Here is a 57671-nt window from a genome sequence, read left to right on the forward strand (position 1 = left end):
TTTCTTCTCTTTCATCTCAACTTCGGTGGCTGCACCGACTTTGATTACCGCTACGCCACCTGCCAGTTTCGCTACGCGCTCCTGCAGTTTTTCACGGTCATAATCGGAGGTCACTTCTTCGATCTGCTGACGGATCTGAGAAACACGGCCCTGAATGGCCGCTTCTTCACCCACGCCATCGATGATGGTGGTGGTGTCTTTGTTGATCACAACGCGTTTTGCCTGACCCAGGTCTTCCAGGGTTGCTTTTTCCAGCTCCATACCGATCTCTTCAGAGATTACGGTACCGCCGGTCAGGATAGCGATATCCTGCAGCATGGCTTTACGACGATCGCCGAAGCCCGGTGCTTTCACCGCAGCCACTTTCACGATACCGCGCATGGTGTTCACCACCAGGGTCGCCAGCGCTTCGCCTTCAACGTCTTCAGCAACGATCAGCAGCGGTTTGCCTGCTTTGGCAACGGCTTCCAGCACCGGCAGCATTTCGCGGATGTTGGAGATTTTTTTATCAGCCAGCAGGATGAACGGGCTTTCCAGTTCGATGGAGCCAGTTTCCGGCTTGTTGATGAAGTAAGGGGAGAGGTAGCCACGGTCAAACTGCATACCTTCTACAACGTCCAGCTCGTCCTGCAGGCCGGTGCCTTCTTCAACGGTGATAACGCCTTCTTTGCCCACTTTTTCCATCGCCTGAGCAATCAGGGTACCCACGGTTTCGTCAGAGTTAGCAGAGATGGTGCCTACCTGAGCAATAGCACGGGAGTCAGAGCACGGTACGGAGAGGGTTTTCAGCTCTTCAACGGCGGCGATAACGGCCTTATCGATACCGCGTTTCAGATCCATCGGGTTCATGCCCGCAGCAACGGCTTTCAGGCCTTCGGTGATGATGGACTGAGCCAGTACGGTTGCAGTGGTGGTACCGTCGCCCGCAGCGTCGTTCGCTTTGGAAGCCACTTCTTTAACCATCTGCGCGCCCATGTTCTCGAACTTGTCTTCCAGCTCGATTTCACGCGCAACGGAAACACCGTCTTTAGTAATGGTCGGTGCACCGAAAGATTTATCCAGTACTACGTTACGGCCTTTCGGGCCCAGGGTCACTTTCACTGCATCTGCCAGCACGTTTACGCCGCGCAGCATTTTCACACGGGCGTCGTTACCGAATTTTACGTCTTTAGCTGCCATTTTCTTTTTCCCTTAAATTCGTATGGTTCAGTTCGCGCGTGGATTACGCTTCAACAATTGCCAGAATGTCGGATTCGGACATGATCAGCACTTCCTGATCGTCGATTTTCTCTGCTTTCACGCCGTAGCCATCGTTGAAAATAACGATGTCGCCGACTTTCACGTCCAGCGGCTGCACGGATCCGTTTTCGAGGATGCGGCCTTTACCGACAGCGATGATCTCGCCACGAGTAGATTTACCAGCAGCACTACCGGTCAGAACGATGCCGCCAGCTGATTTAGACTCGACTTCTTTACGCTTGACGATGACACGGTCATGTAGTGGACGAATACTCATTGATAGCTCTCCTTTGAGAAAGTCAGTATCGGTTATGGATGACGCCGGTTCCTTTTCTCTTCCCGGCTGGTGACGAGAGAGATGGGGATGGGTTTTTACCCCTTCAAGGGGCCAGCGAAAAAAAATTTATGAAAGTGTTACCATCATCGCTCTTTGGACAGGGGCAGGATAAGAATAGATGAGTGGCTTAAAACAGGAGCTGGGACTGGCTCAGGGTGTGGGGCTGTTATCAACCTCACTATTAGGCACCGGCGTGTTTGCCGTGCCTGCGCTGGCAGCGCTGGTGGCGGGCAACAACAGCCTGTGGGCGTGGCCAGTACTAATTGTGCTGGTTTTCCCCATTGCGATTGTGTTCGCCCTGCTCGGACGACACTTTCCCAGCGCGGGCGGCGTCGCCCACTTTGTCGGCATGGCGTTTGGCCCGCGCCTGGAGCGTGTCACGGGCTGGCTCTTTCTGTCGGTGATCCCGGTAGGGCTGCCTGCCGCGCTGCACATCGCCGCGGGCTTCTGGCAGGCGCTGTTTGGCTGGCATGGTCCGCTGCTGCTGATGGCCGAGCTGGGCACGCTGCTGCTGGTGTGGGCGGTGGGGACGCGAGGGGCCAGCTCTAGCGCTAATCTGCAAACTCTGGTCGCCGGGCTGATCGTGGCGCTGATTGCCGCCGTCTGGTGGTATGGCGATCTTACCGTAAATGAGATCCCCTTCCCTGCCCCGTTGGACGTCGACGCCTCCGGGCTGTTTGCCGCCTTGTCGGTGATGTTCTGGTGCTTCGTCGGCCTTGAAGCGTTTGCCCATCTGGCCTCTGAGTTCAAACGTCCGGAGCGGGATTTCCCCCGCGCACTGATGATCGGTCTGCTGCTGGCTGGCTTCGTCTACTGGGCCTGCACGGTGATTGTGCTGCATTTTGACGCCTATAGCGCCGATCGTGCTGCCGCTGCCTCGCTGCCGGGCATCGTGGTGCAGCTGTTTGGTGAGAAGGCGCTGTGGGTCGCCTGCGTGATTGGCTATCTGGCCTGCTTCGCCAGCCTCAACATCTACATTCAGAGCTTTGCCCGCCTGGTCTGGTCCCAGGCGATGTACAATCCAGAGGGTCGTCTGGCACAGCTCTCAAAACGCCAGATCCCCTTTAACGCGCTGAATGCGGTGCTGATCTGCTGCGTTATCAGCACGCTGGTTATCTATGTACTGGAGATCAACCTCGATGCGCTGATTATCTACGCCAACGGCATTTTCATTATGATCTATCTGCTGTGCATGCTGGCGGGGTGTCGTTTACTGAAGGGGCGCTATCGGGCGCTGGCGGCGGTGGGCGGCCTGCTCTGTCTGCTGCTGCTGGCGATGGTGGGCTGGAAGAGCCTCTATGCCATTATCATGCTGGCGGCGCTGTGGTGGTTTTTACCCAAACGCGCCATCGTGCATTAAAAACAAACGTAGGCCCGGTAAGCGAAGCGCCACCGGGCAGTGACGATTATTTATCGTCTTTATGATCGATACGGTCGCGCTGGTCATCCTTGCGCTGGTACTCGCCGTCAAAGGTCTGGCCGCCCTGGCTCCCGGCGCTAAACCCGCCGCCCGGCATCCGGGAGAAGCGCAGATGCGGGAGCAGACGCAGGGTCAGTAACTTCTGTACCGGCGGCAGCAACAGCAGCAGGCCGAGCAGATCGGTAAAGAAGCCCGGCAGGAGCAGCAGCAGCCCGGCAATCATCAGCGACACGCTCTTAATCATCTCCGCCGCAGGACTCTCTCCGGCGGCCATCTTCTGCTGCATCAGCAGAATATTTTTAAAGCCCTGGTTACGCACCAGCGACATGCCGATGACTGAGGTAAAGATCACCAGCACCAGCGTGAGCAGGACGCCAAAGACGTGGGCGACCTGAATAAAAATCGAAATTTCGATGTAAACGTATAGAAATATTGCAATTAGTGGTATCCAGCGCACTGGCGTCTCCTGTAGGTTTGCGGCGTGCATCCTGTTGAGATGGTGCTTAATAGTAATAATTCAATAGGATTGCACGCCAGCTTTACTGAAAATCTCTGGCCGGTGATGCATTTCACAAATCATTAAAACTAATGCAACGACTAAGATAATAAGTGATCCAGATTACGGCATTTCGCTATCATCAGCATATGATCCCGGGTACGTGGCCGATTAAGGAAATAATCGTCGGTCAGCAAACACACATAACCCCAAACGTACTGTGTGTTTAGTACATTCATTCGCAGCTTGAAAAAGAAGGTTCACATGTTAAACAGCATTCGTATCGAAGAAGATTTGTTGGGCACAAGGGAAGTACCAGCGGACGCTTACTACGGCATCCACACTCTGAGAGCGATTGAGAATTTCTACATCAGCAACAGCAAAATCAGCGACATTCCTGAGTTTGTGCGTGGCATGGTGATGGTTAAGAAAGCCGCAGCGCTGGCGAATAAAGAGCTGCACACCATTCCCAAAAGCGTGGCGAATGCAATCGTCGCCGCATGCGATGAAGTCCTGAATAACGGTAAATGCATGGATCAGTTTCCGGTCGACGTCTACCAGGGCGGCGCGGGTACCTCCGTGAACATGAACACCAATGAAGTGCTGGCGAACATCGGCCTTGAGCTGATGGGCCATCAGAAAGGCGACTACCAGTACCTCAACCCGAACGATCACGTTAACAAGTGCCAGTCTACCAACGATGCCTACCCGACCGGCTTCCGCATCGCGGTCTACGCCTCTATCGTTAAGCTGGTGGACGCCATTAACCAGCTCGGGGAAGGTTTCCAGAATAAGGCCGTTGAGTTCAAAGATATTCTGAAAATGGGCCGTACCCAGCTGCAGGATGCGGTGCCAATGACGCTGGGCCAGGAGTTCCATGCCTTTAACGTCCTGCTCAACGAAGAGACGCGCAACCTGCTGCGTACCGCAGAGCTGCTGCTGGAGGTGAACCTCGGCGCGACGGCGATCGGCACCCGTCTCAATACCCCGGACGGCTATCAGCAGCTGGCGGTGCAGAAGCTGGCGGAAGTGAGCAACCTGCCGGTGGTGCCGGCGGAAGATCTGATCGAAGCTACCTCCGACTGCGGCGCGTACGTCATGGTTCACAGCTCACTGAAGCGACTGGCGGTTAAGCTATCCAAAATTTGTAATGACCTGCGCCTGCTCTCTTCCGGCCCGCGTGCTGGCCTGAATGAGATCAACCTGCCGGAGCTGCAGGCTGGCTCCTCTATTATGCCCGCCAAGGTGAACCCGGTGGTGCCAGAGGTGGTAAACCAGGTCTGCTTCAAGGTTATCGGCAATGACACCACGGTGACGATGGCTTCCGAAGCCGGTCAGCTGCAGCTCAACGTGATGGAGCCGGTCATCGGCCAGGCAATGTTTGAGTCGATCCACATTCTGACCAATGCCTGCTACAACCTGCTGGAGAAATGCATCAACGGCATCACCGCCAACAAAGCGGTGTGTGAGAGCTACGTCTACAACTCAATTGGCATTGTTACCTACCTCAACCCGTTTATTGGCCACCACAACGGCGATATTGTGGGTAAAATCTGTGCCGAAACGGGCAAGAGCGTACGTGAGGTCGTTCTCGAACGCGGCCTGCTGACCGAGGCGGAGCTGGATGATATCTTCTCGGCGCAAAACTTGATGCACCCGGCTTATAAAGCAAAACGGTATACGGATGAGAGCGAACAGTAACCTCTCAACCGGGTAAGACCTCAAAGGCACGTCAGCGATGACGTGCCTTTTTGTTTGTAGACGCTACTAAAATTCAACAAATCAATATCAACTTGTAAACACTTCAAGGAAGCCAACTATGTTTGCTGCGGAACTTGTAATTGTCCTGCTGGCGATATACCTGGGTGCCAGACTCAACGGTATCGGCATCGGTTTTGCCGGTGGGCTTGGCGTACTCGTGCTGACGCTCTTCTTCCAGATCAAGCCCGGCGCCATCCCCTTTGACGTTATCGAGATCATCATGGCGGTGATCGCTGCCATTGCTGCCATGCAGGTAGCAGGGGGAATGGACTACCTGGTCAGCCTGGCGGAGCGCCTGCTGCGCCGCCATCCTAAACACATCACCTTTCTCGCCCCGCTGGTGACCTGGTTTATGACCATTCTCGCCGGTACCGGGCACACCGCATTCTCTACGCTACCGGTGATCACCGAGGTGGCAAAAGAGCAGGGCATCCGCCCCTCCCGCCCGCTCTCTATCGCCGTAGTGGCCTCGCAGATCGCCATCACCGCCTCGCCCATATCGGCGGCGGTGGTGTTTTTCGCCGGGATCCTTGAGCCGTTAGGCGTCAGCTACCTGACGCTGCTGGCAATCTGCATTCCGGCGACCCTGATCGCCATCATGCTCACCGCCATCGTATGTAACTTCCTTGGCGCTGAATTAAAGGACGATCCGGTCTACCAGGAGCGGCTGGCCAAGGGTGAAGTGAAGCTGCGTGGTAATCAGGTTTTCCAGCTCAAGCCACACGCTAAACGTTCGGTGATGCTGTTCCTGATCGGCATTGTCGCGGTGATGGTCTATGCCACCATCATCAGCCCGACGGTGGGCCTGATTACCAACCCGGTGCTGCCGCGCAACGAGGCGATAGTGGTCTTTATGCTCACCATCGCCACGCTGATCTGCCTGAGTTGCAAGGTGGATACCGGCGAGATCCTCAACGCTGGAACCTTTAAGTCCGGGATGAGCGCCTGTATCTGCGTGCTGGGCGTGGCGTGGCTCGGCGACACCTTCGTGAAGAGCCACATTGAGGATATCCAGAGCGTGGCGGGTGACCTGCTGCACAGCTATCCGTGGCTGCTGGCGGTGGTGCTCTTTTTTGCCGCCACCCTGCTCTACTCCCAGGCGGCGACCACCAAAGCGCTGATGCCCGCCGCCCTGCTGCTCGGCGTCAGCCCTCTGACCGCCATCGCCTCATTCGCCGCCGTGTCGGCGCTGTTTGTGCTACCCACCTACCCGACGCTGCTGGCGGCGGTGGAGATGGACGACACCGGCTCGACCCGCATCGGCAAATACGTTTTCAACCACGCCTTCCTGATCCCCGGCGTGATCGCCATCGCCCTCTGTGTAATTTTGGGCTTCGTTATTGGCGGCATCCTGTTGTAAATGTCATTAAAATCGGGCTGCCTGGCGGCCCGTTTGATTAATCCCCAGCCAGCAGCGTGCTATAGTGCCTTTTTTCGTCTGATACGAGATTGCCAATGAATACGCCTGATGCCGTCGTTGTGCTCTGTACCGCCCCGGATGAAGCCACCGCCCAGGACCTGGCGGCGAAAGTGCTGGCGGATAAACTCGCTGCCTGCGTTACCATCCTGCCCGGTGCCACCTCGCTCTACTACTGGGAAGGCAAGCTGGAGCAGGAGTATGAAGTCCAGATGCTGCTGAAAAGCACCACTGCCCATCAGGAGGCGCTGCTGGCCTGCCTGAAATCGCATCATCCGTATCAGACCCCTGAACTATTAGTGCTGCCCGTCGCACATGGAGACAACGACTACCTCTCATGGCTCAACGCATCCTTACGCTAATCCTGCTGTTTTGCAGTACGTCCGCCTTTGCCGGGCTGTTTGACGCGCCCGGCTCCGCGAAGTTTGTTCCCGCTGACAGCGCATTTGCCTTCGACTTTCAGCAAAACCAGCACGACCTGACGCTCAACTGGCAGATTAAAGAGGGCTACTACCTCTATCGTCAGCAGATCAGCGTCACGCCCACGCAGGCGGATATCGCCCCGCTCCAGCTCCCAAAGGGCGAGAGCCACAAAGACGAATTCTTCGGCACCAGCGAGATCTATCGCCAGCGGCTTAGCCTCCCAGTGACGGTGCGCTCGGCCGATAAAGCGGCGACGCTGACCGTGACCTACCAGGGCTGTGCGGCGGCGGGCTACTGCTATCCGCCGGAGACCAAAGTGATACCGGTTAGCGAGGTGCAGCCGCTGGTGCAAAGCGTGCCGGATGATCCCGCTCCGACCGCAACGTCTCTGCCCTTCTCGGCGCTGTGGGCGCTGCTGATCGGGATAGGCATCGCCTTTACCCCCTGCGTGCTGCCGATGTATCCGCTCATCTCCGGCATCGTGCTGGGGGGCAAATCGCGTCTCTCTACCGGACGGGCGCTGCTGTTAACCGTGCTCTACGTGCAGGGCATGGCCCTCACCTACACCGCGCTGGGCCTCGTCGTGGCCGCCGCCGGGCTACAGTTTCAGGCGGCGCTCCAGCACCCCTATGTGTTAATCGGGCTGTCGGTGGTTTTCACCCTGCTGGCGCTGTCGATGTTTGGTCTGTTCACGCTCCAGCTGCCGTCATCTATTCAGACGCGTCTGAGCCTGATGAGCAACCGCCAGCAGGGCGGCTCTCCGGTCGGCGTCTTTGCGATGGGGGCTATCGCCGGGCTGATCTGCTCCCCCTGTACCACTGCGCCGCTCAGCGCCATCCTACTCTACATCGCCCAGAGCGGTAACCTGTGGCTCGGCGGCGGCACGCTCTACCTTTATGCGCTTGGCATGGGTATCCCGCTTATTCTGGTGACCCTGTTCGGCAACCGCCTGCTGCCGAAAAGCGGCCCGTGGATGGAGCAGGTCAAAATCGCCTTTGGTTTTGCGATCCTCGCCCTGCCGGTATTTTTGCTGGAGCGTATATTAGGCGAGACGTGGGGCCTGCGCCTCTGGTCGCTGCTCGGCGTAGCTTTTTTCAGCTGGGCATTTATCACCTGTTTAGGCGGTACCCGCCGCGGGATGCGTGTGCTACAGATCGTCCTGCTTGGTGCGGCGCTGGTCAGCGCGAAGCCGCTGCAGGACTGGGCGTTTGGCGTCAGCGCCTCCGCCCCGCAGGCGCAGCTTAACTTTACGCGCATCGCCAGTGTAGATGAGCTGGATCAGGCTCTGGCCCAGGCCAGGGGTAAACCGGTGATGCTTGATCTCTACGCCGACTGGTGCGTAGCCTGTAAAGAGTTTGAGAAGTACACCTTCAGCGATCCGCAGGTACAGGCGGCGCTGAAGGAGACGGTGCTGCTGCAGGCGGATGTCACCGCCAACAGCCCCGAGGATGCCGCCCTGCTTCGCCACCTTGGCGTGCCGGGCCTGCCGACAATTCTGTTCTTTGATGCCCAGGGCAATGCGCAGCCAGCGCAACGGGTGGCAGGATTTATGGATGCGGAAGCCTTTAGTAGACATTTGCGCAATCGCCAGCCATAAACTACACCAGGAGTAAAAAAATGGTTCTAAAAACGCAGGAGAACACCGTGCAACGTGAAGACGTCTTAGGGAAAACATTGCAGTGGCTTGAGATCGAAGGCCTTGCTGCCACGACGCCCGAAATTATCGCCGAACGTCTTAATTATCCATTGGACGAGTTTTTGCGCTTTTGGCCCGATAAAGAGGCGCTGCATTATGATGCATTGCGCCACCTGAGCCAGCAGGTTGATGTCTGGCGCAGGCAGATGCTCTTGAACGACGAGCTCAGCAAAGAGCAGAAGCTGCTGGCCCGCTACGCGGCGCTCACCGAGTGCGTCACTAATCACCGCTATCCAGGCTGCCTGTTTATTGCTGCCTGCACTATCTATCCGGATCCGGCTCACCCTATCCACCAGCTGGCAGATCAGCAAAAAAAAGCGGCCTATGCCTATACCCACGAACTGCTGACCTCGCTGGAAGTAGACGATCCGGCCATGGTCGCCAAACAGATGGAGCTGGTGCTCGAGGGCTGCCTCAGCCGGATGCTGGTCAACCGCAGCCAGGTAGACGTTGATACCGCCTACCGGCTGGCAGAAGATATTCTGCGCTTTGCCCAATGCCGCATGGGCGGCGCGTTGACCTGATATCAGAGCAGCAGCCCTGCCCACGCGGAGATCAGCAGGCAGAGCGCCATTGCCCGCTGAAACCAGACCAGCGAGGCGGGCGTTCGAAAGAGACGGTTTACCGCTCTGCCGCAGAACGCCCAGACGATCAGGCAGAGCTGGGAGATGATCAGAAACAGGAGCGCCATCACGGCGATCTCCCGTAGCGGATCCGCCCCGTGAGGCGCAAACAGGCTCACCACCGCCAGCGCCATCATCCATGTTTTCGGGTTGATCAGCTGCAATGCAGCAGCAGCCCGAATGCTGAAGGGCCGCTGCGCCTCTCCGCCCAGCTCCGCAGCCGGAGCACGAAACAGTTGCCAGCTCATCCAGCTTAACCACAGCACCCCCGCCCAGCTCATTCCCGTCCGCACCAGAGGATACTGACGCAGCACCTCTCCCGCTCCCGCCCCGGAGACCAGCACAATCAGGCTGGCAGCCGCACAGCCGCTCACCACGGCGGGCAGCGTCGCCTTCACGCCGAAGCGCTGGCTGCTGGATAAAACCAGGATATTGGTGGGACCGGGGGTAATTGACGCCACGAAGGCAAACAGCATAAACGGCAGATACGCATAGAACATATTCACAGGCAGGACTCCTCATTATCGTTATCCTGACTGTCGCGTTATTTCATTGTCGCGTCTGGAAGATTTGTGCATAAGCTGCGGTAGCGCGCCGGGGAGAGACGGTAGGCCCGCTGGAACCAGCGCCCGAGGTGACTCTGGTCGGCAAAGCCCAGCGCAGCCGCAACGCTGGCAGGCTGCTCCCCTTTCGCCAGCATGGCGCGGGCGCTCGCCAGCCGGAGCTGGATCAGCCAGGCGTGGGGCGAGAGGTGAAACTCGCGCTTAAAGCAGCGCGTGAGGGTGAAGCGATCGGTCCCGGTCTCCCGCGCTACGTCGTCCAGGCCAACGTTGTCCCCACGGTGCGCGTAGAGATAGTCCCGCGCCCGGTGGGCAATCGCCGCGCTCTGACGCTGCGCCGAGAGTCGCTTGCGCCACTGGCAGTGGTGCGTCAGCTGGCTGAGCAGGCCATCCATCATGCCCTGCTGCACAATGCGCATCTCGTCGTTGTGCAGGGTAAAAAAGGTTTGAGCGATGGTATTTACCAGCTGCGGGGCGCGGGCGATGGTCTGGTCAAAGTGCAACGAGTAGCTTGATGGCGTGGCGTCGTACAGGCCACGCAGAGTGTCGCTCAGCCAGCGGTCATCGAGATAGAACGTCAGGTAGGTAAAGCCGCCCTCTACTGGCGCGTCGCCATCGTGGATCTCCCCCGGCTCCAGCAGAAAGGCATCCCCCGGCGTGCTGCGATGGCGCTCGCGGCGGCAGTGAAACTGCTGGGTGCCGGTCAGGGTGATGCCCACCAGGTAGCTGTCGTGCCAGTGCGGATCGAAGGCGTGGCCCTCAAAGTGCGCGCGGATGGTTTCGATGCCGGTATCAGCATGCTGCCGCAGCTCCAGCCAGTCTGCCATATCAACCTCCTGAATGATTCCCGAGTGTAGCATCAATCATTCAGCGTGAAAGGTCTGGAAGATTTGTGCAGTCGGGCGCAAAAATGGCGGAGACTGGGGCAAACTGCCGTAAAGTTAAGCAACTGAACGCGATTAGCGGAAATTTGGTTGACGATGCCAGGCAATCAAGGTTTAATACGCCCCGTTGCCCGGATAGCTCAGTCGGTAGAGCAGGGGATTGAAAATCCCCGTGTCGGTGGTTCGATTCCGCCTCCGGGCACCACTATTCGAAGCACGCTGGTCAGAGGTGAGAAAACTGACGGGCGTTTAACGGGAGTGGTACTTGTTGATGTTGATCCTCACATCAGCATACATCAAGAAGTTACCCTCTCGATTAGGGAGCCTGCTGACACAGGCTCCCTTTTCTCGATCACTGTGAATAATTACAATGACGTGACTGAATGTCAACCATTGTAAAACATCTCTTCAGCCTTATCGGTGTAAAGTGCCATTTCCTTTTCCAGCGCCTGGCTCACAATATCCATACTGATATCAACATATTCCATTGTTGTACTCACGTTGCGGTGCCCCAGCAATCCCTTAACCAGCTGCAGGTTTCGTTCAGGCGAGCTCATCAGTGTCGTGGCAAGGGTGTGCCTGAACCGGTGGGGAGAAACATCAAATCCGCACTCTTTTGACAGTCTACGAAAAAAAGAGCGTAACGGTTGCAGCGATGGTTTTTCCGAAAGAGACGCCCTTTCTGCAGGCGAAGAGACAAACCGCTCATAGTGAAAAAGCGCATCATTATTGCCGGCACCGCAGTCCCTTGCACGCTGAAGCAATGCTTCCAGTCTCGGTCGTAAATGACTGACAACGGGAACCCGCCATTCCCGGTACGTTTTACTGCCTTCCGCTCTTAATTCAATCCACCCATCGTCAAGAGACACATCTTTTAGACGTATATGGAGCAGTTGATTTTGCCGCATACCAGTGTAACGCAAGGTGTCCAGGACAGTCAGCCAGTACCATACTGGCCTCAGAGCGCATTTAGATTCGGTTCTGGGCTCAGAAGCAAATTGCTGCATAGTTAGCCAGATTTTTGTCATCTGGTTTTTTGTTAGCGTTTTTTTACGCTTCTTGTCCTGTTTGACCGATACGCCATTGAAGGGATTTTTACTTAAGTTCGTCAGTTGAGAAGTGATGGCAAAATTATACAGGGCACGCATATGGCTGACCTTATTGTTCCAGGTATGTGCAGAAAGGCACTGCTTCTTGAGCACATGCCTTCGCCACTCAAGCACATCGCGACTGGTTATGCCGTAAGGCGGACAGGCTTCCCCGATATGCTTCCTGAAACCACGAACAACCTTCTTATAACTCCACTCGGTATCTTCGCGCAGCGATTTACAGAAAAAGTACTCATCCATAAGTTCCTGCCAGAGCCAGTCAGCACTATTTTCGTTCATTTTTTCCATTCCTCTCTTAGTAACAGTAACGCACCAGATGTCAGACCGACGTTGTGGTCAGGGGAACAAAATGAACTGACTGTCCTGAGGGATGGTCTTTCTGTATACCCGCCTGCTTTTCACCAGGTAGCCTTTTACCCGTTTGAACCTCCCGGACTTGTCGGGTGTATCGTAAAGCTGAGCAAAATAAAATCTCCTGTTATCACGACGCTTATGCAGGTTAAGTCGCTCAAAAGAAGCCTGAATGCTTTCCCGTTGAATAGTCGAACCAGTGGCCTTAAGGTAGTCGAAAAAGATACCGGGGACGGGTAAAAAGACATAGCCGGCAATAACATGGATTTTGTCTGCTTTACCATTAAAACTAATATCTCCCCGATTGAGTCCCTCCCGGAGCCAGTCAAAAAACTGTTCTCCTTCCGCTACGTCAGTACCGGAGACTGCTACGGGTACGGAATCTGATCTTTCATCACATTTGTTAACAATTGCAACCTGAGAATAGTCCGAGTTTCCTTTTGCAGACGGTTCCTTTTCATTTGCGGGGTCTTCTATCTTTTCAAGGGGTTCTGACGATTGCTGTTCCTCTGCAATCACAACGGACACGCCTGCCTGTACCTCACCTTCATTTTCTGAAGCTTTAGCATCTCCTGACATGTCGAAAAGAGAAAGGAGAGCATCAGCATCATCTTCAGAGGGCAGAGAGTCAGAGCCAGTACTTTTTTCGATTTCGCTTAAAACACTTTCTGCTTCGTTTTCTTCACGGCTTTTAACTGGTGAATCACTAAGCTGAGTGGGGTTATCAATACCTGTGGCAAGTGTAAAGATCTCAGGGGAAGATGGATCAGTTGCCCCGCTCAGAGCTGTTTGTTCAGATAACATATCTGTAGGTAAAACCGTAGCGCCCCCCTCATTTGAAAGGGCTGTATTTACTGGAATTTCACCTGCATAAGAACCTAAAATTTCCGCAGGTTTCCTCTCCATCAGAGGAGACTCTGTTTTCTCAGCTGCTTGTTTCATCAGGCTTCGGATCAACGGCATTGCCGGATGCTGGTTCCATAAGGCCCCGGCAAGATTGCCCAGAGCTTCGGGATTTTCTGCCAGCCAGCCTGTCGCTTCCGCTGGCATAAGTTGTCCGGCTGCCAGCGCTGCAAAAGCTGAGGAGTTGTCAGCTTCCCGGAAGCGAAATCGATAAGGCGAGTCCGGAACGGTTATTCCCGGAAGCCAGCTTTTACCATCAAGCAGCTCCCCCTCCAGAGACGCCAGGAGCGGCAAATGCCAGAACAGTGCAGACCAGAAAATGACCGTATTCCACATCACGTTTTGCTCTGCCTGCTCTTCTGGCGCAGCTCCGGGTGGAAACATGTATCCTTTGGCCAGTCTGACCGCACAGGTTGTGAACTGCAGCGTAAGGTCCCCGAAGCCGTCTGACTGCGACCACCTTCCCTGCTGTGTTGCCGGCACATTCTGTACCCTGGCCAGTAAGCCATGCAGTGGCGTTATATAAAACCGGTGATAAACATCCGCCGGAAGTGAGCTGTTTTCCCATATTTGTTGCAGGCAGGTTTTTCTCAACGGGCTACAGCACAGCGTATCGACCGTACGCGGAGCGTGGTAGCCGGCAGGTGTGAAAGCGGATACATGACGTGCTGGTTCCGGTTCACCTTTTGAAAACAGAAACCTCAGAGTCCTGATTCTGTCGCGCATGATTTTCTCCTGGTATAGGGCTGCCCAGTGTTGTGACACTCCCCGCGCTTCACCATAAAAAACCAGTTACTCATTCTCAGAAGTTTTTCCCGTTTCTTCGTGGCTGTCGGCACTCTCTCCATTTCCGGACGGTACGGTTTCGTACGTCGTCTCGCGGTTTTTCCCGCCTTCATCGCTCAGCCAGCGCATCAACTCGTTAAGCACGAGCGTTCTTCTGGCCCGGGTGACAGCCACGTACAGCAGGTTGGTCTCATCCTGCCGCTCATCCTGCGAAAGAAGCGGGTCGGTAATGTCGGTAAAATCCTCACTCAGCATCACCACCGGCCATTCGAGCCCCTTGCTGCGGTGTGCGGTTGAAACCGTGACCTGAGCCTCTTTTTCATGAGTGACGACCTGACGGCGCATAATGGCCAGCTTTTGAGGGAGCGGGAAAAAGTCATCGAGCAGGCGAATAGCCTGGTTCATCTCCACGTCCTGCGTGGCTTTGGCTATCGAGCAGTACTCGTCAAAATCCCGGTAGTCCCGGCTGAAGCGCGGGGACTGCATCTTTTCAGGCATATCGGCGGAGAACCAGTACAGATCCTCAAGCTCTTCGGTCTTGTAGCCTTCAATCCCGCCGACCCAGAAGACCTTTTTCTCCATGAGACTTGCCGTTAAAGCACTCCCAATCACACCGGATACCGTCCGGCTCAGTACAGCAATGTGCTCAGTTCCCTCCGGAATTCGGGTCACCACACTGTCTTCCCCCCCGTTGCCTGTTACCTGTTTATCTTCACCGGCACGGTCCAGCAGGATGTTGGCCATACGCGCGACCTCAGGGCCAAAACGAAAACTCGCCGTCAGCCACAATTTGTCTGCCTGCGCCAGCTGAGGGGCATTGAGCGCGTTATCCGCCCCGCGAAAGCGGTAAATCTGCTGGTAGCGGTCGCCGACCAGGATGACCCGGCAGGGCTGATTCAGTACAAACGCACTGGTCACCGGGTTAGCGTCCTGCGCCTCATCGAAAAGGATGGTATCCCAGCGTGTTGATAAATCAGGATGTGAAAGCTGGAAAAGTTTAAGGTAGGTGTCGTGCGTGACGGGAAAGGTTGAATCAGTACGGCTCATTTCATACCAGAGGATTTGGATTGCCCCCAGAATTTTACCGGCATCGAGACCGTGGCGATCATCCTCAGACGGCAGATGTATCAGCCCCGGCTCAGTATCTGCACTGCAGAGGAACATGTTCAGCCCGCTTAGCGCCAGCCGCGCCAGCGGCCAGTGGCGGGTATTGAGCTTGCGGGCCACATCCGTAATGCGCAGACTGGCTGTCAGCCGGTCACGGAAATGCCTGCCGAAACGGGCCCATGCCAGCTGATGCGACGTTTTACACTCTACGTTATAGGGGAATTTGCGTTCAGCCTCATCCCGCACAGCGCGATTATAGGCAAGGTAAAGCATCTTACTTTCCGGGTTGGCTTCAGCGTAGTTCACTAACGTGGAGGTTTTGCCTGTGCCTGCAAACGCATTTACCACAAGATGATTACCCTTCCATTCGATGATGGCGTTTTGTTCGGCTGTTGTTTTCCAGGTCACTGTGTTCTCCCGCAGCAGCAGATGTGAAAAAAAACAGCCTGACAGCGGGAAGAGTTCACTACGATAAAAAACCAGATACCGTGCTTCAGAAATAAAAAACGCTCCCGGGCGGGAGCGTGTGGATGTGATTATGCCGCCTGCAAGTACCGTGGATCCAGACGAACAGGCCAGCCGCCGAGATAGTGCCCGGGGGTATAGAGTATCCGGCGTCGTTCATTCGCCAGGGTATTACCTACCACCACTTCGCCGGCAATCCCGCACAGGGACAGCTGTATGTAAGCCATTCCGGCCGCAAGCGGATCGATATCTGTCGCGGATACCCACAGATACCGGTGCGGTGGCCACCCCGCCTTTTGCAGAACATCAGCAAATGCCAGCACCATGCAGCCGGCACCGCACGCAGGTTCACTCAGGGTGATGAAGGGTTTGTCACGGAACAACGCTTCAGTGTCGCCCAGCTGCATGGCCGCCATCATTCTGGCCACGTCCCAGGGCGTGAAAAACTGCCCCCTGTATTTGTCACCCAGCTCCAGCTGCATAAAGACGCGGCCAAGGAAGTCCCCGGGCGCTTCACCCAGCCCGTTAACAACGTGGGCCAGCAGCTGCGCCATGCGCGTGACGTCCTCCTTTTCGTATCCACCGACTATACGCAGATACTTTTGCTCCTGCGCTTCACTGAAGTGAAGCCGGTTTTCCAGCGCGATGACGCTGCAGCTGATGAAGTCTTCAAACACTTTAAACCGGTGATGATACCGGGCCGTCTGACTGAACAACTTAACAAAGGCTTTTTCGTGGTTAATCATGCCAGGCATGCGTCTTCTCCATAAAAAAAGGGAACACGCACCCTGACCAGGGGACGTGTCCCCTGAGGGTAAAAAGCCACGGCATTGCCGTGGCTGGGTTAACGGAGGAACAGGCTTTTACCCCCGGACCTCACGATAAGATGCTGCTTCCTGAGTCGATAACGCCGGCTCATCGCTGACGAGATAAAGCACCTGACCGGGCTGAGACGCGCCGGCCGCACCTTTGTGTCCGTCGACATGTTCGCCGCCGTCATAGCAGTCGTAACCGCTGAGCCCGCTCACGGGCTCGCTGTAGCTGTGACGCACCTCGCAGTCAAATACCGCAGAAATTTCCCCGACAACCTCACCTGACGGCGGAAGCCAGGGCGTATCCATCTGCAGCGTAAGACTGTTTGGCGAATGCCGCTGCCAGTTGACATTGTGCCCGGCAGGCCACTCCATGCCGTACTGCCGGCAGTAGAGGCTGGTTGTGGTCGATACGCCTGACATCAGCCCTCCGGAACCGTTCAGCTCTGCTGCCAGCCGCGTAGGTATGACGGCCAGCATATCGCAGGGCTGGGAGCGTTCAGGATACTGGCTGAGCCGCTCCCAGGCAGTTGCGGCATCAGACTCATCGCCGGCGCTGACCAGACCAAACCAGTCGGTGTATTGCCTGGCAATCAGCTCCGCCATAACCTCACGTGCCGGGTCGGGAATATTCTCCCATTTCAGCGCGCCCAGACCTGACTGGTGATACAGCCGGTCAATGGCCCGGATGGTTTCCGCATCGAGGATGGCATCCTTCAGCAGGAGCGCCAGCCAGCTTTCAAACGCCTGATTGGCCGCAGTGGAAAGCCCTGTGCCTGCACGGACCAGCCCCTGACAGGGCGGATACGACGTTGTGCGCACCGGCTTGAGTATCCCCGCCGCGCCAGCCAGAAAAAGCTGTATGCTCTGCTGCACTGCGTGGCGGTGACGCGGTACGTCAGTTCCGTTTATCCACTGCAGCATGACATCAATGCAGACGGATTTACCGGTGATTTCCAGGCGGTTATGACACCATTCGGACATAGTGAATACTCCTCTTTCATAAAAAAAAGAGGACACAGCCCCGTGAGGAGCGGTGTCCTCACGGGAGGGCGACAGTTACGGAATAACCGCCACCGGATAAGTTAATTACGCCGCCACAGCCTGACTTTCAGGCAGTGCCAGTAGATATTCCGACGCTTCCCGGGCATGCCGGCAGGCGCGGAACAGGGCCTTTTTGTCAGATTTCAGCACCTTCAGCCAGTGGTCCACATAGCTGTCGTGCTGAACCTCACCGAATACCCCGAGTTGGGCACACAAAAACGCACTGCCCATTTCGGCGATGAGCTCCTCAAAGGCATACACCGGGTCCCCGAACTTGCGGGATGAGGAGGTTATCCCCTCCCGGTTAAGTCGCTTCGCATGACCGGTACTGTGTACCAGTTCATGCAGCAGCGTGGACCAGCAGTCCGCCTCCGTAAAAAACTGCTCAGCCACCGGCATCACAATTTCATCCGTCAGCGGACGGTAATAAGCCCGGTTCTGAGGCAGCATCCGGTGTTTAACCCCTGTGGCGTTAAACATCCGGATCACCCTGTTCATCACGTCCGGGCTGAGTATGCCGTCCTCATCCACCGTCGGCGGTTGCTCAGGTGAAGCCGCAACCTCTGCCGGCAACCCCTCACACTGCTCAGCGTTGAACAGCTGCAGGGGTTTAAGCATCGGCACGGTTTCCATCAGCGGTTTACCGTCACTGTCATAAAGGCGGTTGCCTTCGCGATCCTCCGCCTGCTTCGTCCAGTCCTTATAAACCACCGCCAGGGTGGCTTTCTCACCCTTACGCACCTGCCCGCCAGCCTGCTGCGCCTGCCGGTAAGTCATCCAGCGGTTATTGCGAAAACCCTGCTCTTCCGCTGACATCCAGAGAAGCAGGACATTCACGCCGCTGTAGTGACGTCCGGTTGTGGCATTTAGGGGCAGACCGGCCAGACCGATGCCGGCAGCCGCGCGCCACGGCTTACGCCAGGGCGCGACGCCGTTTTCCAGAGCGACAACAATGCGGTCGGTGATCTGACGATAAAGGTCAGTATGTTTTGCCGGACGGCGGGCCGCCTTGTGTGAAGTCGTTTTTTTCATGAGATATACCTTTAATCAGAGGCATACCCCTGCGCCGGCGGGCGCAGAGATACGCCCGTCGACGGGAAATTCAGAAGTCAGTTACCATGCGGCATAAAACCACAGGTATTCATGTTCAAAGTCAAAATCACTGAGCAGGCTTTCCAGCCTGTCACGCAGGGTGAAAACGTACTGCAGCCGGCGCTGAAGAAGCTGATTATCCTCATTCCCCTCTGTAAATGTCGCAATCGCACAGTCCAGCCTCTCTTTCAGTTGCTGAATATGCTCGCGTGACAGTTCCAGACAGGTCGCGTTTTCCACCTCACCGACATGCTTATCCACCCAGGTAATCAGTGAAAAATCGCGGCTCAGTTCATACACCGGATGATACGGTGCCGGTACTGCGACGATCTGCCTGTGCTGGCTGTAGAGAAAAATATCCAGTCCCATACGGGCCTCCTTCGGTTCAGAAAGAGGCAGGAACCTTTCCGGCAGGAAAAGTCCCTGCCGGGGTGAGTTAACGTCCGGTTATTCGCAGCGCCCCCTGCGGGGTCACCTGCGATAACCTGGCCTGCAGCCTGCCACAGGCGTTCAGAAAGGTTTGATGATCTTCAGGCTTCGCCCGCTTACAACTGATGAAGGCCGCCTGCTTTAGCAGACGCACGGCGTTTTCACGCCAGCGGCAGAGTTCATCAGGCCCGACACAGGCATTGAAGTGACAGACTGCACTCGCCAGAAGCTGATCGGCTTTCTGGCGGTACTGCGCGACTTTCACCCGGTCAGTCGCTGCGGTGAGCACCTGTATCTGTGTGTCGGTAATCAGGATCCTCAGGTCCGTCCTGCCGGACAGTACAGAGGTGGCTACCGCGTCGCTTATCGACAGTGATTCAATGAAATCATCGCCGCCGGCAAGCAAGCGTGCCGTGTCGTACCAGTCCTCATTTTTCTGAGGGTGACACCCTGTGGCATACGCAATACGCGGCACCGGATCGTTGCCCTGCCAGGCACCGGTGGCCGGCATAAGATAAACACCCTCATCCTTTGCCAGGTGAAGCTGACCTCCCTGCATGCGGGCGGCCAGCAGGACGTTCGTCAGGTCTTTGTTGTCGAAAAAAAGCATGGGGCTCTCCTTTAAAAACGGGAGAGCCGCCCCGTCCGGAGTGATCTCTCCCGACGGGGTTAAAGTCAGTACTGTTTACAGCGCGTCAGTTTTTTCCGCGACCCGCTTCAGTTCATACAGCTGAAATTCAGCCTCCGTAAACGCATTCCAGTCGTCGTTGCTCAGCACACGCTCACCACCGCAGAGCAGCTGCAGCAGCAGGGAATCAAACGCGTCACCACGCACCGGCGTTTTCAGTACCGGCTGAGGCGCGGTCAGCGTCGGCTGCTCAGGCAGGCCGAGATGTCGCTCAATCCAGCGTAACGGTAACGCCCAGCTGCGGCCTTCGTCAGAAGAATGTATCCGAAAGCTGCCCGGACACAGGTTATGCAGCAGGACCATCACAATGCGTGCAAAGAAATCGCAGGGCTGATGCTGAAAATCCAGCTCCTGGATACTCAGCGTATTGCGGTTGCGCTCACGCTCAATCGTCATGTTGACCGGCCAGACACTGCCGCCTGTGTCGCCACAAAACGCCATGACATCAGCAACCGGAAAGAGGTCAGCCGCGCGATTAAGCGACGGCAGATACGTATTCCCCGGACGCAGACGCACCGGCAGTTGCCAGAAAGTTTCTGTGACGGCCAGAACGAAAGCATGCCAGTGTCGCAACGGAACCGTGCTGACGTGCTCGATGGTGTAGACAACCGACATGGAAGCCGGCGAAGAAAACAGGTTTTTCATCGATAAATCCTCCGCGAATAAAAAAGGGGGGATTTATCCCCCGGACGGGAGTAAATCCCCGTCAGGGTGTGTTCTTTCTGCTGGTTACATCCGTTCGAGAGCCGCTATAGCCCGATCACACCGGGCATCCTGGATACCTTCATCCACGGCCTTCTCCCAGAAGGGCCGGTTAATTTCTTTTCCCAGCTCGTCCAGCGTGAAGAGCAAATTTTTAGACGTATCAGGCAAAGGCGGAATATCGCCTTCCCCGAGTAAAAAGACAAACCAGCCATAAGCTGTGCCGGTGCCAATGATGGAATCTTCCAGAAACGTCAGTTCATTCGGTTCATCCCGGTCCGTATGAAGATCGAGACGCTGGAATGCCCTTATGCTCAGAAGTTCACTCTCAAGCAGGCAAAGCCAGCTGAGCGTGTCCAGTGGAGTTTTAAGCGTATAAACGTCTGTGTGCATGGGTATATCCTCAGGTAAATAACGGGATATTCCCTCCGACGGAGAGATATCCCCGTCAGGGTCCACAACATTTTTTGACCGGCGTTCATCAACCGATCAGTTCAGTGCATATGAATCAGATTGCTCCTGATACACATATTCAGGATTAAAGCGCAGGCTTTTCAACGCAGCTACCGACAGTGGATCTACGGAATTTATGCCCGAAACGGCCACGCCATCCAGTATGTCGCCAGCCTCCACCCGGGGAGAATATCCGTAATACTGACACCATACACAGAGTTCGGGGTCAGCCGGATCACAATCACCGAGCGGTGCGACAAAAACCTGTTCGCCACAGGAGACGTTATCTCTGAGGATTTCGCCCGGATGAAAACACCACTTACGGGGCCATACTGAGCGGGACATACATCCCGTCGCGTCTCAGACATCGACAGAATACGGAAAGTGACATCGTGCAGTGCTTCAGTCATGAGAATGCCCTCCGGAAAGAAAACGGTAGCGCAGGTGTGCCAGATGCTGTGCCTGACGGCAAGCATGGCGGTATGCGTTTCGACGACCTGTTATTCCCTCAGGAAAGGAAACCGGCAGGCGGTGAAAAACATACTCGGCGCGGTGGCAACCTGTACGAACGGTAAGAAAGACGTTAACGCCCTGGTCTTTGACAGAAGTGATGTGCGCACGGACGGCATAATTGCCCGAACCGTTGACATACCAGCTGCTGTTGCGATGCAGATAAATGAAAGATTTCAATCTCCGGACAGCTGCGTCAGCAGACTGCTGAAGCTGAGTAAGGAGATGTTCAGGGAAAACCGCAAAAGAGATGACAGACATGGTGTTTCTCCATAAAAAAAGGAAACACCTGCCCGACCGGGAAGTGTTTCCCGTCGGGGAGTCAGAAAAAACAACATTCTGACTGTCTGATAAGTTGAAATGACCTCAATCACTGTTCAGCGATATCCGTTTCCAGAGGTTAAACGGATTTACCACCCGAAGGTATCCTCTCTCAGGCTGCGAGGATTTTCCGGTCACCCGAAGGTGTTTCTCTCAGACCGGTGAAACGTTAGCTGCTAGTCACCCGAAGGCGCTCCTCTCAGACTGCCGGAGCATTAGCTGGTTGCATGTAGCAACAAGTAAGCCTGTCTATTTTCAGAGCAAATAGTGAACATGTCAACTGACGAACTGGCACAATATTGTCATTAACTTTTTTTAATAACAGTCCCTAGCCTACGGCTAAGATTATTTATACATTTTCGCTGACTTATATCCTAACTAAGGAAGGTGCGAATAAGCAGGTCATTTCTTCCCAAGCTGACTCGCTGATTAAAATTTCGCGGATCTGGGCCGATTTTTTTCCCGCAAACACATCGAATCAGCCTATTTAGGCTATTTTTTCCACCATTTCTGGCGTTATTTCCGGTTTTTACTGAGATCTCTCCCACTGACGTATCATTTGGTCCACCCGAAACAGGTTGGCCAGGGTGAATAACATCGCCAGTTGGTTATCGTTTTTCAGCAGCCCCTTGTATCTGGCTTTCACGAAGCCGAACTGCCGCTTGATGATGCGAAACGGGTGCTCCCCCCTGGCACGGATGCTGGCTTTCATGTATTCGATGTTGATGGCCGTTTTGTTCTTGCGCGGATGCTGCTTCAAGGTTTTTACCCTGCCGGGACGCTCGGCGATCAGCCAGTCCACATCCACCTCGGCCAGCTCCTCGCGCTGTGGCGCTCCTTGGTAGCCGGCATCGGCTGAGACAAATTGCTCCTCTCCATGAAGCAGATTACCCAGCTGATTGAGGTCATGCTCGTTGGCCGCGGTGGTGACTAGGCTGTGGGTCAGGCCACTCTTGGCATCGACACCAATGTGGGCCTTCATGCCAAAGTGCCACTGATTGCCTTTCTTGGTCTGATGCATCTCCGGATCGCGTTGCTGCTCTTTGTTCTTGGTAGAGCTGGGTGCCTCAATGATGGTGGCATCCACCAAAGTGCCTTGGGTCATCATGACGCCTGCTTCGGCCAGCCAGCGATTGATGGTCTTGAACAATTGACGGGCCAGTTGATGCTGCTCGAGCAGGTGGCGGAAATTCATGATGGTGGTGCGATCCGGCAGGGCGCTATCCAGGGATAATCGGGCAAACAGGCGCATGGAGGCGATTTCGTACAGGGCATCTTCCATGGCACCGTCGCTCAGGTTGTACCAATGCTGCATGCAGTGAATACGCAGCATGGTCTCCAGCGGATAGGGCCGTCGGCCATTGCCCGCCTTGGGATAAAACGGCTCGATGACAGCGGTCATATTCTGCCATGGCAGAATCTGCTCCATGCGGGAGAGGAAAATCTCTTTTCGGGTCTGACGGCGCTTAGTGCTGAATTCACTATCGGCGAAGGTGAGTTGATGGCTCATGATGTCCCTCTGGGATGCGCTCCGGATGAATATGATGATCTCATATCAGGAACTTGTTCGCACCTTCCATAATGCCCGATGACTTTGTCATGCAGCTCCACCGATTTTGAGAACGACAGCGACTTCCGTCCCAGCCGTGCCAGGTGCTGCCTCAGATTCAGGTTATGCCGCTCAATTCGCTGCGTATATCGCTTGCTGATTACGTGCAGCTTTCCCTTCAGGCGGGATTCATACAGCGGCCAGCCATCCGTCATCCATATCACCACGTCAAAGGGTGACAGCAGGCTCATAAGACGCCCCAGCGTCGCCATAGTGCGTTCACCGAATACGTGCGCAACAACCGTCTTCCGGAGCCTGTCATACGCGTAAAACAGCCAGCGCTGGCGCGATTTAGCCCCGACGTATCCCCACTGTTCGTCCATTTCCGCGCAGACGATGACGTCACTGCCCGGCTGTATGCGCGAGGTTACCGACTGCGGCCTGAGTTTTTTAAATGGCGGAAAATCGTGTTGAGGCCAACGCCCATAATGCGGGCGGTTGCCCGGCATCCAACGCCATTCATGGCCATATCAATGATTTTCTGGTGCGTACCGGGTTGAGAAGCGGTGTAAGTGAACTGCAGTTGCCATGTTTTACGGCAGTGAGAGCAGAGATAGCGCTGATGTCCGGCAGTGCTTTTGCCGTTACGCACCACCCCGTCAGTAGCTGAACAGGAGGGACAGCTGATAGAAACAGAAGCCACTGGAGCACCTCAAAAACACCATCATACACTAAATCAGTAAGTTGGCAGCATCACCCGTTGGTCAGATGAATGCCATTCCCTTGACAGTTGAAAATTTATGAGAGAGTTAAAAAAACGCTCCCGGACGGGAGCGTAAGCCAGTGACTTCGGCGTCAAATGAGGGTCTAACAAGTGGAGCTGCGGGTTAATTCTGGGTGATCTGGCTGCGATGCTTTTCAGCCTGCTGCTGATGAATAACGGAAGATTGACCATTATTCGCCTTCTCATGCACAACAGCGGCTTTCTCATGCTCGTTCATTTCGGAAAATGATTTTGCTGTTTCGTTAGAAGCTGCTGGCTTGGATTTCATCATTTTTTTATGCATTTCAGCCATGTCCTGATGGGCAGCAGAATTGCCGTTTTGCATCATTTCATGGGACATTGCGGCCTGATCGTGACCGCTCATATCCATCATTTTCATGCTCTCCCCCTGAACTGCACTTTTTTCAGCGGATGATTGCATCTGATGGGCAGGCGCCTGGGCATTATTTACCTGGTCATGCATGTTCATTGTCTCTGCAGCCCAGGCAGATGAAGCGACAGCCATCATGGCAATAAAGGATACAAGGATCTTTTTCATGGTTGGGTCTCCGGTGTTTTCATACCCGAACAATCAATGCTTATAACAGAGAAAGCATTTGATCTCAGGGCTGGTTGATCATCATGCTAGGAACCGGGCGATTGAATTATCACGCTGTCCTGATTTATGGCTGATTATAAAAAACCGCCTCTGTTTATCGCGTGACTGAACGATGACATTTTTGTCACCTTCCGGGTTTCTCCTGAATAACGGTATTAATCCATTAACAGACGCACACTGAACACAATTTCCCGCCCCTGCTGTTCTGCTGACAGCTCGCCGCCGTGAGCATGAATGATCGACCTTGTAATTGATAATCCCAGCCCCGCGCCTTCCGTGTTGTAGAACCTTGATGAGTCTGCGCGATAGAACCGGTCAAACAAACGTTCCAGATTAGCGGGAACCTGGCCGGATATCGTATTCGTAATCATCACGTTCACACAGTCACTGTCACGCTCAAGGTGTATCGCTGTACAGGTGTTATCGGGAGAATACTTGATTGCATTGGAAAGCAGGTTACTGAAAGCACGTCGGAGCATATCGCTGTCTCCGGCAACAACGCCCTCTCCTTCAACCGTGATTGTCTTTCCTGTTTCGTCTGCCAGGGGCTCGAACAACTCACGTAATTCATTCAGTTCGGCTGCCAGATCCACATCATGTTTATCCAGCCGCAGCAGACCATGCTCTGAACGTGCCAGAAAAAGCATGTCACTGGTCATTCGTGACAACCTTTTCAGTTCTTCCAGGTTAGCGAATAAAATTTCGCGGTAATGCGAAACATCCCTTTCCTTAGCCAGTGCAAACTGCGTCTGCATCATCAGATTACTGACTGGTGTGCGCAGCTCATGCGCGATGTCAGACGAGAAATCTGACAGTTTCCGGAATGCCCCCTCCAGGCGATCAAACATATTATTGAACTCCTGCATGGTCTCAGAGATTTCCGGCGGAGCCAGATCGGGATTTAGACGCTGATCCAGGCTGTGTACAGTCATGGAGGAAGCCAGACTGGTCATTTCCCGTAGCGGTTTCAGACCAATACGTGTGGTCAGCCAGCCCAGAAAAACAGAAATAAAGACCAGACCGATATTGAACCAGAACAGCCAGGTACTGAGTTTGTCCATAAACAGGGTGTGATACCCAGTATCCGTGGCAACCGTAATGATGACATGTTTGCTTTTACCCTGTTCCGGCGTCACGGCAACCCGCCGCGAGATACTGCGGTACACGGTGTTATTTTCTTCCGTCTGGATCATATAGTCGAGAATATCACCCGACTTATTAAGCAGGACCGCTGGAACAACAGAATTTTTGGCATAGAGTTCAACAATTTTTTCATTTTCCATGTTTTTTATAGAAATGAATAAGCCATTGTGCCCCACCATCGCATCGTTTATTTTTTCTGATAATGACTTAATATCCGTTTTGTTCCTGAACGTCTCTGTTTTAAGAAACTCTTCGGTGAGCTGAAGTTTACCTGTCAGAAAATCGCGGTCCTGATTATCGAAATAGCCATTAAGGGTGCTAATCAGGATAAAACTTGATAACCACCATACCGTAAGCATCACCGCAGAAAAAATCAGGCTCAGGCGTGTGGTCAGGGAAATTTTGAACCTCACTCTTCTCTGATCTCCAGGACATATCCGGCACCGCGAACGGTATGGATCAGTTTTGGCTCAAAGTCATCATCAATTTTACTTCTCAGACGTCTCACGGCGACATCAATCACATTCGTATCACTGTCAAAATTCATGTTCCAGACCAGGGACGAGATAAGACTCCTGGGTAACACTTCTCCGGTGCGTTGCAGCAGCAACTCAAGCAGAACGTATTCTTTACCGGTGAGATGGATCTTCTTCCCCGAACGGATCACGGTCCGGCGCACCATATCAACGGTCATATCGGCGATGGTGCAGACTGTTGCGGCCTGCGAGCGTGCCCGGCGCAGTAGGGTTCTTACACGTGCAACCAGCTCCGTAAAATCAAAGGGCTTAATCAGGTAGTCATCTGCGCCAAGCTCCAGTCCTTTCACTTTGTCCCGCACGTTGTCCTTTGCGGTTAAAAACAGGACCGGTTCTTCGTGCCCGGACTCCCTCAGTGCGCTGATGATTTGCCACCCGTCGAGGAAAGGCAGCATCACGTCCAGTATTATCAAATCATACTGTCCCTTCGACGCGGCCCCGAGACCATCGCGGCCATTATTAAAGAGATCGGCCTGATAGCCTTCCTCAACCAGTCCCTGCTGCAGGTAACGACCTGTTTTTTGTTCGTCTTCAACGATTAAAATACGCTGCATGGTCAACTCGCTGATATGAAAGTAAAAATCTCACGCATGAGCTTTGGCTGTCCCCTAGCTGACCTGAGACGGAGCAAGCATTCCGAGCCACGCTACGGCGCCCAGAATGATAATCGCAACAACGAATTCTGTCAGGATGCTGTTTCGCATCAGGGCAACGCTGCGATCATAATTCCCTTCCCTGACCATAACTTCAAGCCGGGGACCCAGGTGAAACCGGTTTGCTGCAGCCAGAAGAAGCATCAGAACAAACAGAGCCGTCTTGGCAAGCAATATCCTCCCCCAGGAACTGTTGAATAAGGGAGTTAAGTTACCCTCAGCAATATACAGATAGTTGACCAGCGCACTCAGGATCAGGGCTACAACAATCACCGTTCCTGCCGTGGCAAATTTTGCCAGGGAGTCAGATATCACAATGACGCTCTGTGCATTATGCTCGTTTCTGCGCATCAGCAGGATAGCAAATGCAACCAGAGCACCTGTCCAGGCACCTGCAGCGCCGAGATGGGTCAGATCGCTCAGTAAATGGAGATAGTAATGCAGACCGTCATGCATAACGGCGTGTCCTCCCCAGGCAAGTGTAGCCAGCGCCACGCCCCCACTCATCGTCATCAGCAGGCAGGACAATACTCTCTTATTAGTGTAAAGGAACAAAGCACCGAGTGTGGTAAACAGGGCACAGAGCCTGACAATCCAGCTAATACCCACATCAGTTTCTTCTATCACCATCTCGATAACATGGATGGATAATTCTCTGAGGTCAGTTACTCCACTCATGGCATTAGATACCAGGAGCATATTAATGCCAGTAAGAATGATGCCTGTAACAACAGCAAAGGTTATAAACGACCTGAAATTATAGGTTTCATGTCTGACACCGCTTATTCCATATATCTGAAAAAATGGCAATCCAAATATTACCATCAAATCCAGATAAAGAAGAAAACGAATAACAATCATAATCAGGTCGTTCATAATATTACTTCACTGTAAAGGTGTAATTACCGGTAATAGGGTGCGTATCTGAAGAAACCGCGCGCCAGTCAACACGATAAGTGCCAGCGGGTAAAGGCTCTCGCGGAATAATGACCATCGATTTAGGGTCAGCGCCTGGCGCCACTTTTGCCGCGACCGGCATCGGAGAATGTGATGACATGCCTTTCATACCCGTCATCGTTAATTTTGCACCTGAGAATTTCACGGTCAGATTTTCCGAGAAATTAAGCTGAATCTTTTCCGGGGCCGCTACGGCTGAATCAGCCTGTGGCACAGAGCTTTTTAATTCCGGATGGGCCATAGCAGAGAAAGCAACGCCCATAACGAGGCCACCTGTAAGAATGGCTTTATTTAAAATCGACATTTTATTTACCTGTTTAGTTGAGTGTTTTATATCAGTGCGTTAAAACCAGATTCTGGCTCCCGCCAGGAATACTACCTGATGGTCTTTCTCACCTTCTCTTTTCGCCATATCGGATGTTTTCCCGTAAAGTTGATTCCAGGAAACGCCTATATAGGGTGCAAACTCACGGCGTATTTCATAGCGCAGCCGGAGCCCCAGCTCTGTGTCAGTCAGTCCCCTGCCGCGACCCCGCGATTCATCATCCTGACTGTAGAAATTCACCTCATAGGATGGCTGGAGTATGAGCCGGTTAGTCAGTAAAACGTCGTATTCTCCTCCCAGACGAAGGGCTGCTTTTCCGCCATTACTGACAAAACCCGAAATTTCAGACTCAAAATTATAGAGTGCCAGCCCCTGAAAACCGACAGCAGCCCAGGTCCGGGCAGAAGCAGGTCTGAAATCCTGCCTGACACCCGCAACCAAATCCCACCATGGGCCAACCGCATGTCCCCAGAGTAACTGCGCTTCAGCCGCCTCCGTTTCCCCATTGCTTCGTTCACCTTCACTCTTTAGCCAAATCCGATCTGTGTCGCCTCCAATCCAGCTGTTAACACTCCAGCTGAAATTGTTGGTGTTATCCGACCGTTGCCATTCCAGTTGATCCAGCAGAACCAGATAATTAATCGCACTGTCGTGAATCGCATGCCCCTGTAAATTGCCGAATGCAGCCTTCCGGTCGGCATCGGTAACAGGCGGAATTGGCGTTCTGCTCTCAGTTACAATGGGCTCCATTGACGTCATCTCAGTGAAATTCTCATCTGCTGGCATCTGCATGGCAGACATGTCGTGCCCGGCGTGGGGATCTGCAGAGACGGAGCCCGCCGCAATAGAAAGCTGTGAGGTAAACAAACCGGCGACCAGAACAGGTATGGCCTTCAAATTTCTCTTCATTCGCATCATTCCTCCACCCGGACTTCACGAAACATTCCCATTTCCATGTGATAGAGCAAATGGCAGTGATACGCCCAGCGGCCAAGCGCATCTGCTGTCACTCTGTAACTGCGTTTTGTACCAGGGGGAACATCTATTGTGTGTTTACGAACCATGAAATTACCGTTTTCATCTTCCAGATCGCTCCACATACCATGCAGGTGAATGGGGTGAGTCATCATGGTATCGTTGATCAGCGTGATCCTGAGCCGCTCACCGTATTTCAGCAGCACCGGTGCGGCATCTGAAAACTTGATTCCGTTAAATGACCAGGCAAACTTTTCCATGTGGCCGGTTAAATGCAGTTCTATGGTACGGCCAGGTTCACGTCCGTCAGGATCCTCAAAGCGGCTTTTCAAATCCGCGTACGTGAGAACCTTTCTTCCGTTATTTCGAAGACCAATACCCGGATCATTTAATTTCGGAGAGACGCTCATCGCCTGCATATCAACCAGTGGGTTATCCGTTTCTGACGCAGGATGACTTTGCATACCCGGCATTCCGGCCATCCGGGAATGATCCATACCGGCCATGCTGCTGTGATCCATGGGCGCGGAGGATGTCCCGCTATCCGGAAGGTCAGCACCGTCCATAGACATCATCTCTCCGCTGTTATCCATGCCTCCCATCTGGCTGTGGTCCATTCCTGCCATATCATGTCCCATTCCCCCCATACCCATGTCTTCCATGGTCAACAGAGGACGGGGATCGAGGGGGGGAACGGCAGCACTTAACCCCTCTCTCGTGGCCAGTGTCCCTCGAGCGTAACCGGTCCTGTCCATGGATTGTGCGAAGATGGTATAGGCCTCACCCTGAGGCTCCACAATGACATCATAGGTTTCGGCAACGGCAATCCTGAATTCGTCAACGGTAACCGGGTTTACATACTGGCCATCTGCAGCCACGACCGTCATTTTCAGCCCGGGGATACGGATATCGAAATAGGTCATTGCCGAGCCGTTGATAAACCGTAAGCGTATCTTTTCACCGGGACGGAACAGTCCGGTCCAGTTTTTCAGCGGGGCCTGCCCGTTCATGAGATAGGTGTAGGTGTAGCCACTGACATCCGCGAGGTCAGTCGGATTCATTTTCATTTCAGCCCACATTTTCCGATCGGCAATGGTGGCTGACAGCCCCCTGGTATTCACGTCGCGGAAAAAAGAGCCAACGGTTGGTTTATTGAAATTGTAGTAATCCGACTGTTTTTTTAATTTTTTCAGCAGGCTGTGAGGATTTTCATCGGTCCAGTCAGACAACATGACCACATGCTCACGATCGTAAGCAAACGGTTCTGGCTCCCTGGCATCGATGATAATGGCACCGTATACCCCCTCCTGTTCCTGCAGACCGGAATGGCTGTGGTACCAGTAAGTCCCGTTCTGCTTAACCTTAAAGGTGTAAACGTAGGTATCATCAGGCTCTATGCCCATAAAACTCAGCCCCGGAACACCATCCATATTGGCCGGAAGAATAATGCCGTGCCAGTGAATGGACGTCTGTTCATTAAGACGGTTTTTGACCTTCAGGGTAATGGTGTCACCTTCTTTCCAGCGAAGAACGGGCCCCGGCAGGCCTCCATTGATTGTTTTGGCCTGACGCTCACTGCCCGTGATATTGACGGCCGTTTCACCAATGGTCAGGTCAAACTGAGTACCCTGCAGGGATGCGGCAACTGGCAGGCTCAGACTGGAACGCGCATTGAAACTCCATACGCCAAGACTTCCGGCTACGCCAGAGAGGGTTAACCCCTTCAGGAAAGTTCGTCGAGACGTTTTCAACAGCATGCGCATTCCCTTATTTAAAGTATGGTTACTGACAGAATTCGAGAACCGATTTAAATTAAATTACTGGTTCATCCACTACAATGAAATGAATCTAGCACACCTTAAGAAACAAATTCATTACAATCGTGTAATGTACATAGCTGTATTACATTTACGTCATCTTCCCCACAGGTTGATTATTTTTATATATGATCATAAGGACATCTTTTATGTACCTCAGAAGGTAATTACACATGAATATATTAATCACGACCACTGCGTTTACAGCTTTATTTTGTGGGGCAGCTTTTGCTCAGTCCAGTGATATTGCCCATGAAGCACATCGATTTGTTAATAATGCCTCAGCCGTCAGTCATGTGAATTCCTCGACGCATGAAAACTTACCGGACAGGGTTAATAAAAACAACACGCCCTCATTCTCTGAAATGAATGAACATGAAAGGGCCATTGTTGCTCATTCATTTATGAACAACAGCGCGTCCTATGCGCATCAGAAAATGATTGAGGAACATAAAAAAATGCTGTCCGGCAGTGATGCAAATTCAAAGACCTCGTCTTCTTCTTTTAACGAACTGAATGCCGGAGAAAAAGCCGCTCTCGTGCATGAGCAGGTCAATAATGCCGGTGCGGAAGCACATCAGACGCAGGCAAGAAAGCTTCGCGGGCTGTATTCGACCAGGTAACTGCAGGCGGGTTAGTGCTTAGCGTCAGGTGCGCAGCAGGGCTTTACTGACGGGTTACGTAGCAGGACATGAGCCCCATATTGCTCTGCCGTAACCTGTTTCAGTCCCGTTAATCATCACCGTCGGGCTGGTCATACAGTTCCCAGAGCTTCAGGAGCAAACGGGAAACAAGATATGTTACAAAAATGACGACCATCAACGGTGCTCCCGATTAACTGACAGATGACACGCCTCCTGAAAACCCCTAGCATACGCCGCAGTGTTCATGCTAACGGCGAATTCCAGTAAATGTATTCTACCGATGTCGTAAAAGAAAATGCCTACCTTTCAGCCACCCGCTCGGGGCTGGAATCGAACGAGATCGCTACTCTTCAGCGCTCCTTGCCTTCCCGGTTTAATCTGCGGCATTTGAAAAAAAATGAATCATTAAAACTCGTACTGCAAAAGAAAGCGGGAAAATCACGTGTCGTGGCCTATAAATTTACGTCCGGTTCATTTAATTACACGGCGTATCGTATATCAGATAAAAAGTTCTATAACCTTTCCGATACTTCCGGGAAAGGCAGTCTCGATTATCCGTTACCGGCCACAGCAAGACTCAGTTCGCCTTTCAATCCTGCAAGACTTAACCCGGTATCGGGAAAAGTGAGTCCCCATAATGGCATTGATTATTCCATGCCCATGAACACGAAAATAGTCAGCGTCATCGACGGAAAAATCACCCGGGCCGAATACAACAGTACCATGGGATATTTTGTTGAAGTAACGGGAAAAGCCGGTGTTAAAACTCGCTATCTCCACCTCAATAAAATACTCGTTACTAAAGGGGCCAGGGTTACCCGGGGAGACGCTATTGCGTTATCCGGTAACAGCGGACGTTCATCCGGTCCTCATCTGCATTACGAGCTGGTCATCAATAACAATCCTGTTAACTCACTGGCGTTCCGGGCAGCGGCACCCGCTGATAACAAACTTGAACAGCATGCCTTTGCGCATGCCAGAGACTACGAACGATACCTGGACTGATAACGGGGCCGCGACGCGGCCCCGTCTGCCGGATTAATTTTTTTTATCGTTTTCACTTCCTTGATGTTGATGATCTCCATGCCCTCCGTGGCCGTGGAAAAGATGCATTAGCGGGCAGACCAGCAATAACAGATATGGCCAGTAACCTGCCACATGTGACCAGTGTTCGCGCAGGAGGGCAAATGCCGCGATCGCGGCGACAGCAATAAGCGCATAGGTGGTACTTTTCATACTGGACTCCTTCTGTTCGTAACAGCCCCTTCACTCAGTGTTATTTCCCGAGCCTGACACTTTTCAGACGCAACGCATTCACAATGACGCTGACGGAGGAAAGAGCCATGGCCGCCGCCGCAATAACTGGCGACAGCAGTATTCCATACACAGGATAAAGCAGACCTGCAGCCACAGGCACGCCAAGTGCGTTGTAGATAAATGCAAAAAACAGATTCTGTCGGATATTTTTCATGGTGATTTCTGACAGATGACGGGCCCTGTTCAGTATCATCAAGTCGCCTTTGAGAAGGGTGACTCCGGCACTTTCAATTGCCACATCTGTACCCGTTCCCATGGCTATACCCACGTCAGCCGCTGCCAGCGCCGGGGCATCATTCACACCGTCTCCGGCCATCGCAACCACATGGCCAGACGCTTTCAGTCGGGTTATCACTGCTTTTTTGCCATCCGGCAGAATCCCGGCTTCAACCTCATCTATTCCCAGTTTCCGTGCGACTGCTTCAGCGGTAAGCTGGTTATCCCCGGTGAGCATAACGATGCGGATCCCCGCCTGACGCAAAGCTTTAAGCGCATCCGGCGTGGTTGCTTTCACGGGATCCGAGATAGCTATCAGGCCTGCAAGGTGCCCGTCTGTGGCCACATAGATAACGGTAGCGCCTTCCATCCGCAACGTATCCGCAACGGCCTTTTGATTATCAATAACGATACTGTTTTCCTGCATAGCCAGTTCATTACCAATAACAACCCGTTGACCTTCGACATCGCCTGAGACACCTTTACCCGACGGCGCATTGAAATGAGTGACTGCGGGTATTGCGATCCCCTTTTCCTGTGCTGCTTTAACTACTGCCATACCCAGCGGATGCTGCGAGCCTTTTTCCACTGCGGCCGTTACACGCAAAAGAGATGTTTCCCCACCCGGATTGAGACTGATAATCCCTGTCACCGTCGGCGAACCTTCCGTGAGCGTGCCTGTTTTGTCGACAACCAGCGTGTCCACTTTTTCAAGACGCTCAAGGGCTTCGGCATTCTTGATTAACACCCCGGCCTGGGCTCCTTTGCCCACCCCCACCATTATCGACATCGGCGTGGCCAGCCCCAGCGCGCAGGGACAGGCAATAATCAGGACCGACACAGCCGCAATGAGACCGTGCGCCATCCTGGGCTCGGGCCCCCAGACAGACCAGATCATGAAAGCAACAACCGCGATAAGTATCACCAGAGGAACAAACCAGCCTGAAACGCTGTCAGCCATTCTCTGGATGGGGGCCCGCGAACGCTGTGCATCAGCGACCATCTGAACAATTCGTGAGAGCATCGTTTCATCACCGACTTTCTCTGCACGGATGATAAGACTACCTGTCTGATTAATGGTCCCCCCGATGACAGGGTCACCCTCCGTTTTGGTAACAGGCATAGATTCCCCGGTCACCATCGATTCATCAACGGTTGTTTTGCCTTCGACCACGATACCGTCGACCGGAATACTCTCTCCAGGTCTGATGCGGAGCTTATCGCCAGGCAGGACATCTTCCGCATTAATATCCGTTTCATGACCGTCTTGATCCAGCCGCCTGGCGGTTTTGGGGGCAAGGTTAAGAAGCGCAGTAATGGCACCTGAGGTTTGTTCCCTTGCCCGCAATTCAAGGACCTGTCCCAGCAGAACAAGCACCGTAATAACAGCTGCGGCTTCAAAATAAATGGCCACCAGGCCATCCATGTTTCTGAACGATGCAGGAAACCAGGAGGGGAAGACGGTTGCAATGACGCTGTAAACCCAGGCTACGCCGGTCCCCATTGCAACAAGGGTAAACATATTCAGGGAGCGGTTACGTAACGACATTCCGGCCCGGGCGAAGAATGGCCAGCCACACCACAAAACGACAGGAGAGGCCAGAAGTAACTGCAGCCATGTGTTGTACTGTGGCGGTACTGTATTCCTCAAAGCGGGAAACAGATGAGAACCCATTTCGAGTATCAGAACCGGAAACGCCAGCAACAACCCCAGCCAGAAGCGTCTTGTCATGTCGCGAAGTTCATCACTCGTCCCCGTGGATGCCGTAGCTACGAGCGGCTCCAGTGCCATTCCACAGACAGGACAGCTTCCGGGACCACTACGGCGTATCTCCGGATGCATCGGACATGTCCACACACCTTCAGAAATCTCTTTCTCCGCCTGGCGGTGAGACTGTTTTATCTTATCAGGGCTGACTTCATGGTGGTCGTGGTGATGGTGATGTTCACTGGCATCTTCGGTAAAATAATGATCGGGATGGGCTTTAAATTTGCTCTCACAGCTGGCGGAGCAGAAATAAAGCTGATGGTCCTGGTATCGAATGCTGCTGTGCGCCTTGTCAGGCAGGATGACCATCCCGCACACGGGATCTCTCACCTTATGCAATGCGTGACTCTCGTCCGGGGATGATGTCTGCTCAGAAGCAGTCTGGTTGTTATGTTCCACTGCATTGTCATTTTTCACAGTAACTCTCCTTATGCATATCTGAAGCATTTTCTGTCTTCAGGATATGTCATGGATGCGATTACCACGAATGCCGCCGGCATAAGAGTGCCTGCTGCCGGCGTCCCGTTATCAGCCGTTCCGCTGACTATTCGATTCGCTGGAAGACTTTTTTACTGCCCTCCGGTGAGAATGCGATAACATCGTAAGCCTCTTTTCGGGCCCCCATCTCCATTCCCGGACTTCCTGCTGGCATACCGGGGGTGGCGAGACCGTATATACCCGAACCAGACTGCATGGCCTTATGTATCGTTGCCGCAGGCACATGGCCTTCAATGATCAAATTACCTACAACCGCGGTATGACAACTTCGTAGTCCAGCAGGAACAGCATGCTTTTCTTTCAGGGCTGACAGCGCCTGATCATTCATGACGTGAGTTCGCACTTCGAACCCGTCTTTTTCCATCGCTTTGCCCCACAGGGAACAACAGCCACAGTTTTCAGATTTGTACATATCAATGACTTTTTCACTCGCCATTGCAGGCAGTGACAGGCCGAGAGCCAGGGCCATTAGAACCACTTTTTTCATACTCACCTCTGTATATTATCGATATAAACCCTGACGTCAGGGTGAATCAGTGCAGAAGGACGCCCACTGGGGGCGCCCTTTCAGGGTTATGACACGCTTTTTTTATGTCTGCGCAGCCAGATTAATTTGTAGGCGGCAGGAATAATGAACAGGGACAGCAGCGGAGCCGTGATCATCCCACCAATCATTGGCGCAGCAATACGGCTCATGACTTCTGAACCTGCGCCGGTTCCCCAGAGTATTGGCAGCAGACCCGCAATGATCACCGCCACGGTCATGGCTTTCGGCCGGACACGCAGTACGGCACCATGATAGAGGGCTTCATCAAGACCTTCCGGTGTGAACGTCTCTTTACGGGACAATTCCGGGTGCGCTTCAATGGCATGACGCAGATACATCAGCATGACCACGCCAAACTCTGCTGCCACCCCGGCCAGGGCGATAAACCCGGTTCCGGTCGCCACTGACATATGGAAGCCCTGCCAGTACAGGAACCATATTCCGCCAACCAGGGCGAACGGCAGGCTCATCAGGATCAGCAGGGCTTCGTCAACCCGGCGGAATGCCAGATACAACAGGATGAAAATGATCATCACCGTCATCGGCACCATCAGCTTCAGTTTCTTGTTGGCATGCTCAAGCAGTTCAAACTGTCCGGAGAATGCCACACTGGTTCCCGGTCTCAGTTTCACTTTCTCGCTGATGGCCGTCTTAATGTCGTTAACCACCGACACCATGTCCCTGCCGCGGGCATCAACATAAATCCAGCTGGCTGGCCGGGCATTTTCGGTTTTCAGCATGGTTGGTCCAGAAACGACGTTAATATCCGCGACATCGCCCAGCGTGATCTGCTGCTTCATCGGGGTCAGGATCGGCATCTGTTTCAGCGCCTGCGGACTGTTCCGGTAATCCTGCGGGTAGCGAATGTTAATAGGGTACCGGGCCACCCCTTCAACCGTCTCACCCACCATAGCACCTCCGATTGCTGAAGAGACGAACAGCTGGACATCACCTACCGTCATCCCGTAGCGGGAGGCTTTCTCCCGGTTGATATCGATATCGATGTAGCGCCCGCCCTCAAGTCGCTCAGCCAGGACAGACACCACGCCAGGCACGGTTTTGGCTACCGCCTCGATACTCTGCGCCGTCGCGTCGATATCGGACAGAACAGTCCCGGACACTTTGATACCTATCGGGCTTTTGATCCCGGTTGAGAGCATATCAATACGGTTACGGATAGGCGGCACCCAGAGGTTTGCCAGACCCGGTAAACGGACTGTCCTGTCGAGTTCATCAATAATCTTGTCAATTGTCATGCCGGGACGCCACTGATCCTCAGGTTTGAGCTGGATCGTGGTTTCCACCATTTCGAGCGGCGCGGAATCCGTTGCGGTCTCTGCTTTACCGGTCTTGCCAAATACAGAAGCCACTTCAGGAACGCTTTTGATTAACTTGTCTGTTGTCTGCAGGAGCGCTGCAGCTTCTGCCGGAGAGACGCCAGGCAAGGTCGACGGCATATACAGCAGATCGCCCTCGTTAATCTTCGGCAGAAATTCACCGCCCACCTGACTCAGTGGCCAGATAACCGTGAAAATGGACAAGGCCGCAACCAGCAGGGTTGTTTTTGGCCAGTGGAGGACCCGCAGCAGCAAAGGATGATACGCTTTGATCAGCACCCGGTTCAGGGGGTTACTTGTCTCGGCAGGAATTTTCCCCCGGATCCAGAATCCCATCAGAATAGGAATGACGATGATGGCCAGTGCGGCCGCTCCCGCCATGGAGTACGTTTTCGTGAATGCCAGCGGGCCAAACAGACGACCTTCCTGCCCTTCCAGGGTAAAGATAGGAATAAAGGACAGGGTGATGATCAGCAGGCTAATGAACAACGCGGGTCCCACTTCCACGGAGGCGTCGGTAATCACCTTCCAGCGGGTGGCGTTGTCAATCTGCTCACCCGGATGCTGATGATCCCACTCCTCAAGCCGTTTGTGCGCATTTTCAATCATCACAATGGCGGCATCCACCATCGCACCGACGGCAATCGCTATCCCTCCCAGCGACATGATATTGGCGTTCAGTCCCTGGAAGTGCATGACGATAAAGGCGATACACAGGCCAAGCGGCAGAGAGATAATCGCCACCAGGGCAGAACGTACGTGCCACAGGAACAGAGCACAGACGATGGCCACCACGATAAACTCTTCCAGAAGTTTGGAACTGAGGTTATCAATCGCCCGGTCGATTAACTGGCTGCGATCGTAGGTGGTCACGATTTCAACGCCTTCCGGCAGGCTGGCCTTCAGCGTCTCCAGTTTATCCCTCACTGCCGTGATAACGTCGCGCGCATTTTTACCCGACCGCAGGATCACCACGCCGCCAGCGACTTCTCCCTGGCCGTTCAGCTCGGCAATACCACGCCTCATTTCGGGCCCGGTCTGCACGCGGGCAACATCCCGCAGATAAACCGGCACGCCGTTCTCACCTGTTTTCAGGACGATGTTATTAAAATCATCAATGCTCTGAAGATAACCGCTGGCACGGACCATATACTCCGCTTCGGCCATTTCAACGGATGAGCCACCGGCCTCCTGGTTAGACGATTCAAGTGCCTGTTTCACTTCGGGCAGGCTGATACCGTACTGGGACAGTTTTACCGGATTGACCTGAATCTGGTACTGTTTCACCACGCCGCCAACCGAAGCGACCTCAGCCACGTTCGGGATGGTTTTCAGCTCAAATTTCAGGAACCAGTCCTGCAGAGAGCGCAGTTCTGAAAGGTCGTGTTTTCCGTTGCGATCGACAAGGGCATATTCAAATATCCAGCCCACTCCCGTGGCGTCCGGGCCGATTTCAGAGCTCACACCCGCAGGCAGTTTGCCCTGAACCTGATTCAGGTATTCCAGCACGCGCGAACGGGCCCAGTACAGATCGGTGCCGTCTTCAAAAATGACATACACATACGAATCACCGAACTGTGAAAAGCCACGCACGGTTTTTGCGCCAGGTACGGACAGCATGGTGGTGGTAAGCGGATAGGTGACCTGGTTTTCTACAATCTGCGGGGCCTGTCCGGGATAGCTGGTTTTAATAATGACCTGCACATCTGACAGGTCAGGCAGCGCATCGACCGGCGTGTTAATTATCGTCCATGTGCCCCAGATGCTGAGAAACAGTGCGCCCATCATGACCAGGAAACGGTTGGCGACAGAGCGCCGGATAATCCATTCAATCATCGTCGTCTCCTCAGTGCCCTGAATGCATATTTACAGGCTGCTCAGACATTGCTGGCATACTGTTTTCTGTTTTTTCAGGGTGGCGCATACGTTCCAGCGCGCCCGTAATATTGGCTTCGGAGTCAATGAGGAACAGGCCACTGACCACCACGGTATCGCCTTCATTCAGGCCGGAGCCAATGCCGGACTGTTGCTGTGATTCATGCAGAACGTGGATCTGTTTCGGCACAAACTTGCCTTCATCATCAACAGTAATCACGCGCTGTTCTTTGCCGGTATCGATAACGGCCTGGCTTGGTATCAGCAGCATCTCCTGGCTCTTGGTATTCAGTTTCAGATAGGCATTCATGCCCGGCTTGAGAAACTCATCCTTATTAGAAACCTGGAGACGGACCTGAAGCGTACGGGTTGTCTGATCCACGCTGGGAAGAATGTTCCATTTTTCGACATGGAATGTTTTATCCGGATAAGCCGGTACCGAAATTTCAAACTGCGACGTATCTTTCAGCAGATATGCGATAGATTCTGGCACTGCAGCGCTGATCCAGACCGGGTCCATCCCCTGAATCTGAGCCACTACTTTATCTTTCGAAATATTCATTCCGGTGCGCAGGTCAAACGCAGTAATGACACCATCAATAGGTGCTTTAATGGTAAAACGGGTCTGGATTGTGCGGGTTGAACGCAGCCTTTGAATATCCTCTTCCGGCATACCAGCTAGACGAAGTCGCTCCAGAACCCCTTTTATCTGGGTTGACGTACCGCCTGTACCGGATAACAGCAGGAACTCACTTTGTGCCTCAACCCATTCAGGAATGGTGATATCGATAAGCGGAGTGCCTTTCTTCACATGATCGCCAATCGTCAGGGGATACACTTTTTCGACGAAACCGTCAGAGCGCGCCTGCACAATGACAAACTGATACTCGTTGTAACTGACATTAGCCGGGATTGTCTGAGAATAATTCAGCATTCCTCGCGTGACTTTTTGCGTTTTTAATCCCAGATTCTGAACCTGCGTTGGATCGATACGGATCCCGCCACTGCTTTTATCGCCGCTTTCATCAGCATATTTTGGCACCAGGTCCATATCCATAAAGGGAGATTTTCCGGGTTTATCAAATTTGGTATCCGGTTTCATCGGGTCATACCAGAAAAGTACCTTTCGCTCCGGTGCCTTTTGTTCGGTTTGTACTGTTTTTTGTGATGAGTTTACATACTGCCAGGCAGTAACCGATATCAGCCCTCCTGCTATGAGGCTGCTGATAATTATTGCAGCATATTTTATCTTTAAAGAAGCCATACAATTTCTCGCTGAAAAATCAAAACACCTGGCATATGCGCCCGATCATTCATTCACAGTAATCCCTTAATGAATGTTCAGGCGCACTGGATGTATTCGCTCCGGACTGATAATCAGGATTGCGTAACGTTAATGCTTTTGAGTAAGGAGATATTGCCCTGCTGAATAAACGAGAAATCGACATGGTTGCCGGTTTTCAGGGCATTGATAGCGTCGTCTGCATTAACAAAAGTGAAGCGCATGGTCATTGCAGGCCAGCCCACAGCAGGGATTGCTTCGTGCGAAATGGTAATCTTTTTACTATTCATATCAATGTCTTTAACGACACCGGTGCCCTTGATAACCTGCTGTACCGAAGCATCACTGGCAGCATTCATATCGCCATGCTGATGTGTTTCAGCATGAAGACCGGCAGAAAACATGACAGAGAAGGCACCAAATAAAACGGCTTTAAGTGAATTACGCATTTTTAATTTCCTGATTAATTAAATAAATTTACTCTACCCAACCGCCACCCAGCGCGGTAAACAGATTAATTTCGTTAACCTGTCGGGAATAGGTAAGATCGAGAATGGTTTGCTGCGTAGCGAAGAGGGAACGTTCTGCATCCAGCACTTCGATGTAACTGACAGCACCACTTGCATATAATCCTCTGGCACGCTGGAGAGTTATCTGAAGTGAATCAAGATAACGCTGCTGTGACTCAAGTTGCTGGCTAAGGCTGTCGCGCAGCGCAAGCGTGTCGGAAACATCCTTAAAGGCTGACTGAATTTTTTGTTCGTAATTAACCACCGATTGTTGCTGGCGAATTTCAGCCAGCTTCAGATTGGCTTTATTCCTGCCAGCATTAAAAATAGGAATTTCAATTTTAGGGATAAAATTCCACATTCCACTTCCTGACGTAAACAGGCTTGACAGCTCCGTACTGCTTGCGGAAAGACCACTGGTCAGGGTAATGGAGGGGAAAAAGGCCGCTCGCGCTGCGCCAATATTGGCATCAGCCGCTTTCAGCTGATATTCCGCTTCCATAATATCCGGTCGCTGCAGCAAAATTTGTGAAGATAGATTTGGTGGCAATTTTACTGGTGCGATCTCCCCGCCTTTCATCCCTTTTTCTGACGGAAGTGCGCGGTACGTTCCCAGCACCAGTTGCAGGGCATTGTTTGCCTGAGCCAGATCGCCTTCTCGTTTGGCTATTTCGGCGCGGGTACTTTCGATTTGTCCTCTCGCCTGTTCAAGTGCCAGAACGTTCGTACTCCCGGTCACGAGCTGTTGCTCAACGAAAGCATAGGACTGTTCATAATTTTTCAGCGTTTCCCGCGCAATACGGAGTTGTTCGTACGCCAGTTGCTGGCTGAAATAGCTCTGTGAAACGTTGGAGACCAGCAGGATGTGTACGGCCCGACGGGCTTCTTCGCTGGCAAAGTAGTTCTGGCGGTCAGCATCACTCATGTTCTTAAGTTTGCCGAAAAAATCGAGCTCATAGCTGAGCTCCAGTCTCGCGTCGTACTCCTGTGTGGTCGGCTTGTCACCTTTCAGACCACCGCTGTATGTTATCCCGGATGAGGCATTCAGCTGGGGGTAACGATCTGCATCCGTGACGTTGAACTGGGCTCGGGCCTCTTCAACCTTCAGGGCAGCCATTCTCAAATCACGGTTATTAGTCAGAGCTTCACCGATCAACCGGGTAACCTGGGGATCGACAAAAAAGTTACGCCAGCCCGTATCCTGATAGCCATTTACCGCTGGCGTCAGGCTGTTATGGGACAGTGAAAACTGCTGGGGTACCGGTGCTGCGGGCCGCTGATATTCAGGCGCAAGCGACACGCAGCCTGCCAGGATGAATATCGTGCTAATGCTGAGTAATTTTAATTTGAACATAACGCTTCTCGTCCAGGCAGACCTGGTAAATGGTTCAAATGAAGTCCAGAGTATTGATAGGGGTACTTTACCTAACGCTCTCTGTTTGCCGAGTGACAGGATAATGACAATGTTGTCATTTTTGCTGTAATCCGTTGATAACGATCGTGGGCGCAATAGAATGACATTAGCAGCCAGCCGGGGAGCAAGATGAAAATATTGATCGTCGAAGACGAAATTAAAACAGGTGAATATCTCAGCAAAGGGCTTACAGAGGCAGGGTTCGTAGTGGATCACGCTGATAATGGTCTTACCGGATATCATCTCGCCATGACAGCCGAGTATGATTTAGTCATTCTGGATATCATGCTACCTGATGTGAACGGCTGGGATATCATCCGCATGCTGCGCACTGCCGGAAAGGGTATGCCGGTCTTACTGCTGACAGCCCTCGGCACGATCGAACATAGGGTCAAAGGACTGGAACTGGGTGCGGACGATTATCTGGTTAAACCCTTTGCGTTTGCCGAACTGCTCGCCCGGGTGAGAACCCTTCTGAGGCGGGGAAACACGATGATCACGGAAAGCCAGTTTAAGGTGGCTGACCTCTCGATTGATCTCGTATCCAGAAAAGTCAGTCGCGCCGGAAACCGCATTGTGCTCACCAGTAAAGAGTTCAGCCTGCTGGAATTCTTCATTCGCCATCAGGGAGAGGTTCTTCCCCGCTCCCTGATTGCCTCTCAGGTCTGGGACATGAATTTTGACAGCGACACTAATGCGATCGATGTCGCAGTAAAGCGACTCCGCGCTAAAATAGACAACGATTACGAGACAAAGCTGATCCAGACAGTCCGGGGCGTGGGCTACATGCTGGAGGTCCCGGATGCATAGCAAACCTTCCAGACGCCCTTTCTCACTCGCTCTGCGGCTGACCTTTTTTATCAGCCTGTCCACGATACTGGCTTTTATCGCCTTCACCTGGTTTATGCTGCATTCTGTTGAAAATCATTTTGCCGAGCAGGATGTCAGCGATCTTCAACAAATCAGCACCACACTGAACCGTATACTGCAGTCCCCGGTGGATCCGGATGATAAAAAAATAAGCAAAATAAAGGAATCAATTGCCAGCTACCGCAACGTTGCCCTTTTGCTCCTCAATCCCAGGGGTGAAGTGCTCTTTAGCTCAGCTCAGGGGGCGGCACTACGCCCGGCAGTGAATTCAGCAGATTTTAGCGAGCACAGCCGCGCACGGGATGTCTTTCTCTGGACGGTGGAGGATCCTGCGGGACCGATGGATACCGGGTCCGAAATGAAGATGGAAACATACAGGATTATCGCCTCCTCTGGTCAGGCGATATTTCAGGGCAAACAGCAGAACTATGTCATGCTGACTGGCCTATCCATTAATTTCCATCTCCATTACCTCGATGCGCTGAAAAAGAACCTGATTGCGATTGCCGTCGTGATAAGCCTGTTGATTGTTCTGATCATTCGAATCGCTGTCCGTCAGGGGCACCTGCCCCTTCGTAATGTCAGCAATGCCATTAAAAACATCACCTCCGAGAATCTTGATGCGCGACTGGAACCGACACGCGTTCCCATTGAGCTGGAGCAACTGGTTATCTCGTTCAATCATATGATTGGAAAGATTGAGGATGTCTTTACCCGCCAGGCCAATTTCTCTGCCGATATCGCGCATGAGATCAGAACGCCCATCACCAATCTGGTGACGCAGACTGAAATCGCACTGAGTCAGGATCGAACACAGAGGGAACTTGAGGATGTCCTCTATTCCAGTCTTGAAGAGTATAACCGGATGACCAAAATGGTCAGCGATATGCTGTTCCTGGCACAGGCAGATAATAATCAGCTGATACCTGACAGGGTCATGTTTGACCTCAGAGCGGAAGTCATGAAAGTCTTCGAGTTTTTCGAAGCCTGGGCCGAAGAACGCAATATCACGCTCAAATTTAACGGGATGCCCTGTCTGGTCGAGGGAGATCCACAAATGTTTAGAAGAGCGATCAATAATCTGTTATCCAATGCCCTGCGTTATACCCCTGAGGGACAGGCAATCACCGTCTCAATAAGAAAACAGGGGAGCTTTTTTGACCTTGTGATTGAAAATCCGGGGAAACCAATCCCTGAAGAGCATTTATCAAGGCTGTTTGACCGTTTTTATCGGGTGGATCCGTCCAGACAACGAAAAGGAGAAGGCAGCGGCATCGGTCTTGCGATTGTGAAGTCAATCGTGGAAGCACATCACGGAAGAGTGCATGTGGAATCGGATATACGCTCGACACGTTTTATTTTATCCGTACCCAGACTGGAGAAAATGATTCCGGATCCCCAACACTGAGAATAAAGATTTAAATGACAAAGATGTCATTAGCCTGTCATGCAGCAAACAGAAGCCATTCGATATAATTAGTGCAACTTATCAGGAAGGCTGGATTGCTTCATCAATACCCGGCGTCAGAGTACGCCAGGAATGAATATCCAGCCATCTCCCGGAGAAATAAGAACTGCCGAACCTGTTTAAGTTATGAAACTGAAAACACCGGTTGTACTTCCCCGGACATCATTAATTGAGAAATGGAGAGTTATCATGAAAAATATCGTATTAGCATCTTTGCTGGGCTTTGGTTTAATTTCTTCGGCCTGGGCCACTGAAACCGTGAATATCCATGAGCGCGTCAACAATGCACAGGCCCCTGCTCACCAGATGCAGTCTGCTGCGGCTCCTGTCGGGATCCAGGGGACTGCTCCCCGTATGACCGGTATGGACCAGCATGAACAGGCCATTATTGCTCATGAAACCATGACGAACGGATCGGCAGATGCGCACCAGAAAATGGTGGAAAGTCATCAGAAGATGATGGGAAATAACACAGTATCCACGACCGTCCCTTCAACGTCTTACGCGGCGATGGATGAGCATGAAAGAGCAGCGGTTGCCCATGAATTCATGAATAACGGTCAGTCCGGCCCACATCAGGCCATGGCCGAAGCGCACCGCCGCATGATCAATGTAGGCTGAATGCGACTGTAGTATCCGTGCTTTTTACCCTTTCCTTGATAGATTATTCCTTAACCGGATATGTTGTGACATTTTTGCCCCCATCAGGGGGCTTTTTTATATGACTCAGCTACAATTAACCGGTACCTACCTGAAAAGGATTTATTAAATGAAAATCAAAAACACCCTTTTTGTTATATTAATGTTATCCCTGCCAGCAATTTCTGCCGAACATTCGGAAATGAAAATGTCAGATATGCACTCATCGGCATCGTCACAGGAATATATGGCTGGCATGAAAGACATGCATGAAAAAATGATGGCCGCCGTTAATGAGCCCGATCCCGATAAGGCCTTTGCAAAAGGTATGATCGCACACCATGAAGGAGCAATAGCAATGGCTGAGACCGAGCTTAAATACGGAAAAGATCCCGAAATGAGAAAGCTTGCGCAGGACATCATTAAAGCTCAGAAAGGTGAAATCGAGCAGATGAATAAATGGCTTGGCAGTCAAAAATAAAGATTGCAAAAACGCCATGATAAGCGTAATTTTAAATCACTCCCGGGCACGGGATCCTGTTAAACGTTAAATAATTAAAACCCGATTAATTTCGGGTTTTTTATATTCTATACTCCGGTCCTTTGCTGTGGACCGGAATATATGCAGCTGCGATTATTTTAACACATTATCTCGTCATGGAAATAATGTCGCTCAGGATCTCAATCAGTTCAATTCTTTCCTGCGTTCCGTCATGATAGGTTGATCTTGAGATTATTCTTTCCGCTGTCATCTGGGGCCAGAATTTATCAAGCACATTATCGGGTTTCATTCCCACAGCCCGGCCGATTATTTTTTTAGCGTCACAGGTGTCCGTAAACGTGACTGCTACACCGGTAATTTCTTCAATCAGATCCGGGCAGAGATAGTTCTCTATTTCACGTTTGCGCGTGGCGAAGAATACCTTACCGGCTTCCTCCACTTCTTTTTTACGTTTCTGAATGGACAGAACCTGTGCAGGGTCTCCCCCAATATCGGAGTCCAGAAATACGCACCAGGGAAGCCCCAGATCGTTGGCCAGATTTAAGGTAACCCAGTGTTTGACGCTCCCGCATCCTCCTATGAGGACTGGCACAATTTTCACGTCCTCAAGAGAGGCTGGCAGCACACCTGATTGTTTAAATGAACTGGCCGCATGCCTCAGGAAAGTGACATCCGACTTTCCTTCTACCAGAACAATGCCTTTAGCCCTTTCCATACCAGTCTCTGGCAACACCCCCAGGCTTTCAGTTGCTTCCTTCAGCACATCGTCATCCGGCATTTTTACAACGGGTTCACCTGTCTCATTTCTGGTGACATAACGTACTGAATCGCCACGGATAATCTAGACACTTCCGAGCCGTTGATAATACTGTTTTTCATATTCTGTCGGTGACATCTGTTCGCTAGAACCATGCCGACGCTTACTGTTATAAAACATTTCGATGTAATCAAAAATATCACTGCGGGCTTCTTCTCGCGTTCCGTAGATCTTTTTCTTTATCCGTTCACGTTTCAACAACTGGAAAAAACTTTCTGCAACCGCATTATCATGGCAGTTACCGCGACGGCTCATGCTACCCTCCAGGCCGTGTGATTTCAGGAACGACTGCCACTCATGGCTTGTGTACTGACTGCCCTGATCCGAATGAACCAGCACCTGTTTTTCGGGATTACGCCGCCATACAGCCATCAGCAGTGCGTTCAGGACAATGTCCTTTGTCATCCGGGATTGCATGGACCAGCCGATAATTTTGCGTGAGAACAGATCAACAACAACGGCAAGATACAGCCAGCCTTCGTGGGTCCTGATGTAGGTTATGTCCGTTACCCAACGCTCATCAGGAGCATCCGGATTGAACTGTCGCTGGAGCCTGTTGGGTGACACGATACTGGCCTCGCCTTTACGTGCCCGCGGGCTTCGGTATCCGACCTGAGCCTTTATTCCGACACGTTTCATCAGTCTCCAGACTCTGTTTACTCCGCACTGTTGCCCGCTGTCACGCAGATCCAGATGGATTTTGCGATAACCATAGACGCATCCCAATTCCAGCCAGAACTGTTTAATCTGTCCTGTCAGTCTCAGGTCTGCCTGATGGCGTTGTGAATGCGGCTGCTGAAGCCAGGCGTAAAAACCACTGGGATGAACATCCAGCACCCGACAGAGCAGGCGAACAGGCCAGCAACAGGAGTTGTCACGGATAAAGGCGTACCTCAGTCGGACAGCTTTGCGAAGTACGCCGCAGCTTTTTTTAATATGTCCCGTTCGTCGGTAACCCGTTTCAGCTCTTTCTGGAGACGGCGGATCTCGGCCTGAGCATCTGACTGTTCTTTATTAGTGGAAGAATCCGGACCGTACTTCTTTATCCAGGCATAAAGGCTGTGGGTGGTGATATCGAGACGTGTTGCAACGCTGGCAACAGAATAACCGCGATCAACAACCTGTTTGACTGCTTCAGTTTTAAACTCTTCGGGATAACGCTTACCGCTCATGGGCACCTCTCTTTAAGCCATCTTAAATGACTCTGAGGTGTCTGTTAAACCCATGGCGATTCAATATCCGTTTCCAGAGGTTAAACGGATTTACCACCCGAAGGTATCCTCTCTCAGGCTGCGAGGATTTTCCGGTCACCCGAAGGTGTTTCTCTCAGACCGGTGAAACGTTAGCTGCTAGTCACCCGAAGGCGCTCCTCTCAGACTGCCGGAGCATTAGCTGGTTGCATGTAGCAACAAGTAAGCCTGTCTATTTTCAGAGCAAATAGTGATTATGTCAACCTGGGTATCAAATGGGTATACCTATTAAATACTATCCAGTTTATTGGTAGAATATAAATAAGTTACCACTTAAATGATACCGATTGGAATGTGACTATTTTAATGTTACTGCCGGAGGAACTTTGTTTATATTTGGATATCTTCGTGCTTCAACTCAGGAACAGGATGCACTGCGTGCAAAATCGAGGCTCAAGGACTTTGCTCAACAACACAATCATCGCATTGCTGGCTGGTATGTTGAAAATGCTTCAGGCGCAGCATTGCACCGACCGGAACTGATGAGACTGCTTCAGGATACAGAGCCAGGGGATGCGATACTTATAGAACAAGTAGATCGGCTTTCACGCCTGGATGATAATGGCTGGGAATCTTTAAAAAAGATGATTAATGAGAAATCGCTTTCAATAATAAGCCTTGATTTGCCTACAAGTCACATTGCCCTGTCCACACCATCAGCTTATGACTTTACTCATAGTATGCTCCGGGCAGTGAATAATATGATGCTGGACATGTTAGCTGCTATCGCCCGTAAAGATTATGAAGATCGTCGCAGAAGGCAGATGGAAGGAATTACAGCCGCCAAGGAAAAAGGGAAATACAGGGGGAGGCTAGCAGATAAGGAAAAACATGAGTTAATTAGAACGCTTCGCAAGAAAAACGGAAAATCAATAAATGAAACGGCAAGGCTCGCCGGCGTTTCACGCATGACAGTTATTCGAGCATGTAAAGATACGGATTGAAATTTAGAAAAGCCACAGCCCTGAATGAGCTGTGGCGCTACGTCCTGAAAATTCAGTAAAGAAACAACTTATTCTGTTTCACCGCGAAAATAAACTTGTTTAATATAACGACCACGGCCATCTCCATGCCCCAAATCCATCGATACTAATGCTTCAGCTTCGTCGCGGCTCATTCCATTTTTAATATGATGATTTACAGCATCACGTGAATAAGCGTAACGCAAACTATGCGGGGCATTTTTACCATTCATCCCTGCCTCTCGTACAATATTTCGGTAACGATCTATTGCAGTATGCAGAGAAGGTTTATCAATCAGTTTTCCGTTATGTTCACTGACATAATGAATTGCCTTATCAAGAATTGATAAAACTTTTTCACGATTGAAAACTGTTGTTTCTCTCGGCCGCCCGCCTTTAGTCCCGAAAACAACACGGACACGCTCATTATTGTTAATCAATGACTGCTTCCATGTTTTTAACGACTTTGCGGACTGCACGGTTTCTTCTGTTCTCAATCCAAGGTATCTTGAAAGTTGTACCGCGAGCGCAACACCTTCATCTTTTTTAAGCGCAAAATTCACAACCGCATTAAGTTTTTCATCTGTAATAGGAAGTTTAGTGCCATCCCGGTTAGCACCAGAAATTCCCAGGGCCTGATTACTCAGGCTGGTATGATTGGGATCGGCCAGTTTATTTCTTCCTGCTGATAATAAAACAGAGCGGATAGCAGACATCTCATTCTGTAACGTCCTGAGAGACAAACTGTCTGCCTTCCTGCTCTCAATATATTTTTCAATATGGGAAGTTTTGATATGTTTTACGTCCCTAATCTGAATATTCAGTTCAGACAGACGTTCAGAAAAACGTTCTGCAATTCTTGAGCGGTCAGCCACAGTTTTATAACTTCCCCTTCCCTGACGAGCAAGTGTGACAAGTTGTTTGCACAGCTGTTTACTGAATCTGGACATTCCTATATCTCCACAGGGATACACGTCCCTCGGCTTGTAAATAAGCGGACGGATCTGTACCCCAGTAATTCATCCCCGACGACACGGTTGCTTTTGCGCTTCCTGCGTCTCAACTGGTATCTGTGCATCGGGGCGGCGAATTGTTGAGTTCTTGCGAGGCACCCCAGATCTCTGATCTGTTTGCTGCTTATGCAGAGCTGACTTACGTCAAGCTGCCTCCAACACTACTGTTCGTAGTGTCGCCATCGATACCGAGTCGATTTCCTCCTTACTGATAATTGAACGTTCAGACGGCCTTCCGTCGTGCTTACGTTGATGTAAAAGTGAGTTTAATACCGTACTAACACGGACTACATGTTGGTCAGATGGTAGTAAAACGTTGAAAACCACGTCGTACGTGGGTTGAGACGTTATGCGCTGCGCGCGTCACTTGGTAGTGTCTTCGCCACTTCACAAGTGACGCCGCGCAGCTTCGTGCTCCTAATGCAACTCCGTAAGCGGCCAAATGTGCCAAATGGCCTTATCCGTCGATGCAAAAGTCGTACGAAACTCAGGGCGTATCCCTGGCAAGAATCATAACGTAGTGAAAGATCAGAGCCTGATTCAGCTCCTTTAATGACAATTCAACATCAGGAAGATGTGAATCATTGAGGCGTTAGCCGGCCAGTTTTTGGTCGGTGACCTTATCCACATTAGTGGCCCCCGTTTTCAAAGGTTAAACGGGTTTACCGCCATAAGGCGTCCCTCTCAGGTATGTGGGACATTAGCTGGCAGTCACCCGAAGGCGCTTCTCTCAGACCGCTGAAGCATTGGCTGGTAACCGCCCGAAGGCACCCCTCTCAGGTTACAGGGGTTTTGGATGGTCGCCGTAGCGACTTCTAATGCACTGGTGATGTTAGCAACGCCTCAGATGATCGTCAACTTTCTTATATTATTCATTGTTAGGGTCTGCATATATCACCATTCCAACAGACATTAGATCCTCAACGTCATTAGCAAGAAAAGGTATAAAAGATTTGCTTTGAATTTTTTCTACTATACCTTGCCCAACGACTATAGGTACGTATTGATAGCCAGGAAAAATATCATTTGGCTTACCTACCAGCACACCTCCAGTATATTCATGGCAATCAGGAAATACATTTGAAAGAGTACTCAGATATGAAATATCAATCAAATGACCAGTATCTGTTGTATACCAGGCATGAAGATTTAGAGCAGGCGTCTCAGAAAAATCTTCGGGCTGAAATCCCTTGTTGGACCATTTTTCAAATTCATCATATGTGGGATTATAAAGCCATTTATCTCCCTTCCATAATTGACCGACTGTCGTCCAAATTTTACAGCCAAGTGCGGATTCAAAATATGGCTGAAGGAAATGACACCACTTGAGACATTGCCCTGCTGAAAAAGAGAAGCTATCCACTTCTGCTTCATGACACACTTTTGCCATCATATTATGATAATCCAATTCACCATCCTTCAAATCCGTTATTGAACCTTCATTAAAGCCCAGCCCTTTTGTAAATTTTAATGCATGCTCAAAGTTGGCTCTGTAATCCAGAGTTTCGTCACACTCTATAATTCGGCCTTTATATTTATTATGGAAATAGGACAAGAGATTAAACACACTTACTCCTTATAGATTTATGAGTGCGGATATAGCAATATCCACACCCTTAATAATTAGTTACTTCCCTTCAGCTACATTCTTAATATTTTGCATTAAATCCTGCAAGCCGCTACTTGCGAGTCTTTGCTTTGAAGAAGAACTGTACGTTATATGAATACGACTACCTGACCCATTTTTTTCTAGCTCAATAGTTAGGTGATCATCATAGTCGCCCCAATCTGAGCCCATTTTATAATAACTTCCAGTCATCGCATCCCATTCCTGATTACTATCGGTAATTGCGCTGGCAGTCCATTCGCCATCGTTATTTTTTTCTCTAATTGATCTCAGTTCATCATTAGAGATAAACTTAAACTTCCTTTTAATTCTTGCTGCTGCAGTATCAACATCTACTGGTACAGTATAACTTTTAGAGGTCGATTCTTTTTTTTTCTGAAGGAGATACTTTCATACGCTGCTCATCATTTCCTGAGGAGTTACCTCTCAGGGAATTCATTATTCCTGAGGCACCATCACTGATTTTCTGGTTTGTAGTTGCTATATCATTCATACTACAAGCTGTTACGAGAACAGGTAGTATTAAAATAGTATATAGACCCTTCATATTCCTTTTTTCTCCCTATTTTTACCGTGAAAATAACAGCTTTAGTACGACTTACTATTCCGTCACATTGTAACAGACTGTAAAACCCTGCCGTATTGTATAATGAAAGTCAATGATGAGGTATACCAAATGGCTGGGCGTAAAAAGGAAGCTCACTTCACTTTAATTATATCACTTAGCTTAGTCGTGAAGGCGGGGGAAAGCCTTTCTCTGCGCATCTTCCAGCCCATAGATGCATCTTTAATACCTTGCCCTGCAAACCAAACAGAGCCTTTGCCTGAATGGTTAATGCTGTCTATTAATGTCATCAGCTCTTCGCTGTTACGATGAGGCTGAAAGTCATCAAAAAGGGTCAATTGAGATACGGCAGCGCTTCGGAAATCAGTGAGCATCACGCCAGCACGATGATAACGGTGCCCTGGTACAAATATCGTATCAAATGCCTTTATAGCCGCGTTAATGATATCCCGTGAATCCTGAGCGGGTACAGCAAGCTCTGTTACCGCCTGATTCTTATAAAACACCTCATTTTCTGAGAAAGGGCTGGTACTGATGAAAACTGCTACCCGTTTACAAAATTGATGCTCTGCACGGAGTTTTTCTGCTGCACGTTCAGCATGAGCGCAAATGGCCTGATGCAGGCTGACTTCGTCCGACGGTTTTTCTCCAAAAGATCGGGAGCATATGATTTGTTCTTTTGGGGCAGTAAATTCTTCTAAACCGAGGCAAGGAATACCGTTCAGCTCTCTGACCGTGCGCTCAACAACTACTGAGAACTGTTTACGAATGAATGAAGGCGACAGCTCAGCCAGCTGAAGTGCATTGTTAATGCCCATAAACTGTAATTTTTTACCCAGCCGCCGTCCTATACCCCAGACCTCCTCAACTGGTACTAAAGCCATTAACTTACGCTGACGCTGTCTGTCACTGAGATCTACCACACCTCGCGTTGCGGGCCAGCGCTTACTTGCATACTGAGCCAGTTTGGCGAGCGTTTTTGTAGGGCCTATTCCCACTCCCACAGTCAGATGTGTTCTTCGCTTAATCTGATCACGTATCTGATGGCCAAACACCTCAAGCGATAACAGATTACGCATACCCGTAAGATCACAAAAAGCTTCATCGATACTGTAAATTTCCACACGCGGAGTCAGTAACTGCAAAATAGTCATCACTCTGTCTGACATATCAGCATTTATGTGGAATACAATTTCAACAGCTTAATTAGTAACCGACTCAAAGCACGCGCGCTTTAGGTATGTCAGACCAGCGCGTGGTCCAAGCAGGGCTTAGCATTTCACGTTTCATTTTCCATTCGGTATTAATGCCCTGGCCCGCAAACCATACATTTCCCATTCCGGACTGGTTGATATCATCCAGTACCTTCATCAGCTGTGCGCTATTGGCCCGCGGCTGGTTATCTTCAAACAGATTGAGCTGGCTTACACCGTTTGGAGTGAAGTTATCAAGCATGATACCTGCTTTCATGTACCTTCGACCCTCAAGCCAGATACGGTCAAGTGATCGCATCGCAGATTCAATAATGTCACGCGTGTCCTGTGTTGGCAGCGTCAGTTTCTCACCAGCGCTGTTCCCGTAAAAAACCTCACCGTTTGCGTGTGGCGACGTCCGGATAAACACACCGATGTTGCGACAGTACTGACGTTCCCCGCGCAGTTTTTCCGCTGCGCGCGCAGCGTACTGACACAGCGCCTGCTGCATAGCGACTTTTGAGGTAATTCGCTCGCCGAAGCTGCGGCTACAGACAATCTGCTGTTTTGCCGGTGGCAGCTCTTCGAGCGGAATACATGATTCACCGTTCAGCTCGCGTACGGTGCGCTCCAGCACCACGGAAAAGTTATCGCGAATGAACTTCGGACGCGCGCGTGATAGCTGCAGAGCAGTTTCGATGCCCATAAGGTTGAGTCGTTTACCGATACGCCGTCCCACGCCCCATATTTCCTCAACGGGCTGGTTAGCCAGCAGGGTTTCAGTACGTTTCGGATTACCTGGCGTAAGCGCCAGTACGCCGCGAAACTGCTTCCACTCCTTGCCCGCCCACTGGGCCGATTTTGCCAGTGTTTTGGTCGGCCCCATGCCGATACCGACGGTGAGACCCGTTGTGGTAAAGACATGCGCACGCAGGCGACGGCCAAAAGTTTCGAAGTTCTCACAGCCGTCAATACCGGTGAGATCCAGAAACATCTCATCAATGCTGTACTGCTCGACGCGTGGCGTTATCTCTTCAAGCGCGGTCATTACTCTCTGGCTGAGGCTGTGATAAAGCGCGTAATTGGAGCTGAACACGTGCACCTTTTCCGGATAATCCTGTGTTTTTACCTCAAACCATGGCGCACCCATTTTGATGCCAAGCGCTTTTGCGCCAGCGGAGCGTGCAATGACGCATCCGTCGTTGTTGCTGAGCACTAGCACAGGTCTGCCACGCAGGTCCGGGCGGAACAGCGTCTCGCAGCTGGCATAGAATGAATTAACGTCAGCCAGGCCGAACATGGACATCATGATCTCCGCCGTGTGTAGATAACCCGCACATATCAGTTTCTCCGGCGCGGAGTGTGCACGAAGTGCGCCACTACGCCGAAAATTTCCAGGGTATCCGGGTCTGGGATAATAACAGGATAGGCGGGATTCATCGGCTGCAATACCGGCCCTTTCTGGGTAATAAGAAGGCGCTTGACCGTAAATTCGCCGTACAGTACAGCGATAACCACGTCGCCGTGCTCAGGCCTGAGTGCCCGATCGACTATCAGCAGATCGCCGTCGTAAAGTCCTATATCCTGCATGCTGTTGCCCTGTGCGCGCAGGAAAAAGGTGCTTGCCCTGTGGGCTATTAGATATTCGTTTAAGTCGAGTTCCTGCTCCGCATAGTCCTGGCAAGGAGAGGGAAAACCGCAGGGTACGCGTTCCAGGAAAAGGGGCCTGTAGCTGGGCGGCGGATTATCCGCCGGGTGCATCAACTCAAAGGCGTGAAACATAGCAAAAATCCCTGTCAAAATGCTGTACGTATTTACAGTAGTATTGTCTGACTTTACGGACGAAGCAAGAAGCGTGGGGCGACACAAATATCATTAAAATAATGGACTATTGATTTATTTGAATTTATAGCGGAACGACAGCTCGTAAAACAAGCAGCTATCAGGACTTTCTGTGTCAGGGCATGTTAAAAATTTATTTTGATTCAGGAAAGATCTTACTTAGTCTGTTCAGTACTTCACTTATGCCCCTGCTGACAATCCGATCCTCCCGCATCACTGTCCCCAGAGTCCGGTGAAGCGATGGCGTTACTGAGTAAAGACTGAGACCCTGCCTTTCTTCATGACTTGCAACGGACATACGGGGAACGATGCTGTAACCCAGGCCGGAACGAACCATCCTTTTAATGGCTTCAATACTGCCAAGCTCCATAACCGGGCTGACAGTATGCCCTGCATCGCTGAACCATCCGTCAATCAGATCGCGTGTGGCACTTCCGGGTTCAAATACAATCAGCGGCAGTGGCAAAAGGGTATCAGGAGACAGCGGTTTTGCACTCTGCTCCGAGGTGTCCTTTTCCATGATTACAACAAACTCATCCGTACCCAGCGGGCTGACACTCAGGCATTTACCGGCTGCCGGCAGCGTTACCAGACCAATATCTATACGGTTTTCCTCCACTCCCCGTACAATATCTGAAGTATTGCCTGTGCGTACATCCACCTTCAGCAGGGGATGGGTCTGTCGAAGTTGCTGCAGTAAGTGAGGTAGCAGATGGATACAGGCTGTTGCGCCTGTGCCGACAGTAACGGTGCCGGTTATTTCGTCTGAATGCAGGGAAACCGCTTCAACCGCTCCGCTTACCACCGCATCAATTTTCATGCAGTGTTCAGCGAGAGTCAAACCGGCAGTCGTTGGTCTTACTCCCCGGCTGGTTCGCTCAATAAGCCTGACCTTAAGCGTCTGCTCCAGCTGTCTTATCTGCAGGCTCACTGCCGGTTGCGACAAGCCAAGTACTTCTGCCGCCCCCGAGAAACTGCCCCGGCTGATGACCAGCCTGAAGGTAGCCAGATGATCGAGGTTCAGTGTTGCCATGCCAAAGTTTTCCTCATAACGCTGATAAGCCCTGCTGCCTGTCTGAAATGATTCATCCGGGTTAGTCTCTGTTTCTGATCTGAAAGGGAGCTGTACTGATGGAAATAACCGAAGCAGATGAACGACATATTCCCGCTATACAACAGATTTATGCTTATCACGTATTACACGGCACCGCCACTTTTGAAACCGAACCGCCGGGTGAGGCTGAAATGGCAGCCCGGCTGAAAAAGGTACATGCAGCAGGACTGCCCTGGTTGGTGGCGGTTGACGGAGGAATTGTTCGAGGATACTGCTATTTGTCTCTATACCGGGAACGGTGCGCCTATCGCTTTACTCTGGAAGACTCTGTATATGTTGATGCCACGTATCAGGGGCGGGGCATTGGAAAAATGCTGCTATCCCGTGCAGTAGGATGGGCAGAAGCCCGTGGTTTTCGGCAACTTGTAGCGGTGGTGGGGAACAGTGAAAATACTGCCTCCCTTGCTCTTCACCGCGCTGCAGGCTTCAGCATCACTGGCACCCTCAGGTCTGTAGGATTCAAGCATGGGCGCTGGCTCGATACGGTTATCCTGCAGCGTACGCTCGGGCATGGCGACGCTACGCTTCCGGAAAGTACAGAATGACACAAGGATATCTGACAGGCCGCACCATTTTCTGCATCGGCATGACGCAGCTTATCAACTGGGGTATTACGTTCTACATGCCGGGTGTCTTCGGAGCCGCCATCATGGCGGAAACAGGCTGGTCTTCCGGTGAGACATTCTCCGGCCTGAGCGTTGCCATGCTCGTTATGGGGCTGGTTTCACCGCTTATCGGTCCCGTAATGGCCCGTACCGGTGGACGCACCCTGATGATGGCGGGAACTTTGGCTATAACCATCGGGTGTTTTCTGATGGCGTTTACCTATTCAACATTAGCGTGGGATGCCGTCTGGATCCTGACAGGCGCGGGCATGCGGCTTGCTCTGTATGACGCCGCTTTTGCCATGCTTGTGGAAACCGCAGGCGCAGAGGCTCGCAAGGCAATCTCTCTGGTCACCCTGCTGGGCGGTCTCGCGTCGGCCGCTTTCTGGCCTGCTGGCGCAGCGCTTCTTCACGTCACCGACTGGCGGCATGCCGTCATCATTTATGGCTGTGCGGGCCTGCTGAGCCTGTTTTTTTTAACTGCCGTTCCGGCAGGCAGTCGGGTAAAACTTCCCGTAACAGGGCGATCCGGCCATTCGGCTGACGCAACAGCAACATCAGAGGACACAAAAGCACTCATCAGCGGCCTGTGGTATGCCACTCTGATAGCGTTGATAAGCTTTGTCTCCACCGGCGTGTCCACACATTTTCCCCGGATACTGGCCTCTTATGGCGTGCCTGCTCTGGCTGGCATGCTGTGGGGAGTGGGGCAGTTAGGTGCCCGTCTGCTGGGTGTAGTTTCAGGTGCACGAATCTCCGCGATACGCCTGAACCTTATAACCGGTATCCTGCTTCCCCTCTGTTTTCTGACCGGCCTTGCAGGCAGCATTAC

Annotated in this window: 55 protein-coding genes, 1 tRNA gene and 1 pseudogene (1 of these 57 running past the window's edge); 16 read left to right on the forward strand and 41 right to left on the reverse strand. The window is 51.9% G+C overall.

Annotated features, from left to right (window positions below; translation table 11 throughout):
- Nucleotides 1-1179 (reverse strand): chaperonin GroEL (gene groL, locus RTP97_RS06715; protein ID WP_312412109.1); only part of this gene is annotated, 1179 nt, incomplete at its 3' end.
- 43 nt (nt 1180-1222) lie between these two features.
- Nucleotides 1223-1516, reverse strand: coding sequence for a co-chaperone GroES (locus tag RTP97_RS06720; protein WP_042388708.1), 294 nt, complete (start codon nt 1514-1516; stop codon nt 1223-1225).
- Nucleotides 1517-1694: 178 nt separating this feature from the next.
- On the opposite strand from RTP97_RS06720, the gene yjeH reads away from it, so the two are divergent.
- Nucleotides 1695-2936 (forward strand): L-methionine/branched-chain amino acid transporter, encoded by a 1242-nt coding sequence (gene yjeH, locus RTP97_RS06725; RefSeq protein ID WP_312412110.1) that lies wholly within the window; start codon nt 1695-1697, stop codon nt 2934-2936.
- Nucleotides 2937-2982: 46 nt separating this feature from the next.
- On the opposite strand, the gene RTP97_RS06730 is transcribed toward yjeH, so the two are convergent.
- Nucleotides 2983-3453 carry an FxsA family protein gene (locus RTP97_RS06730; RefSeq protein ID WP_312412112.1) on the reverse strand — a complete coding sequence of 157 codons (471 nt, stop codon included), beginning with the start codon at nt 3451-3453 and terminating at the stop codon, nt 2983-2985.
- 303 nt (nt 3454-3756) lie between these two features.
- Here RTP97_RS06730 and aspA point away from each other — a divergent pair, with 303 nt between their 5' ends.
- From aspA to RTP97_RS06755, 5 genes are all read left to right on the forward strand, one after another.
- Nucleotides 3757-5193 (forward strand): aspartate ammonia-lyase, encoded by a 1437-nt coding sequence (gene aspA / locus RTP97_RS06735; RefSeq protein WP_312214486.1) that lies wholly within the window; start codon nt 3757-3759, stop codon nt 5191-5193.
- A gap of 118 nt (nt 5194-5311) precedes the next feature.
- On the forward strand, nt 5312-6613 hold the full coding sequence (locus RTP97_RS06740) for an anaerobic C4-dicarboxylate transporter (RefSeq protein ID WP_312412114.1): 1302 nt from the start codon (nt 5312-5314) through the stop codon (nt 6611-6613).
- Nucleotides 6614-6708: 95 nt separating this feature from the next.
- Nucleotides 6709-7032 (forward strand): divalent cation tolerance protein CutA, encoded by a 324-nt coding sequence (gene cutA / locus RTP97_RS06745; protein WP_312214482.1) that lies wholly within the window; start codon nt 6709-6711, stop codon nt 7030-7032.
- Nucleotides 7008-8690, forward strand: a complete 1683-nt coding sequence (locus RTP97_RS06750; RefSeq protein ID WP_312412116.1) for a protein-disulfide reductase DsbD — start codon at nt 7008-7010, stop codon at nt 8688-8690. The genes cutA and RTP97_RS06750 overlap by 25 nt, the downstream gene beginning before the upstream one ends.
- Before the next feature lie 47 nt (nt 8691-8737).
- Nucleotides 8738-9313: a transcriptional regulator gene (locus tag RTP97_RS06755; RefSeq protein ID WP_312412155.1), complete on the forward strand. Its 576-nt coding sequence runs from the start codon at nt 8738-8740 to the stop codon at nt 9311-9313.
- 2 nt (nt 9314-9315) lie between these two features.
- Here the strand turns inward: RTP97_RS06755 and RTP97_RS06760 are convergent, their stop codons facing one another.
- Together RTP97_RS06760 and RTP97_RS06765 are read right to left on the reverse strand one after the other, a co-directional pair.
- Nucleotides 9316-9912, reverse strand: a complete 597-nt coding sequence (locus tag RTP97_RS06760; protein WP_312412156.1) for a LysE family translocator — start codon at nt 9910-9912, stop codon at nt 9316-9318.
- Nucleotides 9913-9956: 44 nt separating this feature from the next.
- Nucleotides 9957-10799, reverse strand: coding sequence for an AraC family transcriptional regulator (locus RTP97_RS06765; protein WP_312412117.1), 843 nt, complete (start codon nt 10797-10799; stop codon nt 9957-9959).
- Nucleotides 10800-10985: 186 nt separating this feature from the next.
- Here RTP97_RS06765 and RTP97_RS06770 point away from each other — a divergent pair.
- Nucleotides 10986-11061, forward strand: a tRNA-Phe gene (locus tag RTP97_RS06770).
- Between the two features lie 181 nt (nt 11062-11242).
- Here RTP97_RS06770 and RTP97_RS06775 read toward each other — a convergent pair.
- The 20 genes from RTP97_RS06775 to pcoA form a co-directional block, all read right to left on the reverse strand.
- Entirely contained in the window at nt 11243-12244 is a 1002-nt protein-coding gene (locus RTP97_RS06775; RefSeq protein ID WP_006781417.1) for a tyrosine-type recombinase/integrase, read from the reverse strand.
- A gap of 57 nt (nt 12245-12301) precedes the next feature.
- Entirely contained in the window at nt 12302-13945 is a 1644-nt protein-coding gene (locus tag RTP97_RS06780) for a conjugal transfer nickase/helicase domain-containing protein (RefSeq protein ID WP_006781415.1), read from the reverse strand.
- Nucleotides 13946-14011: 66 nt separating this feature from the next.
- The gene (locus RTP97_RS06785) at nt 14012-15520 is read right to left on the reverse strand and encodes a UvrD-helicase domain-containing protein (protein WP_006781413.1); all 1509 of its coding nucleotides are present in this window, start codon (nt 15518-15520) and stop codon (nt 14012-14014) included.
- A gap of 128 nt (nt 15521-15648) precedes the next feature.
- A complete protein-coding gene (locus RTP97_RS06790) occupies nt 15649-16332 on the reverse strand; it encodes an N-6 DNA methylase (RefSeq protein ID WP_006781411.1) in 684 nt (227 codons plus the stop codon).
- A gap of 108 nt (nt 16333-16440) precedes the next feature.
- Entirely contained in the window at nt 16441-17373 is a 933-nt protein-coding gene (locus RTP97_RS06795) for a DUF1281 domain-containing protein (protein ID WP_006781409.1), read from the reverse strand.
- 105 nt (nt 17374-17478) lie between these two features.
- Entirely contained in the window at nt 17479-18465 is a 987-nt protein-coding gene (locus RTP97_RS06800) for an ArdC family protein (RefSeq protein ID WP_006781408.1), read from the reverse strand.
- Nucleotides 18466-18546: 81 nt separating this feature from the next.
- Nucleotides 18547-18894: a hypothetical protein gene (locus RTP97_RS06805; protein WP_006781405.1), complete on the reverse strand. Its 348-nt coding sequence runs from the start codon at nt 18892-18894 to the stop codon at nt 18547-18549.
- 67 nt (nt 18895-18961) lie between these two features.
- Nucleotides 18962-19564, reverse strand: a complete 603-nt coding sequence (locus tag RTP97_RS06810) for a DUF3085 domain-containing protein (protein ID WP_006781404.1) — start codon at nt 19562-19564, stop codon at nt 18962-18964.
- A gap of 75 nt (nt 19565-19639) precedes the next feature.
- Nucleotides 19640-20287, reverse strand: a complete 648-nt coding sequence (locus tag RTP97_RS06815; RefSeq protein ID WP_006781402.1) for a hypothetical protein — start codon at nt 20285-20287, stop codon at nt 19640-19642.
- 84 nt (nt 20288-20371) lie between these two features.
- On the reverse strand, nt 20372-20737 hold the full coding sequence (locus RTP97_RS06820; protein WP_006781400.1) for a hypothetical protein: 366 nt from the start codon (nt 20735-20737) through the stop codon (nt 20372-20374).
- Nucleotides 20738-21199: 462 nt separating this feature from the next.
- Nucleotides 21200-21568, reverse strand: a complete 369-nt coding sequence (locus RTP97_RS06825; protein ID WP_154283625.1) for a hypothetical protein — start codon at nt 21566-21568, stop codon at nt 21200-21202.
- Between the two features lie 589 nt (nt 21569-22157).
- A complete protein-coding gene (locus tag RTP97_RS06830) occupies nt 22158-23138 on the reverse strand; it encodes an IS5-like element ISKpn26 family transposase (RefSeq protein WP_020899206.1) in 981 nt (326 codons plus the stop codon).
- Nucleotides 23135-23880, reverse strand: a protein-coding gene (locus tag RTP97_RS06835; protein WP_223151193.1) for an IS1-like element IS1B family transposase whose coding sequence is annotated in 2 segments (ribosomal slippage) — nt 23135-23631 and nt 23631-23880 — 747 coding nt in all. Because the reading frame shifts where the segments join, the coding sequence is not laid out codon by codon here. Before RTP97_RS06835 ends, RTP97_RS06830 begins: the two co-directional genes overlap by 4 nt.
- Before the next feature lie 184 nt (nt 23881-24064).
- Nucleotides 24065-24499 carry a copper resistance system metallochaperone PcoE gene (gene pcoE / locus RTP97_RS06840; RefSeq protein WP_004388336.1) on the reverse strand — a complete coding sequence of 145 codons (435 nt, stop codon included), beginning with the start codon at nt 24497-24499 and terminating at the stop codon, nt 24065-24067.
- A 215-nt stretch (nt 24500-24714) separates the two neighbouring features.
- Nucleotides 24715-26115, reverse strand: coding sequence for a copper resistance membrane spanning protein PcoS (gene pcoS / locus RTP97_RS06845; protein ID WP_006785898.1), 1401 nt, complete (start codon nt 26113-26115; stop codon nt 24715-24717).
- Nucleotides 26112-26792: a copper response regulator transcription factor PcoR gene (pcoR, locus tag RTP97_RS06850; RefSeq protein WP_001188930.1), complete on the reverse strand. Its 681-nt coding sequence runs from the start codon at nt 26790-26792 to the stop codon at nt 26112-26114. The genes pcoS and pcoR overlap by 4 nt, the downstream gene beginning before the upstream one ends.
- Nucleotides 26793-26846: 54 nt before the next feature.
- Nucleotides 26847-27716, reverse strand: a complete 870-nt coding sequence (gene pcoD, locus RTP97_RS06855; protein WP_312412123.1) for a copper resistance inner membrane protein PcoD — start codon at nt 27714-27716, stop codon at nt 26847-26849.
- A 55-nt stretch (nt 27717-27771) separates the two neighbouring features.
- Entirely contained in the window at nt 27772-28152 is a 381-nt protein-coding gene (gene pcoC, locus RTP97_RS06860; RefSeq protein WP_000025662.1) for a copper resistance system metallochaperone PcoC, read from the reverse strand.
- A 39-nt stretch (nt 28153-28191) separates the two neighbouring features.
- Nucleotides 28192-29082, reverse strand: coding sequence for a copper resistance outer membrane transporter PcoB (gene pcoB / locus RTP97_RS06865; RefSeq protein WP_006785895.1), 891 nt, complete (start codon nt 29080-29082; stop codon nt 28192-28194).
- A 5-nt stretch (nt 29083-29087) separates the two neighbouring features.
- A complete protein-coding gene (gene pcoA, locus RTP97_RS06870; protein ID WP_000925242.1) occupies nt 29088-30905 on the reverse strand; it encodes a multicopper oxidase PcoA in 1818 nt (605 codons plus the stop codon).
- A gap of 233 nt (nt 30906-31138) precedes the next feature.
- Between pcoA and RTP97_RS06875 the strand changes: the two genes are divergently transcribed.
- Both RTP97_RS06875 and RTP97_RS06880 read left to right on the forward strand, forming a co-directional pair.
- On the forward strand, nt 31139-31588 hold the full coding sequence (locus RTP97_RS06875; protein WP_001023257.1) for a copper resistance protein: 450 nt from the start codon (nt 31139-31141) through the stop codon (nt 31586-31588).
- 288 nt (nt 31589-31876) lie between these two features.
- Nucleotides 31877-32614 (forward strand): peptidoglycan DD-metalloendopeptidase family protein, encoded by a 738-nt coding sequence (locus RTP97_RS06880; RefSeq protein ID WP_004118669.1) that lies wholly within the window; start codon nt 31877-31879, stop codon nt 32612-32614.
- Between the two features lie 33 nt (nt 32615-32647).
- Here the strand turns inward: RTP97_RS06880 and RTP97_RS06885 are convergent, their stop codons facing one another.
- From RTP97_RS06885 to silC, 7 genes are all read right to left on the reverse strand, one after another.
- The gene (locus RTP97_RS06885) at nt 32648-32845 is read right to left on the reverse strand and encodes a DUF2933 domain-containing protein (RefSeq protein ID WP_000843497.1); all 198 of its coding nucleotides are present in this window, start codon (nt 32843-32845) and stop codon (nt 32648-32650) included.
- Between the two features lie 40 nt (nt 32846-32885).
- A complete protein-coding gene (gene silP / locus RTP97_RS06890; RefSeq protein WP_129244003.1) occupies nt 32886-35357 on the reverse strand; it encodes an Ag(+)-translocating P-type ATPase SilP in 2472 nt (823 codons plus the stop codon).
- 97 nt (nt 35358-35454) lie between these two features.
- Nucleotides 35455-35895 carry a DUF411 domain-containing protein gene (locus RTP97_RS06895; protein ID WP_002436620.1) on the reverse strand — a complete coding sequence of 147 codons (441 nt, stop codon included), beginning with the start codon at nt 35893-35895 and terminating at the stop codon, nt 35455-35457.
- Nucleotides 35896-35981: 86 nt separating this feature from the next.
- Complete coding sequence (silA, locus tag RTP97_RS06900; protein WP_000574021.1) at nt 35982-39128, reverse strand: Cu(+)/Ag(+) efflux RND transporter permease subunit SilA; 3147 nt, start codon at nt 39126-39128, stop codon at nt 35982-35984.
- A 10-nt stretch (nt 39129-39138) separates the two neighbouring features.
- Entirely contained in the window at nt 39139-40431 is a 1293-nt protein-coding gene (gene silB, locus RTP97_RS06905) for a Cu(+)/Ag(+) efflux RND transporter periplasmic adaptor subunit SilB (RefSeq protein WP_001485328.1), read from the reverse strand.
- 113 nt (nt 40432-40544) lie between these two features.
- Entirely contained in the window at nt 40545-40898 is a 354-nt protein-coding gene (cusF, locus tag RTP97_RS06910) for a cation efflux system protein CusF (RefSeq protein ID WP_001246153.1), read from the reverse strand.
- A 28-nt stretch (nt 40899-40926) separates the two neighbouring features.
- Nucleotides 40927-42312, reverse strand: a complete 1386-nt coding sequence (gene silC / locus RTP97_RS06915) for a Cu(+)/Ag(+) efflux RND transporter outer membrane channel SilC (RefSeq protein ID WP_000475503.1) — start codon at nt 42310-42312, stop codon at nt 40927-40929.
- Between the two features lie 189 nt (nt 42313-42501).
- Here silC and silR point away from each other — a divergent pair, with 189 nt between their 5' ends.
- The 4 genes from silR (at nt 42502) to RTP97_RS06935 (ending at nt 45830) form a co-directional block, all read left to right on the forward strand.
- On the forward strand, nt 42502-43182 hold the full coding sequence (silR, locus tag RTP97_RS06920; protein WP_000697968.1) for a copper/silver response regulator transcription factor SilR: 681 nt from the start codon (nt 42502-42504) through the stop codon (nt 43180-43182).
- Nucleotides 43175-44650: a copper/silver sensor histidine kinase SilS gene (gene silS, locus RTP97_RS06925; protein ID WP_000555738.1), complete on the forward strand. Its 1476-nt coding sequence runs from the start codon at nt 43175-43177 to the stop codon at nt 44648-44650. Before silR ends, silS begins: the two co-directional genes overlap by 8 nt.
- A gap of 249 nt (nt 44651-44899) precedes the next feature.
- Complete coding sequence (gene silE, locus RTP97_RS06930; RefSeq protein WP_006785880.1) at nt 44900-45331, forward strand: silver-binding protein SilE; 432 nt, start codon at nt 44900-44902, stop codon at nt 45329-45331.
- 148 nt (nt 45332-45479) lie between these two features.
- Nucleotides 45480-45830, forward strand: a complete 351-nt coding sequence (locus RTP97_RS06935; RefSeq protein WP_006785879.1) for a DUF305 domain-containing protein — start codon at nt 45480-45482, stop codon at nt 45828-45830.
- Nucleotides 45831-45996: 166 nt separating this feature from the next.
- On the opposite strand, the pseudogene RTP97_RS06940 reads toward RTP97_RS06935, so the two are convergent.
- Both RTP97_RS06940 and RTP97_RS06945 read right to left on the reverse strand, forming a co-directional pair.
- Nucleotides 45997-46680 (reverse strand): annotated as a pseudogene (locus RTP97_RS06940) (TOPRIM nucleotidyl transferase/hydrolase domain-containing protein); the annotation flags it as partial.
- Nucleotides 46681-46692: 12 nt separating this feature from the next.
- Nucleotides 46693-47840, reverse strand: a protein-coding gene (locus tag RTP97_RS06945) for an IS3 family transposase (protein ID WP_087464944.1) whose coding sequence is annotated in 2 segments (ribosomal slippage) — nt 46693-47591 and nt 47591-47840 — 1149 coding nt in all. Because the reading frame shifts where the segments join, the coding sequence is not laid out codon by codon here.
- A 404-nt stretch (nt 47841-48244) separates the two neighbouring features.
- Here RTP97_RS06945 and RTP97_RS06950 point away from each other — a divergent pair.
- On the forward strand, nt 48245-48862 hold the full coding sequence (locus RTP97_RS06950; protein WP_020899211.1) for a recombinase family protein: 618 nt from the start codon (nt 48245-48247) through the stop codon (nt 48860-48862).
- Between the two features lie 68 nt (nt 48863-48930).
- On the opposite strand, the gene RTP97_RS06955 is transcribed toward RTP97_RS06950, so the two are convergent.
- The 7 genes from RTP97_RS06955 to RTP97_RS06985 form a co-directional block, all read right to left on the reverse strand.
- Nucleotides 48931-49830: an integrase domain-containing protein gene (locus RTP97_RS06955; RefSeq protein WP_006786007.1), complete on the reverse strand. Its 900-nt coding sequence runs from the start codon at nt 49828-49830 to the stop codon at nt 48931-48933.
- A 931-nt stretch (nt 49831-50761) separates the two neighbouring features.
- On the reverse strand, nt 50762-51460 hold the full coding sequence (locus tag RTP97_RS06960; protein WP_020899212.1) for a hypothetical protein: 699 nt from the start codon (nt 51458-51460) through the stop codon (nt 50762-50764).
- A 60-nt stretch (nt 51461-51520) separates the two neighbouring features.
- A complete protein-coding gene (locus RTP97_RS06965) occupies nt 51521-51712 on the reverse strand; it encodes a hypothetical protein (protein WP_202816119.1) in 192 nt (63 codons plus the stop codon).
- A gap of 507 nt (nt 51713-52219) precedes the next feature.
- Nucleotides 52220-53278 carry a translesion error-prone DNA polymerase V subunit UmuC gene (gene umuC / locus RTP97_RS06970; RefSeq protein WP_308302662.1) on the reverse strand — a complete coding sequence of 353 codons (1059 nt, stop codon included), beginning with the start codon at nt 53276-53278 and terminating at the stop codon, nt 52220-52222.
- A gap of 25 nt (nt 53279-53303) precedes the next feature.
- A complete protein-coding gene (umuC, locus tag RTP97_RS06975) occupies nt 53304-54578 on the reverse strand; it encodes a translesion error-prone DNA polymerase V subunit UmuC (RefSeq protein WP_023202697.1) in 1275 nt (424 codons plus the stop codon).
- Nucleotides 54579-54619: 41 nt separating this feature from the next.
- On the reverse strand, nt 54620-55060 hold the full coding sequence (gene umuD / locus RTP97_RS06980) for a translesion error-prone DNA polymerase V autoproteolytic subunit (RefSeq protein ID WP_006786002.1): 441 nt from the start codon (nt 55058-55060) through the stop codon (nt 54620-54622).
- 193 nt (nt 55061-55253) lie between these two features.
- Nucleotides 55254-56153 (reverse strand): LysR family transcriptional regulator, encoded by a 900-nt coding sequence (locus tag RTP97_RS06985; RefSeq protein WP_006786000.1) that lies wholly within the window; start codon nt 56151-56153, stop codon nt 55254-55256.
- A gap of 98 nt (nt 56154-56251) precedes the next feature.
- Here RTP97_RS06985 and RTP97_RS06990 point away from each other — a divergent pair, with 98 nt between their 5' ends.
- Together RTP97_RS06990 and RTP97_RS06995 are read left to right on the forward strand one after the other, a co-directional pair.
- Entirely contained in the window at nt 56252-56779 is a 528-nt protein-coding gene (locus RTP97_RS06990) for a GNAT family N-acetyltransferase (RefSeq protein ID WP_020899215.1), read from the forward strand.
- A protein-coding gene (locus RTP97_RS06995; RefSeq protein WP_023202698.1) for an MFS transporter crosses the window boundary here: on the forward strand, nt 56776-57671 show its 5' portion. 337 nt of this gene lie beyond the right edge of the window; the window shows 896 of its 1233 coding nt (coding positions 1-896); its start codon is at nt 56776-56778; its stop codon lies beyond the right edge, outside the window. The genes RTP97_RS06990 and RTP97_RS06995 overlap by 4 nt, the downstream gene beginning before the upstream one ends.

The organism is Pseudescherichia sp., from assembly GCF_031998825.1.
Classification (GTDB): domain Bacteria; phylum Pseudomonadota; class Gammaproteobacteria; order Enterobacterales; family Enterobacteriaceae; genus Pseudescherichia.

Excerpts from the sequence above, each read along its gene's own strand:
- RTP97_RS06720 (WP_042388708.1), bottom strand. The coding sequence starts at position 1,516 with ATGAGTATTCGTCCACTACATGACCGTGTCATCGTCAAGCGTAAAGAA.
- yjeH (WP_312412110.1), top strand. The coding sequence starts at position 1,695 with ATGAGTGGCTTAAAACAGGAGCTGGGACTGGCTCAGGGTGTGGGGCTG.
- aspA (WP_312214486.1), top strand. The coding sequence starts at position 3,757 with ATGTTAAACAGCATTCGTATCGAAGAAGATTTGTTGGGCACAAGGGAA.
- RTP97_RS06740 (WP_312412114.1), top strand. The coding sequence starts at position 5,312 with ATGTTTGCTGCGGAACTTGTAATTGTCCTGCTGGCGATATACCTGGGT.
- cutA (WP_312214482.1), top strand. The coding sequence starts at position 6,709 with ATGAATACGCCTGATGCCGTCGTTGTGCTCTGTACCGCCCCGGATGAA.
- RTP97_RS06750 (WP_312412116.1), top strand. The coding sequence starts at position 7,008 with ATGGCTCAACGCATCCTTACGCTAATCCTGCTGTTTTGCAGTACGTCC.
- RTP97_RS06760 (WP_312412156.1), bottom strand. The coding sequence starts at position 9,912 with ATGTTCTATGCGTATCTGCCGTTTATGCTGTTTGCCTTCGTGGCGTCA.
- RTP97_RS06765 (WP_312412117.1), bottom strand. The coding sequence starts at position 10,799 with ATGGCAGACTGGCTGGAGCTGCGGCAGCATGCTGATACCGGCATCGAA.
- RTP97_RS06775 (WP_006781417.1), bottom strand. The coding sequence starts at position 12,244 with ATGAACGAAAATAGTGCTGACTGGCTCTGGCAGGAACTTATGGATGAG.
- RTP97_RS06780 (WP_006781415.1), bottom strand. The coding sequence starts at position 13,945 with ATGCGCGACAGAATCAGGACTCTGAGGTTTCTGTTTTCAAAAGGTGAA.
- RTP97_RS06790 (WP_006781411.1), bottom strand. The coding sequence starts at position 16,332 with ATGCCTGGCATGATTAACCACGAAAAAGCCTTTGTTAAGTTGTTCAGT.
- RTP97_RS06795 (WP_006781409.1), bottom strand. The coding sequence starts at position 17,373 with ATGTCCGAATGGTGTCATAACCGCCTGGAAATCACCGGTAAATCCGTC.
- RTP97_RS06800 (WP_006781408.1), bottom strand. The coding sequence starts at position 18,465 with ATGAAAAAAACGACTTCACACAAGGCGGCCCGCCGTCCGGCAAAACAT.
- RTP97_RS06805 (WP_006781405.1), bottom strand. The coding sequence starts at position 18,894 with ATGGGACTGGATATTTTTCTCTACAGCCAGCACAGGCAGATCGTCGCA.
- RTP97_RS06810 (WP_006781404.1), bottom strand. The coding sequence starts at position 19,564 with ATGCTTTTTTTCGACAACAAAGACCTGACGAACGTCCTGCTGGCCGCC.
- RTP97_RS06815 (WP_006781402.1), bottom strand. The coding sequence starts at position 20,287 with ATGAAAAACCTGTTTTCTTCGCCGGCTTCCATGTCGGTTGTCTACACC.
- RTP97_RS06820 (WP_006781400.1), bottom strand. The coding sequence starts at position 20,737 with ATGCACACAGACGTTTATACGCTTAAAACTCCACTGGACACGCTCAGC.
- RTP97_RS06825 (WP_154283625.1), bottom strand. The coding sequence starts at position 21,568 with ATGTCTGTCATCTCTTTTGCGGTTTTCCCTGAACATCTCCTTACTCAG.
- RTP97_RS06830 (WP_020899206.1), bottom strand. The coding sequence starts at position 23,138 with ATGAGCCATCAACTCACCTTCGCCGATAGTGAATTCAGCACTAAGCGC.
- pcoE (WP_004388336.1), bottom strand. The coding sequence starts at position 24,499 with ATGAAAAAGATCCTTGTATCCTTTATTGCCATGATGGCTGTCGCTTCA.
- pcoR (WP_001188930.1), bottom strand. The coding sequence starts at position 26,792 with ATGCAGCGTATTTTAATCGTTGAAGACGAACAAAAAACAGGTCGTTAC.
- pcoD (WP_312412123.1), bottom strand. The coding sequence starts at position 27,716 with ATGGTAATATTTGGATTGCCATTTTTTCAGATATATGGAATAAGCGGT.
- pcoC (WP_000025662.1), bottom strand. The coding sequence starts at position 28,152 with ATGTCGATTTTAAATAAAGCCATTCTTACAGGTGGCCTCGTTATGGGC.
- pcoB (WP_006785895.1), bottom strand. The coding sequence starts at position 29,082 with ATGAAGAGAAATTTGAAGGCCATACCTGTTCTGGTCGCCGGTTTGTTT.
- pcoA (WP_000925242.1), bottom strand. The coding sequence starts at position 30,905 with ATGCTGTTGAAAACGTCTCGACGAACTTTCCTGAAGGGGTTAACCCTC.
- RTP97_RS06875 (WP_001023257.1), top strand. The coding sequence starts at position 31,139 with ATGAATATATTAATCACGACCACTGCGTTTACAGCTTTATTTTGTGGG.
- RTP97_RS06880 (WP_004118669.1), top strand. The coding sequence starts at position 31,877 with ATGTATTCTACCGATGTCGTAAAAGAAAATGCCTACCTTTCAGCCACC.
- RTP97_RS06885 (WP_000843497.1), bottom strand. The coding sequence starts at position 32,845 with ATGAAAAGTACCACCTATGCGCTTATTGCTGTCGCCGCGATCGCGGCA.
- silP (WP_129244003.1), bottom strand. The coding sequence starts at position 35,357 with ATGCTTCAGATATGCATAAGGAGAGTTACTGTGAAAAATGACAATGCA.
- RTP97_RS06895 (WP_002436620.1), bottom strand. The coding sequence starts at position 35,895 with ATGAAAAAAGTGGTTCTAATGGCCCTGGCTCTCGGCCTGTCACTGCCT.
- silA (WP_000574021.1), bottom strand. The coding sequence starts at position 39,128 with ATGATTGAATGGATTATCCGGCGCTCTGTCGCCAACCGTTTCCTGGTC.
- silB (WP_001485328.1), bottom strand. The coding sequence starts at position 40,431 with ATGGCTTCTTTAAAGATAAAATATGCTGCAATAATTATCAGCAGCCTC.
- cusF (WP_001246153.1), bottom strand. The coding sequence starts at position 40,898 with ATGCGTAATTCACTTAAAGCCGTTTTATTTGGTGCCTTCTCTGTCATG.
- silC (WP_000475503.1), bottom strand. The coding sequence starts at position 42,312 with ATGTTCAAATTAAAATTACTCAGCATTAGCACGATATTCATCCTGGCA.
- silR (WP_000697968.1), top strand. The coding sequence starts at position 42,502 with ATGAAAATATTGATCGTCGAAGACGAAATTAAAACAGGTGAATATCTC.
- silS (WP_000555738.1), top strand. The coding sequence starts at position 43,175 with ATGCATAGCAAACCTTCCAGACGCCCTTTCTCACTCGCTCTGCGGCTG.
- silE (WP_006785880.1), top strand. The coding sequence starts at position 44,900 with ATGAAAAATATCGTATTAGCATCTTTGCTGGGCTTTGGTTTAATTTCT.
- RTP97_RS06935 (WP_006785879.1), top strand. The coding sequence starts at position 45,480 with ATGAAAATCAAAAACACCCTTTTTGTTATATTAATGTTATCCCTGCCA.
- RTP97_RS06955 (WP_006786007.1), bottom strand. The coding sequence starts at position 49,830 with ATGTCCAGATTCAGTAAACAGCTGTGCAAACAACTTGTCACACTTGCT.
- RTP97_RS06965 (WP_202816119.1), bottom strand. The coding sequence starts at position 51,712 with ATGACTGGAAGTTATTATAAAATGGGCTCAGATTGGGGCGACTATGAT.
- umuC (WP_023202697.1), bottom strand. The coding sequence starts at position 54,578 with ATGTTCGGCCTGGCTGACGTTAATTCATTCTATGCCAGCTGCGAGACG.
- umuD (WP_006786002.1), bottom strand. The coding sequence starts at position 55,060 with ATGTTTCACGCCTTTGAGTTGATGCACCCGGCGGATAATCCGCCGCCC.
- RTP97_RS06985 (WP_006786000.1), bottom strand. The coding sequence starts at position 56,153 with ATGGCAACACTGAACCTCGATCATCTGGCTACCTTCAGGCTGGTCATC.
- RTP97_RS06990 (WP_020899215.1), top strand. The coding sequence starts at position 56,252 with ATGGAAATAACCGAAGCAGATGAACGACATATTCCCGCTATACAACAG.